67 protein-coding genes, 1 pseudogene, 1 riboswitch and 1 other annotated feature (2 of these 70 only partly in view) are annotated in these 55,914 nt (G+C 36.8%); of the genes and pseudogenes, 18 read left to right on the top strand and 50 right to left on the bottom strand.

Annotation, left to right across the window (positions count from 1 at the left end):
* From M2M59_RS01500 to M2M59_RS01490, 3 genes are all read right to left on the bottom strand, one after another.
* Positions 1-138, bottom strand: partial view of a YwgA family protein gene (locus M2M59_RS01500; RefSeq protein WP_249775250.1) — the 5' end (the start) only. It extends 375 nt beyond the left edge of the window; 138 of the gene's 513 nt are visible here — the first part of the coding sequence; its start codon is at positions 136-138; the stop codon falls past the left edge of the window.
* A gap of 21 nt (positions 139-159) precedes the next feature.
* Positions 160-1,458 carry an HD domain-containing protein gene (locus M2M59_RS01495; protein ID WP_147195483.1) on the bottom strand — a complete coding sequence of 433 codons (1,299 nt, stop codon included), beginning with the start codon at positions 1,456-1,458 and terminating at the stop codon, positions 160-162.
* Positions 1,459-1,563: 105 nt separating this feature from the next.
* On the bottom strand, positions 1,564-1,818 hold the full coding sequence (locus M2M59_RS01490) for a YuzB family protein (protein ID WP_066791665.1): 255 nt from the start codon (positions 1,816-1,818) through the stop codon (positions 1,564-1,566).
* Between the two features lie 270 nt (positions 1,819-2,088).
* Between M2M59_RS01490 and M2M59_RS01485 the strand changes: the two genes are divergently transcribed.
* Positions 2,089-2,733 carry an RsfA family transcriptional regulator gene (locus tag M2M59_RS01485; RefSeq protein ID WP_066791663.1) on the top strand — a complete coding sequence of 215 codons (645 nt, stop codon included), beginning with the start codon at positions 2,089-2,091 and terminating at the stop codon, positions 2,731-2,733.
* A 219-nt stretch (positions 2,734-2,952) separates the two neighbouring features.
* On the opposite strand, the gene M2M59_RS01480 is transcribed toward M2M59_RS01485, so the two are convergent.
* Positions 2,953-3,789 (bottom strand): octanoyl-[GcvH]:protein N-octanoyltransferase, encoded by an 837-nt coding sequence (locus M2M59_RS01480; RefSeq protein ID WP_249775249.1) that lies wholly within the window; start codon positions 3,787-3,789, stop codon positions 2,953-2,955.
* A gap of 238 nt (positions 3,790-4,027) precedes the next feature.
* Here M2M59_RS01480 and hemQ point away from each other — a divergent pair, with 238 nt between their 5' ends.
* The gene (hemQ, locus tag M2M59_RS01475; protein WP_147195487.1) at positions 4,028-4,798 is read left to right on the top strand and encodes a hydrogen peroxide-dependent heme synthase; all 771 of its coding nucleotides are present in this window, start codon (positions 4,028-4,030) and stop codon (positions 4,796-4,798) included.
* A 43-nt stretch (positions 4,799-4,841) separates the two neighbouring features.
* Here the strand turns inward: hemQ and M2M59_RS01470 are convergent, their stop codons facing one another.
* Positions 4,842-5,606, bottom strand: a complete 765-nt coding sequence (locus tag M2M59_RS01470) for an HAD-IIB family hydrolase (RefSeq protein ID WP_147195489.1) — start codon at positions 5,604-5,606, stop codon at positions 4,842-4,844.
* 253 nt (positions 5,607-5,859) lie between these two features.
* Here M2M59_RS01470 and M2M59_RS01465 point away from each other — a divergent pair, with 253 nt between their 5' ends.
* Both M2M59_RS01465 and gerQ read left to right on the top strand, forming a co-directional pair.
* Positions 5,860-6,279 carry a cell wall hydrolase gene (locus M2M59_RS01465; RefSeq protein WP_066791656.1) on the top strand — a complete coding sequence of 140 codons (420 nt, stop codon included), beginning with the start codon at positions 5,860-5,862 and terminating at the stop codon, positions 6,277-6,279.
* Positions 6,280-6,299: 20 nt separating this feature from the next.
* Positions 6,300-6,680 carry a spore coat protein GerQ gene (gerQ, locus tag M2M59_RS01460; RefSeq protein ID WP_066791654.1) on the top strand — a complete coding sequence of 127 codons (381 nt, stop codon included), beginning with the start codon at positions 6,300-6,302 and terminating at the stop codon, positions 6,678-6,680.
* A 72-nt stretch (positions 6,681-6,752) separates the two neighbouring features.
* Here gerQ and M2M59_RS01455 read toward each other — a convergent pair whose 3' ends face one another.
* The 4 genes from M2M59_RS01455 to M2M59_RS01440 all read right to left on the bottom strand — a co-directional run bounded on the left by M2M59_RS01455 (position 6,753) and on the right by M2M59_RS01440 (position 8,943).
* Entirely contained in the window at positions 6,753-7,133 is a 381-nt protein-coding gene (locus M2M59_RS01455; RefSeq protein WP_066791652.1) for a DUF423 domain-containing protein, read from the bottom strand.
* 18 nt (positions 7,134-7,151) lie between these two features.
* Positions 7,152-7,439 (bottom strand): YwdI family protein, encoded by a 288-nt coding sequence (locus M2M59_RS01450; RefSeq protein ID WP_249775248.1) that lies wholly within the window; start codon positions 7,437-7,439, stop codon positions 7,152-7,154.
* A gap of 78 nt (positions 7,440-7,517) precedes the next feature.
* The gene (locus M2M59_RS01445) at positions 7,518-8,201 is read right to left on the bottom strand and encodes a uracil-DNA glycosylase (protein ID WP_249775247.1); all 684 of its coding nucleotides are present in this window, start codon (positions 8,199-8,201) and stop codon (positions 7,518-7,520) included.
* A 4-nt stretch (positions 8,202-8,205) separates the two neighbouring features.
* Positions 8,206-8,943, bottom strand: a complete 738-nt coding sequence (locus tag M2M59_RS01440; RefSeq protein WP_066791646.1) for a DUF4230 domain-containing protein — start codon at positions 8,941-8,943, stop codon at positions 8,206-8,208.
* A gap of 277 nt (positions 8,944-9,220) precedes the next feature.
* Between M2M59_RS01440 and thiD the strand changes: the two genes are divergently transcribed.
* Positions 9,221-10,054, top strand: coding sequence for a bifunctional hydroxymethylpyrimidine kinase/phosphomethylpyrimidine kinase (gene thiD / locus M2M59_RS01435; RefSeq protein WP_147195497.1), 834 nt, complete (start codon positions 9,221-9,223; stop codon positions 10,052-10,054).
* An 83-nt stretch (positions 10,055-10,137) separates the two neighbouring features.
* Here the strand turns inward: thiD and M2M59_RS01430 are convergent, their stop codons facing one another.
* Positions 10,138-11,583 carry a magnesium transporter CorA family protein gene (locus M2M59_RS01430; RefSeq protein ID WP_249775246.1) on the bottom strand — a complete coding sequence of 482 codons (1,446 nt, stop codon included), beginning with the start codon at positions 11,581-11,583 and terminating at the stop codon, positions 10,138-10,140.
* Between the two features lie 188 nt (positions 11,584-11,771).
* On the opposite strand from M2M59_RS01430, the gene M2M59_RS01425 reads away from it, so the two are divergent.
* The 3 genes from M2M59_RS01425 (at position 11,772) to M2M59_RS01415 (ending at position 13,421) form a co-directional block, all read left to right on the top strand.
* Entirely contained in the window at positions 11,772-12,125 is a 354-nt protein-coding gene (locus tag M2M59_RS01425; RefSeq protein ID WP_066791641.1) for a YojF family protein, read from the top strand.
* A 26-nt stretch (positions 12,126-12,151) separates the two neighbouring features.
* Complete coding sequence (gene bshB2, locus M2M59_RS01420; RefSeq protein WP_147195501.1) at positions 12,152-12,844, top strand: bacillithiol biosynthesis deacetylase BshB2; 693 nt, start codon at positions 12,152-12,154, stop codon at positions 12,842-12,844.
* A gap of 130 nt (positions 12,845-12,974) precedes the next feature.
* A complete protein-coding gene (locus M2M59_RS01415) occupies positions 12,975-13,421 on the top strand; it encodes a hypothetical protein (protein WP_249775245.1) in 447 nt (148 codons plus the stop codon).
* A 35-nt stretch (positions 13,422-13,456) separates the two neighbouring features.
* Here M2M59_RS01415 and M2M59_RS01410 read toward each other — a convergent pair whose 3' ends face one another.
* From M2M59_RS01410 to M2M59_RS01370, 10 genes are all read right to left on the bottom strand, one after another.
* Complete coding sequence (locus M2M59_RS01410; RefSeq protein ID WP_066791635.1) at positions 13,457-13,726, bottom strand: hypothetical protein; 270 nt, start codon at positions 13,724-13,726, stop codon at positions 13,457-13,459.
* A gap of 29 nt (positions 13,727-13,755) precedes the next feature.
* Positions 13,756-14,310: a GrpB family protein gene (locus tag M2M59_RS01405; RefSeq protein WP_249775244.1), complete on the bottom strand. Its 555-nt coding sequence runs from the start codon at positions 14,308-14,310 to the stop codon at positions 13,756-13,758.
* Positions 14,311-14,641: 331 nt separating this feature from the next.
* Positions 14,642-15,841 (bottom strand): MFS transporter, encoded by a 1,200-nt coding sequence (locus tag M2M59_RS01400; RefSeq protein WP_249775243.1) that lies wholly within the window; start codon positions 15,839-15,841, stop codon positions 14,642-14,644.
* Positions 15,842-15,903: 62 nt separating this feature from the next.
* Positions 15,904-16,167 (bottom strand) — a binding site (T-box leader).
* Positions 16,168-16,206: 39 nt separating this feature from the next.
* A complete protein-coding gene (locus M2M59_RS01395) occupies positions 16,207-16,647 on the bottom strand; it encodes a DUF4279 domain-containing protein (RefSeq protein WP_249775242.1) in 441 nt (146 codons plus the stop codon).
* A gap of 321 nt (positions 16,648-16,968) precedes the next feature.
* Complete coding sequence (locus tag M2M59_RS16455; protein ID WP_256467902.1) at positions 16,969-17,418, bottom strand: ATP-binding cassette domain-containing protein; 450 nt, start codon at positions 17,416-17,418, stop codon at positions 16,969-16,971.
* A gap of 35 nt (positions 17,419-17,453) precedes the next feature.
* On the bottom strand, positions 17,454-18,584 hold the full coding sequence (locus tag M2M59_RS01390; RefSeq protein ID WP_256467901.1) for an ABC-F family ATP-binding cassette domain-containing protein: 1,131 nt from the start codon (positions 18,582-18,584) through the stop codon (positions 17,454-17,456).
* An 80-nt stretch (positions 18,585-18,664) separates the two neighbouring features.
* Positions 18,665-18,802 carry an RAxF-45 family protein gene (locus M2M59_RS01385; RefSeq protein ID WP_173668500.1) on the bottom strand — a complete coding sequence of 46 codons (138 nt, stop codon included), beginning with the start codon at positions 18,800-18,802 and terminating at the stop codon, positions 18,665-18,667.
* A 234-nt stretch (positions 18,803-19,036) separates the two neighbouring features.
* Positions 19,037-19,918 carry a GNAT family N-acetyltransferase gene (locus tag M2M59_RS01380; protein WP_249775241.1) on the bottom strand — a complete coding sequence of 294 codons (882 nt, stop codon included), beginning with the start codon at positions 19,916-19,918 and terminating at the stop codon, positions 19,037-19,039.
* A gap of 142 nt (positions 19,919-20,060) precedes the next feature.
* Positions 20,061-20,975 (bottom strand): N-acetylglucosamine kinase, encoded by a 915-nt coding sequence (locus M2M59_RS01375; protein ID WP_249775240.1) that lies wholly within the window; start codon positions 20,973-20,975, stop codon positions 20,061-20,063.
* A 49-nt stretch (positions 20,976-21,024) separates the two neighbouring features.
* Positions 21,025-21,522, bottom strand: coding sequence for a hypothetical protein (locus M2M59_RS01370; RefSeq protein WP_249775239.1), 498 nt, complete (start codon positions 21,520-21,522; stop codon positions 21,025-21,027).
* 139 nt (positions 21,523-21,661) lie between these two features.
* Positions 21,662-21,706, top strand: a riboswitch (PreQ1 riboswitch).
* A gap of 7 nt (positions 21,707-21,713) precedes the next feature.
* Between M2M59_RS01370 and M2M59_RS01365 the strand changes: the two genes are divergently transcribed.
* Complete coding sequence (locus tag M2M59_RS01365; protein ID WP_066791621.1) at positions 21,714-22,202, top strand: QueT transporter family protein; 489 nt, start codon at positions 21,714-21,716, stop codon at positions 22,200-22,202.
* Positions 22,203-22,344: 142 nt separating this feature from the next.
* Here the strand turns inward: M2M59_RS01365 and M2M59_RS01360 are convergent, their stop codons facing one another.
* Both M2M59_RS01360 and M2M59_RS01355 read right to left on the bottom strand, forming a co-directional pair.
* Positions 22,345-22,695 (bottom strand): VOC family protein, encoded by a 351-nt coding sequence (locus M2M59_RS01360; RefSeq protein WP_147195520.1) that lies wholly within the window; start codon positions 22,693-22,695, stop codon positions 22,345-22,347.
* A 329-nt stretch (positions 22,696-23,024) separates the two neighbouring features.
* Positions 23,025-24,632 carry a long-chain fatty acid--CoA ligase gene (locus M2M59_RS01355; protein ID WP_249775964.1) on the bottom strand — a complete coding sequence of 536 codons (1,608 nt, stop codon included), beginning with the start codon at positions 24,630-24,632 and terminating at the stop codon, positions 23,025-23,027.
* A 180-nt stretch (positions 24,633-24,812) separates the two neighbouring features.
* Between M2M59_RS01355 and M2M59_RS01350 the strand changes: the two genes are divergently transcribed.
* Entirely contained in the window at positions 24,813-25,136 is a 324-nt protein-coding gene (locus M2M59_RS01350; RefSeq protein WP_066791620.1) for a YflT domain-containing protein, read from the top strand.
* Positions 25,137-25,514: 378 nt separating this feature from the next.
* Here the strand turns inward: M2M59_RS01350 and M2M59_RS01345 are convergent, their stop codons facing one another.
* Positions 25,515-25,874, bottom strand: a complete 360-nt coding sequence (locus M2M59_RS01345) for a hypothetical protein (protein ID WP_249775238.1) — start codon at positions 25,872-25,874, stop codon at positions 25,515-25,517.
* Between the two features lie 271 nt (positions 25,875-26,145).
* Between M2M59_RS01345 and M2M59_RS01340 the strand changes: the two genes are divergently transcribed.
* Positions 26,146-26,436: a hypothetical protein gene (locus M2M59_RS01340; RefSeq protein WP_249775237.1), complete on the top strand. Its 291-nt coding sequence runs from the start codon at positions 26,146-26,148 to the stop codon at positions 26,434-26,436.
* Between the two features lie 490 nt (positions 26,437-26,926).
* A pseudogene (locus M2M59_RS01335) lies at positions 26,927-27,531 on the top strand (DUF421 domain-containing protein).
* A 220-nt stretch (positions 27,532-27,751) separates the two neighbouring features.
* Here M2M59_RS01335 and M2M59_RS01330 read toward each other — a convergent pair.
* The 3 genes from M2M59_RS01330 to M2M59_RS01320 all read right to left on the bottom strand — a co-directional run bounded on the left by M2M59_RS01330 (position 27,752) and on the right by M2M59_RS01320 (position 31,030).
* On the bottom strand, positions 27,752-28,561 hold the full coding sequence (locus tag M2M59_RS01330; protein ID WP_249775236.1) for a hypothetical protein: 810 nt from the start codon (positions 28,559-28,561) through the stop codon (positions 27,752-27,754).
* A 372-nt stretch (positions 28,562-28,933) separates the two neighbouring features.
* Positions 28,934-29,872: a DNA/RNA non-specific endonuclease gene (locus M2M59_RS01325; protein ID WP_249775235.1), complete on the bottom strand. Its 939-nt coding sequence runs from the start codon at positions 29,870-29,872 to the stop codon at positions 28,934-28,936.
* A 219-nt stretch (positions 29,873-30,091) separates the two neighbouring features.
* On the bottom strand, positions 30,092-31,030 hold the full coding sequence (locus M2M59_RS01320) for an L-threonine 3-dehydrogenase (protein ID WP_147195530.1): 939 nt from the start codon (positions 31,028-31,030) through the stop codon (positions 30,092-30,094).
* 239 nt (positions 31,031-31,269) lie between these two features.
* Between M2M59_RS01320 and M2M59_RS01315 the strand changes: the two genes are divergently transcribed.
* From M2M59_RS01315 to M2M59_RS01305, 3 genes are all read left to right on the top strand, one after another.
* Complete coding sequence (locus M2M59_RS01315; RefSeq protein ID WP_249775234.1) at positions 31,270-31,905, top strand: hypothetical protein; 636 nt, start codon at positions 31,270-31,272, stop codon at positions 31,903-31,905.
* A 230-nt stretch (positions 31,906-32,135) separates the two neighbouring features.
* Positions 32,136-32,621: an RNA polymerase sigma factor gene (locus tag M2M59_RS01310; protein ID WP_249775233.1), complete on the top strand. Its 486-nt coding sequence runs from the start codon at positions 32,136-32,138 to the stop codon at positions 32,619-32,621.
* The gene (locus M2M59_RS01305; protein WP_249775232.1) at positions 32,608-33,237 is read left to right on the top strand and encodes a zf-HC2 domain-containing protein; all 630 of its coding nucleotides are present in this window, start codon (positions 32,608-32,610) and stop codon (positions 33,235-33,237) included. Before M2M59_RS01310 ends, M2M59_RS01305 begins: the two co-directional genes overlap by 14 nt.
* Positions 33,238-33,330: 93 nt before the next feature.
* On the opposite strand, the gene M2M59_RS01300 is transcribed toward M2M59_RS01305, so the two are convergent.
* The 10 genes from M2M59_RS01300 to M2M59_RS01255 form a co-directional block, all read right to left on the bottom strand.
* A complete protein-coding gene (locus M2M59_RS01300) occupies positions 33,331-33,669 on the bottom strand; it encodes a YolD-like family protein (RefSeq protein WP_184117530.1) in 339 nt (112 codons plus the stop codon).
* Positions 33,670-33,729: 60 nt separating this feature from the next.
* Entirely contained in the window at positions 33,730-34,986 is a 1,257-nt protein-coding gene (locus tag M2M59_RS01295) for a Y-family DNA polymerase (RefSeq protein WP_147195712.1), read from the bottom strand.
* Positions 34,987-35,239: 253 nt separating this feature from the next.
* Positions 35,240-36,028: a carbon-nitrogen family hydrolase gene (locus tag M2M59_RS01290; RefSeq protein WP_249775231.1), complete on the bottom strand. Its 789-nt coding sequence runs from the start codon at positions 36,026-36,028 to the stop codon at positions 35,240-35,242.
* Between the two features lie 165 nt (positions 36,029-36,193).
* Positions 36,194-37,393 carry a glycine C-acetyltransferase gene (locus tag M2M59_RS01285; protein ID WP_184117531.1) on the bottom strand — a complete coding sequence of 400 codons (1,200 nt, stop codon included), beginning with the start codon at positions 37,391-37,393 and terminating at the stop codon, positions 36,194-36,196.
* A 68-nt stretch (positions 37,394-37,461) separates the two neighbouring features.
* The gene (locus M2M59_RS01280) at positions 37,462-38,181 is read right to left on the bottom strand and encodes a YczE/YyaS/YitT family protein (RefSeq protein WP_249775230.1); all 720 of its coding nucleotides are present in this window, start codon (positions 38,179-38,181) and stop codon (positions 37,462-37,464) included.
* Between the two features lie 10 nt (positions 38,182-38,191).
* Positions 38,192-38,674, bottom strand: a complete 483-nt coding sequence (gene ybaK / locus M2M59_RS01275) for a Cys-tRNA(Pro) deacylase (RefSeq protein ID WP_147195542.1) — start codon at positions 38,672-38,674, stop codon at positions 38,192-38,194.
* Positions 38,675-38,688: 14 nt separating this feature from the next.
* On the bottom strand, positions 38,689-39,108 hold the full coding sequence (locus tag M2M59_RS01270; RefSeq protein ID WP_249775229.1) for a hypothetical protein: 420 nt from the start codon (positions 39,106-39,108) through the stop codon (positions 38,689-38,691).
* A 280-nt stretch (positions 39,109-39,388) separates the two neighbouring features.
* Entirely contained in the window at positions 39,389-40,015 is a 627-nt protein-coding gene (locus M2M59_RS01265; RefSeq protein WP_249775228.1) for a DUF7010 family protein, read from the bottom strand.
* A 572-nt stretch (positions 40,016-40,587) separates the two neighbouring features.
* On the bottom strand, positions 40,588-40,785 hold the full coding sequence (locus M2M59_RS01260) for a YhfM domain-containing protein (RefSeq protein ID WP_249775227.1): 198 nt from the start codon (positions 40,783-40,785) through the stop codon (positions 40,588-40,590).
* A 127-nt stretch (positions 40,786-40,912) separates the two neighbouring features.
* Entirely contained in the window at positions 40,913-42,382 is a 1,470-nt protein-coding gene (locus tag M2M59_RS01255; protein WP_249775226.1) for an amidase family protein, read from the bottom strand.
* Positions 42,383-42,479: 97 nt separating this feature from the next.
* Between M2M59_RS01255 and M2M59_RS01250 the strand changes: the two genes are divergently transcribed.
* Positions 42,480-43,388 (top strand): DMT family transporter, encoded by a 909-nt coding sequence (locus M2M59_RS01250; protein ID WP_249775225.1) that lies wholly within the window; start codon positions 42,480-42,482, stop codon positions 43,386-43,388.
* Positions 43,389-43,431: 43 nt separating this feature from the next.
* The gene (locus M2M59_RS01245; protein ID WP_249775224.1) at positions 43,432-44,151 is read left to right on the top strand and encodes a class I SAM-dependent methyltransferase; all 720 of its coding nucleotides are present in this window, start codon (positions 43,432-43,434) and stop codon (positions 44,149-44,151) included.
* Between the two features lie 88 nt (positions 44,152-44,239).
* On the opposite strand, the gene M2M59_RS01240 is transcribed toward M2M59_RS01245, so the two are convergent.
* The 7 genes from M2M59_RS01240 to M2M59_RS16435 all read right to left on the bottom strand — a co-directional run bounded on the left by M2M59_RS01240 (position 44,240) and on the right by M2M59_RS16435 (position 50,029).
* Positions 44,240-44,563, bottom strand: a complete 324-nt coding sequence (locus M2M59_RS01240; protein WP_249775223.1) for a MazG-like family protein — start codon at positions 44,561-44,563, stop codon at positions 44,240-44,242.
* 271 nt (positions 44,564-44,834) lie between these two features.
* On the bottom strand, positions 44,835-46,457 hold the full coding sequence (locus tag M2M59_RS01235; protein WP_249775222.1) for an ATP-binding cassette domain-containing protein: 1,623 nt from the start codon (positions 46,455-46,457) through the stop codon (positions 44,835-44,837).
* A 44-nt stretch (positions 46,458-46,501) separates the two neighbouring features.
* Positions 46,502-49,195 (bottom strand): class III lanthionine synthetase LanKC N-terminal domain-containing protein, encoded by a 2,694-nt coding sequence (locus M2M59_RS01230; RefSeq protein ID WP_249775221.1) that lies wholly within the window; start codon positions 49,193-49,195, stop codon positions 46,502-46,504.
* 95 nt (positions 49,196-49,290) lie between these two features.
* Positions 49,291-49,416 (bottom strand): hypothetical protein, encoded by a 126-nt coding sequence (locus M2M59_RS16450; RefSeq protein WP_256467900.1) that lies wholly within the window; start codon positions 49,414-49,416, stop codon positions 49,291-49,293.
* Between the two features lie 80 nt (positions 49,417-49,496).
* Entirely contained in the window at positions 49,497-49,622 is a 126-nt protein-coding gene (locus M2M59_RS16445; protein ID WP_256467899.1) for a hypothetical protein, read from the bottom strand.
* A gap of 78 nt (positions 49,623-49,700) precedes the next feature.
* The gene (locus M2M59_RS16440; protein ID WP_256467899.1) at positions 49,701-49,826 is read right to left on the bottom strand and encodes a hypothetical protein; all 126 of its coding nucleotides are present in this window, start codon (positions 49,824-49,826) and stop codon (positions 49,701-49,703) included.
* 77 nt (positions 49,827-49,903) lie between these two features.
* The gene (locus tag M2M59_RS16435; protein ID WP_256467898.1) at positions 49,904-50,029 is read right to left on the bottom strand and encodes a hypothetical protein; all 126 of its coding nucleotides are present in this window, start codon (positions 50,027-50,029) and stop codon (positions 49,904-49,906) included.
* 165 nt (positions 50,030-50,194) lie between these two features.
* On the opposite strand from M2M59_RS16435, the gene M2M59_RS01225 reads away from it, so the two are divergent.
* A complete protein-coding gene (locus M2M59_RS01225; RefSeq protein ID WP_249775220.1) occupies positions 50,195-51,436 on the top strand; it encodes a tetratricopeptide repeat protein in 1,242 nt (413 codons plus the stop codon).
* 412 nt (positions 51,437-51,848) lie between these two features.
* Here M2M59_RS01225 and M2M59_RS01220 read toward each other — a convergent pair whose 3' ends face one another.
* The 7 genes from M2M59_RS01220 to M2M59_RS01190 all read right to left on the bottom strand — a co-directional run.
* On the bottom strand, positions 51,849-52,880 hold the full coding sequence (locus tag M2M59_RS01220; protein ID WP_249775219.1) for a S66 family peptidase: 1,032 nt from the start codon (positions 52,878-52,880) through the stop codon (positions 51,849-51,851).
* A gap of 32 nt (positions 52,881-52,912) precedes the next feature.
* Entirely contained in the window at positions 52,913-53,191 is a 279-nt protein-coding gene (locus M2M59_RS01215) for a hypothetical protein (protein ID WP_249775218.1), read from the bottom strand.
* Positions 53,192-53,242: 51 nt separating this feature from the next.
* Positions 53,243-53,647, bottom strand: a complete 405-nt coding sequence (locus tag M2M59_RS01210) for a P-loop NTPase family protein (protein WP_249776041.1) — start codon at positions 53,645-53,647, stop codon at positions 53,243-53,245.
* Positions 53,572-53,766, bottom strand: a complete 195-nt coding sequence (locus tag M2M59_RS01205; protein ID WP_249775217.1) for a EutP/PduV family microcompartment system protein — start codon at positions 53,764-53,766, stop codon at positions 53,572-53,574. Before M2M59_RS01205 ends, M2M59_RS01210 begins: the two co-directional genes overlap by 76 nt.
* Positions 53,735-54,514: an alpha/beta fold hydrolase gene (locus M2M59_RS01200; protein WP_256467897.1), complete on the bottom strand. Its 780-nt coding sequence runs from the start codon at positions 54,512-54,514 to the stop codon at positions 53,735-53,737. Before M2M59_RS01200 ends, M2M59_RS01205 begins: the two co-directional genes overlap by 32 nt.
* A gap of 241 nt (positions 54,515-54,755) precedes the next feature.
* Positions 54,756-55,508 carry a hypothetical protein gene (locus M2M59_RS01195; protein WP_249775216.1) on the bottom strand — a complete coding sequence of 251 codons (753 nt, stop codon included), beginning with the start codon at positions 55,506-55,508 and terminating at the stop codon, positions 54,756-54,758.
* Between the two features lie 40 nt (positions 55,509-55,548).
* A protein-coding gene (locus tag M2M59_RS01190; RefSeq protein ID WP_249775215.1) for a GNAT family N-acetyltransferase crosses the window boundary here: on the bottom strand, positions 55,549-55,914 show its 3' portion. Its footprint extends 198 nt past the window's final position; the window shows 366 of its 564 coding nt (coding positions 199-564); the start codon falls outside the window, past its right edge; it ends in the stop codon at positions 55,549-55,551.

Below are 55,914 nucleotides of genomic sequence, written 5' to 3'. Positions count from 1 at the left end.
AATATGAAATTGATATTTCTCATTGAAAGGAAACTTCATTTTTTTTGCGATATAAACCATCTTTTGCAGCTTTTTCCGTCCCGTAACACTTCCAGCTAAAGATACAAATTGTACGACTTTTGCATGTTCTTCTAGCACGTTTTTCTCCTTTCGAGAAGCTTAACCTCTCAGTACTTTTAATATTTGTTTTTTTAGCGTTTTTTGAGTACCATCCTGCAGCAATACTTCTTCCGGAAAATATAACTTATGATCAGATCTTCGTTTCCCTGAAATAGCTTCAACAATTTCAGAGCATCTTGATAGTTCACGCGTTTTACCATTCGGCATTAACAACTGGATGGGTACGCGCTCTTCTTCTTCTCCTGGCCGGTAAAAATCGTATGGTAAATCTGAGATAGAATCGTGAACTAAATAATATTTAGGGTCAATGCCCGCTTGATAAAATAACTCTTTTAGATCACTTAATTTTTCATATTCATTTGCAGGATCAAATTCTATATATTTAAATAACTTTCTATTAATAAAACGGCGGCTTAAATCGCTTAATATCGGATCACTTTCTTGCATCCACATTTGAAAATAAGTAAGCAAAATATTTTCATCAAGTGCAATATAATCTTCTAGTTCGATATTGTTTTGGAAAAACGCCATAAAATGTGTAGGTTCTTGCTTGAATTGATAGTTTCCCTGGCTCAAGTCTTTTGCACGATGAAGAATCTTCGTTAAGATTACTTCTGCACTGCGGGAAACTGGGTGGAAATAAACCTGCCAATACATTTGATAGCGACTCATAATATAGTCTTCTACCGCATGCATCCCACTTGACTTGATGACGACCTGCTCTTCTTTTGGTCTCATAACACGTAGGATTCGTTCCATATCAAAGTGACCATAGCTGACACCTGTAAAGTAAGCATCTCGCTGCAGATAATCCATGCGATCCGCATCAATTTGGCTGGAAATCATACTGACAACTTGTTTATTCTCATATGTTTTGGCAATGACGTCTGAAACTTTTTGCGGAAATTCAGGTGAAACGCGTGTCAATACATGGTTTACCTCTGTATCTCCTAAAATAATTGCTCGTGTGAATTCCTCATGGTCTAAATCAAAAACATGTTCAAAGGAATGTGAAAAAGGGCCGTGGCCAAGATCATGCAATAATGCAGCACAAAGAACCACGAGACGTTCGCTTTCATCCCACTCTGGCATGTCTATGAAGATATCGTCTACCATTCGGCGGACAATTTCGTATACCCCCAAAGAATGGCTAAAACGACTATGTTCTGCACCATGAAACACTAAATACGTCGTACCGAGCTGTTTAATCCGTCGTAAACGCTGAAATTCCCTCGTGCCGATCAAATCCCAAATCACTTGATCTCGCACATGGATATAGCGATGTACCGGATCTTTAAACACCTTTTCTTCCGCTAATTTTTTTGTCGCATAATCCAATTCGGAACCTCCCTTTTTCTCCAAAGTGTCCTATTATGCACTATATTTCACCATTATATACGAAAAAACCACCTTATTGAAAGGTGGAATAGTAATTGTACATATTTATTCTTGATAACTTTCTGGCAGCTTCTTTTGAGACTTTAATTTAGCTACTACTTTGGGAATCAATTCTTCTTCTGTATGTGCTGCACATGGACGATTATTTACGATTGTGAATGTTTTTCGAAGACCCGGCCCACAATAAGATTGACATTTGATATCAATCACTGCATCTGGATCTACCGTCTTTAACTTAGGTATTAATGTTTTTAAATTAACGGCTTGACACTCATCGCAAACACGAAATTCGTTTGCCATTTTGTCTCCAACCCTTTCTATATCTCAATTTCAAGTTAGTATCATTCTAAAAATGAACTAATTTTTATACTTACTATACTGCATTTCCGCTGCAGGCGGACTCTCCCGCTTTCAAGTCATAACGCTCTTTTAGTTCATATTAATTATAGTGTATCGTATTTTCTATCTCTCATTCAAGACATTTTCTTTTAAACCTATTAGAAGTTATTGAATAAAAAATAGTAAAACTGTCTACGCTAATCCTATGAAACAAATAGGAGGTTTTAAACAATGAAAACGAGACAAGATGCTTGGTTACCAGAAAACGACGAACTATTGGCAGAAGCCGTTTTACGCCATGTAAAAGAAGGGAGCACACAGCTGACGGCCTTTGAAGAAGCTGGTGATGCACTTAACCGTACGGCTGCAGCTTGTGGCTTCCGCTGGAATGCAGTAGTACGCAAAAACTATGAGAAAGAACTATCTTCAGCAAAGAAAGAACGCAAGGAAAGAATGCGAGTCTACGGTACTACTGTACGAAGAAGAACAGCTGGTCTCTACTTATTGCCTAACGATAAACATAGTGAAACAACAAGGTCCATCCCTCTATCTGCCATGTCAATTGATTTAGTTATTGCGTATCTAATGCGTTTACAACAGAGCGATTTTCATGATGAAGAGGTGACAAGATGGCGCCACCTAGCAAATATTGCAAATGATAAAGCGTCACAATTAGAAAAAGAAGTCTTACGCTTAGAAAAAGAACACCGCAACATGAAAAAAGACTATGAGCAATTCATGCAAGTAATGAATCGTGCAAGACGCCTTATGACACTTGGGACAGAGGATGAACATATCGCACCTGTCTTTACGATGGAACGCAACGGTAATCTTGTGAAAAAAGAAGATGTACCAACCGTTGGAATTGAAGAATAATATCAAGAAATAGTTTAGCTAAAGAAAAAACCGAACTATAATGTGACTTTCACTGTCACATTTGTTCGGTTATTCTTTTTGCTCCGTTTCAGACGGCGCATATTGTAGGAGACGCCGTCCCCCACTTCACGCTATTTAAATATTTTATTAAATTTGTTCTGACCAAGCCTCTTTATGATATCTAGTTTTTAACCTATTTCCCGGGAAATCGACAGTATTCTACTCATCTATCGGTAGCATTGATTGATTTCGTTCGAAAACTCTCTTTAAATAAAATGAATATAATTCAATTTCCTCTTCCTGAAATTGACCGATGGCTAATTGGTCACTTAGTAATGCTAATAGATTTTGCAATTCAATGACCGTTTGCTGTACTGTAATCTCTTCGCCTAATAATTCACTTAGTGAAGCCATGACCTCTGGCTTGATGTCAGGGTAGTGGAATTTTGTTTGTTCCCCCCGCAAGCTGACTTGATAAAAATCTTTGATCAATGCAGCTCTCTCTACACCGCTTCCTTCTACGCACAGATAGATTTGCACCGCGATTCCTTGGCGCATTCTTCGTTGCGAGATGCCTGCAAATTTCTTTCCATTGATGCTTAAATCATAAGAACCTGGACAATAAGAGCCGACAATTTCATACGCTTCTATTTGGTCAGCTACTTGTGGAAAGAGCATTTTGATGAGTTCTACCATAATTTCATAGCCTGTATTAATATCAATCCGTTCTTCCTGCTCTGATAGAATTAACGAAATGTTTAGGACACCAGGATCTATCACAACAGCCAGGCCACCTGAATTCCGTACGATTGGCACGTAGCCTCGACTGCTTAATAAGTCCATGCCCTCTTTTATATGAGGTAGACGATGGTCTTGAATCCCCAGTACTACTGAATCGTTATGCACCCATGTTCGCACACTAGCAGGAGATTGTCCCTGCCCTACTAACTGGCATAATGTATCATCAGCAGCAAAAGATTCTAATGGAGAACGGTCAATACCACTCATAGATTGATCAATAAAACGCCAAACTTTTTGATGTAAATAATCTTTCATGTTCTCTTCTCCTGCATGGTTAGTATTATTATTTCATTATCTCACGAATAATACATGAATCAAAGATGTGAAAGAAACTCTCTTCTCACTCTGCGCTAACGAATACTGACTCTTGCCTCAAAACGTTCATAAAAGAGTATATCAGTAGCTTGAAGAGCTTTCACTAAGTGAAGTTTCGCTTTATTTCTGTTAAAATGAGGGAGTATTGATTTTAGAGTTTAAAGGAGTGTTTCTTACAATGATTGAAGCAGCACAAACACTTGACGGCTGGTACGTATTGCATGATTTTCGTGCAATGGACTGGACATCATGGAAATTAGTTTCGAAAGAAGAACGCAAAGCAGCTGTTGATGAATTTATTCAATATCTTGATAAGCTGAACGAAGCGGACGAAAACAAAACAGGCAGCCATGCATTCTACTCGATCGTAGGACAAAAAGCTGATTTCGTAATTATGACATTACGTGAAACAATGGAAGAATTGCAAGAACTTGAAAATGAATTCAATAAACTTGCGATTGCTGATTTCACAATCCCTACTTATTCCTATGTTTCAGTAGTGGAGCTTTCCAACTATTTAGCAGGCAAGCCTAAAGATGATGGTCCTGCTGAAGATCCATATCAAAACCCGCATGTGCGTGCACGCCTATATCCTGAATTGCCTCGTTGGGAACATATCTGTTTCTACCCAATGGACAAACGCCGCCAAAAAGGCGCTAACTGGTATATGTTAGAAATGGATGAACGTCGTAAATTAATGCACTCCCACGGACTAATCGGCCGCAGCTATGCAGGAAAAGTAAAGCAAATCATTTCTGGTTCTATTGGTTTCGATGACCACGAATGGGGCGTTACATTATTTGCACATGATGTATTGGAATTCAAAAAATTGATTTATGAAATGCGTTTTGATGAAGTGTCAGCACGCTACGCTGATTTCGGTGAATTCTTCGTCGGCAATATTATGGACAACGAAAAATTAGAGAAATTTTTAGCGATTAAAGATTAATACGAAAAGACCAGCTCTCATATTATGAGATGGCTGGTCTTTTTTAATAGGCAAATCGCTGATCCAATTCTTCAAGCTTTTCTACAATTTGCTCCTCAATTGGCTGATTCTTTGATATGCATTCATCCGCATATAGCGCTAACAGCGGATGATCACCTACCATGACACTGTGCTTCGCATGCTCAAAAACCGGAATATCATACTCATCATCACCAAAGGTAATGTATGCCCCTTTCTCAATGCCCAGCTTTTTTAATGCTTTCCACTTTTGAATGCCACATGGTGTGATATCAAGCATACCTAGTTGGTAATGTGTATGGATAATCACGTTTAATTCATCTAGTTTTTTACGCAGAATCGCCATATTAAATGACGTGACAATCGTAATCTTTACAACATGTTCAAGCTTATCTAAGGGTTTATTAACCCCAAGGCCATTAGGATCGATCGTTTCAGCAATCGGGTGGTCAGCTGGACCAGTATATGAATAATCCCACTCGCCTTCTATGAAATAAGTTACTTTATATTCTTTCATCAATAACCGAATACTCTCTAATGTTTCTTCATCAAATACAACATTCGGCTTTACGTTTCCATTATGGCAGAGAATGGCCCCATTTCGCCCTATCATTTTGTTGCCGTGAAATCTTTTGGCCAACAATGGTAACATATCGCGAATAGGACGGCTCGAAGAAAAAATAACCTCATGTCCTTTTTGGACCAAGCATTCTAAACTGTACGTAATTGAATCTGGCACAGGCTGATCTTCAAAACAGATTGTTCCCTCTAAATCAAAGACAAATTGCATGGCTCAACACTTCTTTCTATATAACATTCTCTGGAGGATTTTACCTATCAGTAGCAGGTAAGCCGTTTCTCAACAGACTTGGAAATTAACAGAGAGGCACAGGATAATAAAGAACAAAGAAAAAAAGACTAAAGCAGGTTCCACACACCTAATCTCCCGTTTTACATTATTTCCCCTCTTCTATTCAAATTATACGTTTATGGTGGTTCTTATTTTATCTTCTACGCATATATAAAGAAGAGGAGGTTATGTTATGCCTGTCATCAAAAGTACATCAAAAGAACTTGACCTTTTAGCACGACTTATGCGGGCAGAAGCTGAAGGCGAAGGAGAACTAGGAATGTTAATGGTCGGAAACGTGGGCGTCAATCGAGTCCTTGCAGATTGTTTAGATTTCCGTGATGTGAGAAATCTTCAACAAATGGTTTTTCAGAGTCCGGGTGGCTTTGAAGCTACAACGAAGAGCTACTTTTATCAACGTGCAAGAGAGCAAGATCGTCGTTTAGCCCAAAGAACCATTAACGGAGAACGTTTTCACCCAGCAACCCGAGGACTATGGTTCTTTAAGCCAACTGGCGACTGCCCTGCGCAATGGTATGGACAATGGAACACCGGGCGATATAAATCGCATTGTTTCTATGCGCCTACAGAAGCTGACTGCCCGCAAGTATAAATAGAAGAAGGGAAGATGAAATGGTTCAATATTATTGGACACCGAACTATCAACAACAGACTTACCCAGCAGGCGGTGTGACTATTCCAACAGGCACCGTACAAACAACTCCTAGCCAGGGACCAGCAACCGGGGGTCTGCACTTGGGCAGAGAGCAGTCATACATCGAAAATATTATGCGTTTAAACAGAAGTAAGCCGGGAACTTTCCACTTTTCATTTGAGCATGCAACAGCTCAAGGACAAAATGTGGTCATTATTAGAGGGGTAATTGAAGCTGCCGGACGAGATCATGTTATTTTACGCGATATCAAAACAAATCATCGTTTTCTTATGCCGATGATTTACTTTGATTATGCGGAATTCGATGAACCGTTACAGTATTTTGACCAAACTCCTTAAAAAATGAACTGATTGAACACACCAAAAATGCCAAGTATTAAACAAACTTGGCATTTTTATTATTGACTAATACTATTTACCGAACTTTACTGCAGCAATCATAACCAATACCCAAGCAATTAAAAATAAGACGCCTCCGATTGGTGTAATTGCGCCAAGCACTTTAATTTGAGTAACTGCCAGTACATACAGGCTACCAGAGAATACAATCGTACCGATCAGCATAATCATGCCTGCACGTGATAGCAAGGGAATGGGACCAAATAAACTTTTACTCATTAAAATCCCTATCAAAATAAGACCTACTGCATGAAACATTTGGTATTGAACGGCTGTTTCATACACTGTCGCATAGTGGTCTGTCAAAACGTCTTTTAACGCATGAGCGCCAAATGCTCCGAATGCTACTGCTAAGAATGCGAGTATAGCACCAATTAAAATATAAAAACTCATTTTATATGACAATCCCTTCTAAAAATCAAATAGTGAATCACCGTTCGCATCTTCTTCTTCCAGCTTATTGGCTGTGAGCGATTTAGGCATGGAAGAAACGGATGAATGGGACAAGTCTTGTACGGTCTCCCCTATCATCTTTGGCATAACGGTATGAGGTGTCGGTGATTTGTCACTTTGCAGCGCTAGGTCACATAAAGCTCGAATAGCGGACAATTCTTCGCGCATCATAGCTTCATTACTTCTTTGGCCCGCTTGATGAATATGTTTTTCTAGTTCGCGGATGACCGCATCATAAGAAATCATTGTATACCCCTCTCCTATCCACTACTACTTCTTTTACTATTACTTTACCATGTTTCGAAGTGGAGATGAAGGGTGTCTCTACTCACTATCTGTCAAATTGAAGTCAATCGGCTCTTCGCCCCACGAGAGAAGCTGGTTATTGATTTTAGAATACGGGCGGCTACCAAAAAATCCACGGTGTGCACTTAATGGACTTGGATGGGGTGATTTAATAATGGCATGGCGAGAAGTATCAATTAATCTTTCCTTTTGCTGTGCCGGTTTTCCCCAAAGGACAAACACAATCGGCTCTTGCCGTTCTGACAGTTTTTCTATGACAGTGTCAGTAAACTGTTCCCATCCTTGATTTTTGTGCGAATGTGCTTCATGCGCTCGAACAGTCAGTACAGTGTTCAATAAGAGTACGCCTTGCTTTGCCCATTTAATCAGTGACCCATCCTTTGGTATGTCAAATCCAAGATCCTCGTGTAATTCTTTCAGCATATTTTGCAGGCTTGGCGGTTTTCGCACACCATCTTTTACTGAAAAGCTTAAACCTTGTGCTTGATTCGGACCGTGATACGGATCCTGCCCAAGCATAACTACCTTCACTTCATGGTAAGGCGTATAACGGAACGCATTCCATATATCCTCCATTGGTGGATATACAGTATGTGTGGCATATTCTTCTTTTAAGAAATCGCGCAGCTTTTGATAGTAAGGCTTATCAAACTCTGCGCCGACGATTTCTTGCCAATCGTTGTCAAAAATTCTTTTTGGCATCGTATCACTCCTTAAATTTTACGGTCACATCATAGCCAACTAAAGCAAACATATCTGCAACAGAGTTTTTGGCATTATTTTTTGCTCTACTCAACAATCCCTGTGTTTTGGCTTCTTTGATCATTTCCCTTTTCGCTTCAGCCGTTAAACCAAAGGCTTCTTTCATATCTGGTTTGTTACGAAAAAGACCTTCGCTGGAGAATACTTGCACATTATCAAAATCTACTTCTGGTTCACCAAGAATCTTTGGGGCAGGCAAGGTAATCGTTGCTTCCTTGTTCTTTTGGTCAAGCTTTACATTTTTTTCTGAAACATCTTCGAAATCCACACCGGCTTTAACCCCACCTGGAACAACTACTAATAACTCTCTCTTTGTACCTGGCAAATCGATACCGATTTCTTTCCCGAATAACTCATTGTTCTCTTTTTCAATAATAACTTTTGTAAATGCCTCTGCTGTCGTTAATTCATTTAAATTTTGGATACGCTCGACTAAAGAGCCCTTCTGCTCTTGGTAAGTACTTCCTTGAATCATTTTCCAAGCAGCAAAAGGTACAAGCAAAATAACTAATAAAATTAAAAGGCTGGCCCACATATATTTATTTTTTAATAAAGCCAGTACTACTATATTTCTAAAGCTGCGTCGTCGCATTGAGGTTCCCTCCACCACAGTCGCAGCCTGTTCATTATCTCGATAATACTTATTAAACAATTGAGTTAACTTTTTGTTGTTTCTTGGCATAAACTTCCTCCTTTTATACTCTTTTTCTACCATCTAGCATACTACTATTGTTATTTTAGCGGTTAGTAGACGTTTTGTCGAAATTTAAGAGTTCCTGAAAATCATTTTTAAATGAATCCTTTTAGCAGCTTTTCTGACCCTTTCATTTCTCTACATTCTGGCTATTTTTACTGGCCAGTTTAACAGCTATAATAGATGGGAAAAGAAATTATTTATGAGGCATTTATTATTGGACAACCTACACTATGTCCTATCTTGTTATGAAGGAGTGTTTAACATGTCACTAAAGAAAACATTAACGATTGCCGGATCTGATGCTTCTGGCGGAGCTGGTTTGGAAGCTGACTTGAAGACTTTCCAAGAATATGGCACTTACGGTATGGCTGCTGTAACAGTCATTGCTACTATGGATCCTGATGCAAATTGGTCACATGGTGTTTATACATTACCTATTGATGTTCTAAAAGCTCAGCTAAAAACTGCCTTTTCTACTGGAATAGATGCAGTTAAAACCGGCATGTTATCAACAGAAGAAGTCATTCTTACTGCCGGCGATGCGATTAAAGAGGCTCATCTTAAAAATGTGGTTATTGATCCTGTAATGGTATGTAAAGGGGAAGATGAAGTATTAAATCCAGGAAATGTAGATGCGATGATTTCACATTTGCTGCCGATTGCTTTAGTTACCACACCTAATCTATTCGAAGCTGGTCAATTAGCTGGCATGAAAACACCAAAAAACATTGACGAAATGAAATCAGCTGCTGAGAAAATCCATGCAATTGGCGCTAAGCATGTCGTCATCAAAGGCGGCCGCTCTATTGATCCAAACAAAGCATTTGATTTGTATTATAACGGCGAAAAACACTTTTTATTAGAAACGCCTAAAATTGAGACAACATACAATCATGGTGCTGGATGCACTTTCGCTGCTGCCATTACTGCTAATCTAGCAAATGGTCTTGATGTCAAAGAAGCGGTTATTAAATCAAAAGAATTCGTTGCTGCAGCAATTACACATGGCTGGAAATTAAATCAATATGTCGGTCCTGTAATGCATGGTGCGAAGAATGTATATGGCGCACCTGAAATTACTGTGACAGAACTGTAGTATTCTTCAATAAATAAGCTTCCACTCCAAAATGGGTGGAAGCTTTTTAATTTACTCTATGTTGGGACAAAATGTCTTTATGCTTAATATTTCAGCCAAAACTGCAATCTTTTCCTTATATAGTTGTAGAAAGTACTTAATAATAAAAAGAAAGTCATTAAAATTCCGCCAACAGCTGTTATCAGACAAATCCATTCATAAATATTGTAATGGAATATTTCCGACCACTTATAATTTCCGTCCCATTCTTCAATAATCAGGTTCATCCCGTATATACCCGAGACAACCGTAAACATCGTCAATACAAATAACAAGTAGTTTTGCCTTTTGTCTGCCGCTTTTTGCTGGTTCACATAAAGGGCATCAAGCGTTTTAGAGACCTCACTGAAAAGCTCATCGATTTTAAAAATCTCTCTCAAGCGCTTCGACATTTCACGACTTGATGAACGGCTGCTGACCTCTTGGAAGTAATATTTAGAAGAAAACATGGTAATCAACTGCATTAATTTCTCTACATAAATTTCATCCTTTTTCCAAGCTAGCTCACAATACCGGAAGGAGAGTTCGAGTAGTGTTAATTTGTAAAAGTAATGAAGTAAGATGGTGTAATAGTGAACGCCCATAAATCGAACTCTTGCTTTTTCTCTAAAAGCCTCTGTTGTATCACGATAGACAATCGTTGTTTGGACATGTTCTGTTGTTATGTCACATAACTTAGGCATATAGCGTGTGTTCACACGCGTTTTTAGGTACTCCTCCATATGCTCTGTATTAGCTGCAGAGATAAAGGGAACAGATTCTTCCGTGTACCCATCCAATTGGCTGGCTCTATAGAGTTGTTCAATTGGCAATTGATCTTCATCCAACTCAATATAATTTGTGACAAGCATTCGCTCATCTTCAAAGTAAGGAAGACTACCAAAGTAACCGTCCCGACGGTCATCATGAACCGTATATTTTTGAATTTCAGGGCAAAGATGCTTCATAATAAAATCGTGTATACAAGTAAATGGTTCTCCATCATATTGGACTTCCATCCCTAATTGGTTATTTGTTTTAGGCTCTAGAATGCGAAAGTGATGCATGAAATCAAGTGCATCGGAAAATAAATTAACATCCTCTAATTTCACACGAATCGATACAAAGCCAATTCCAAATGGACATAGGGTAATATCAATGCTAAGTATAGTAAAAAGATAGTGTCTGTCGTGAATTTGGAGGCTACCTGTCTTCGAAATTTCCTTAGAGAAACGCTGAAAACCATCATCTCGTATATTTTTCGGAAACAGCCTCCGCTCTATGTAGGATAAAAAATTTTGCTTAAGGGCAATACTTGATAATTCGATGTCACCATAAAATTCAGATTGCTGCTTCTTATCATTGAGATTAAAAAAGCTGTAGCCGTTGCCGAGCAATTCCTCAGATAGCGCTATCTCCTTTTTGGTCATAAAAGAAAATGGCAGCATAGCTGTCATCCAAGCATTTGCTATTTTTGTTTCTTCCTCTAAAACTGGTGTTGTAAAGTGCATAAACTCACCCCCTACCCTTTAGTATTCCCATAGTTTGTTCTTTTATAAACATTTACTAAATGAGCAAACAGTGCGTGTGAATCGCATTTCATCCTTTTTTTCTCTATACTATAGTAGTACTTAAATCAGTGGCAGTTTATCGCTAGGTATTGCGATAAGGCCTCTTTTTGAGAGGAGCATATAATTAGATGGAAACAGTTAATCTACAAAAACTTCAGGACCTTCTGAATTCCTTTGCGAATAAAGATGTCTATATACACTTAGAAACAACGAATGGGGCTTATGCCTCTCACTTCGATGAAAAAGTATTCAATGCGGGCACATTTATCCGCAATGTACTAATTCGTTATGAACTTGGTAAAGTGACGCCTGATGTACCCCATCGCGTGGGTTTAAAACTATCGAATGGCGGCTGGGTGTATGCCCAAGGAATTACGCATTTTGAGCTCGATGATCAAAATCGTTTGCTTATGGCCGGCCATGGCTATGATGGTAAATTAGCTATTGCGCTTGAAATCAGCGAAACACCATTCGCATATTAATTTCCAAATTAAAAGGAGTTTTGAATATGTTACAACCTGAACGTCAAATACTTGTTGTGTTCCCACACCCTGATGACGAAGCATTCGGAGTTTCCGGCACATTGGCGCAATATGCGAAAGCTGGCACACCTATCACATATGCTTGCCTAACTCTTGGAGAAATGGGACGCAACCTCGGCAATCCTCCATTTACAACACGCGAAGAATTGCCATTAATCCGTAAAAAGGAACTTCAAGCATCGTGTGAAGCCATTGGCATCAAAGACTTACGTATGATGGGCCTTCGTGATAAAACAGTTGAATTTGAAGATGATGAAGAAATGGTTGCCATGATGACTAATTTAATTGAGGAACTCAACCCTTCATTAATCATCACTTTCTATCCAAATTATGCGGTTCACCCTGATCATGAAGCGACTGCTAGAGCTGTCATCCGCGCTGTACGCCGCATGCCTGAGAGCGATCGCCCAAGACTATACTGCGTGGCATTCGCCAACAACACAGTAGCAGAACTGGGTAACCCGGATATTATTAATGATATTCACGATGTGCGCGAGGAAAAAATGAACTCTATGAGAGCCCATATTTCACAAACAGGCTGGATGCTTCAAGAAGAAGAAAAACGCAAAGAAGAAGGCGCAACTGCAGAAAATAATTGGTTTACAAACGAGCATTTCTACAGCTATCGCTTTGATGAAGATTTTGAAGATAGTTTTTAACTTTTAATACGTGTTGAAAAGCCCAGTCTACAAGGAAACTGGGCTTTTTTAAATCAAAGAATCCCCTATTGAGAAATATACCATTCCTATGTTACATTTAACTGGAATAATATTCAAAAAGGGGTAATCTATGAAAAAAATAATAATGGCATTCTTATTGATTCTTGTGATCGCTGGAGGATTTTACGTTAATAGCCTGCTTAATAGTAAGCCACCCCTCCCCATTATTCGTGCTGGGCATGAAAATGTTGCGAAAGTTAGAGGCTCTTATTGTTGGGAAGGACTTATTAGCAGTGAATGTGTTGATACTATACCCCCTCCTGAACTCATTAAAAGCGAAAATCTCACACCTGTGATTGCTTCTCCCTCATCCAAATTGAAAATAGTATTTAAAAACGAACCTAAAAAGAATACGATATCCGTAAGCAAATGGCTTCCAAATAACCAAGTTGAAGATGTGGAGTTAAATAAAAATACAATTGTCTTGCCACAAGAAAAAGGAATGTATGTGTATGATGTATCTGCAAACTGGGAGAAAGGCAGCGCAAGCTATGCTTTTGCAATTGAAATCCGTTAAAGCTCAGCTTCTTTTTTTGCTACTATCACTTCTGATTAAATAAAAAGAAACCATAATAAAACAGTAAAGCCTAAAAAGATCAGCCCAAATATAAAGGAGAGCATTTTAAAGATCACAATATGATATTTTGTTGTTGTCAATTTCTCAGAAATGAATAAGAGAACACTAAACAACGAATCAATCCAATCTAAAGTATTAAGAATAAAATCGTCGTCCTCTTTAAATCTTTTAAAAGTTACATAAAAAGCATTGCCTGCAATAAATAATAAAAATATGGAGCTTATAATCAACATATATATATTCATTCAATATTTCTCTCCTGATCGGTAATAGCCTACAGTTGAAATGTAGGGGGATTTTTACTGTCTGGTTGCTTTATGCATTGATACCAAGCAATTGCCTTTTGTTCAATCTCCAAGACTAGCTGCTCTTTTCCTTTAATATATGACTCAATGTCGTAAGGAAAACGTTTGGAGAGGCTCACTTTCACATCTCCATATTTTTTAGCGACATCTGGATGTGACCTCAGGTAATCACGAAAAGCCAGATGACGTTTAATATTGGGGTTATCTAATTGGTAAAAATGAAGGTGATGGGTTCGAAGCTCTCCGCCTTTTTGAAAGTATCGTCTTTGATCAATCCCATTTTCTCCTTTTGACACATAACCAATGGCCATCATAGAAGTATTAAATTCATCAATTCTATTTACATCTTTAACCACAGGCATTATATCAATGATTGGCTTTGCTTTTAGTCCTTTTACAGATGTACTGCCAATATGGTGAATATCAATGATTTCGGAACCGAATATCTTATACAATAAATTTGCTTCTACCTCAAACATTGAATTCCAGCACTCGTTATATGGTTTCACTTCAACTTTTCTCATTAAGAGGCACCTCTTTGTATAAAAGACCTTCACGCTATTATTGTAGTTTATGAATTAGCTAAAACACTTATAGTTCTGGGCTTGAGTGACCTCAATTGTGTCATGAGTGGCCTTAATAATCTGCCGAGTGGCCCGAATCCACGCCTGAGTGACCTCAATCTATACCTGAGTAACCCTAATAATATAATTACTCCCTTTTTCCATATTCGAAAAGCCTGAAATACAGAAGTTCCTTTTCTATATAAGCTTTTAAAATGGAAACACAAAAGGTATGCCAATCATTTTATTGGTCAAGCCTTTTATAATAACTATTTAAAGAAGAAGCACTTTTTTAAAAGTATTCCTTCCTCTTTTCACCTGTTACAGCTTTCCATGCCAATAACCCTAAAATCAGAAAGGCAAAGGAGCCTATTAACCCTACAGGCCGGATCGAAGTTAATTCAGCTGCAAAGCCTAGTAAAACAGTTACAACAACAATAAAACCTGCTTCCATCACACTAAAAAGGCTTTCAAATCTACCCATCATCCCGACAGGAACATGATTTTGGTAGAAAGTCATATACCCTGTATTAGCAAACGTCACAGCAATTCCTATTAAAAATACACCAGGCGTTGCACAAAAAAAGCCATCCGAACTATAAAATATTATATAACCAATTGAAGTGGAAATTGTGCCCATACCTATTAAAAGATTAACTGCAAGTTTTTTTGAATAGAGGGAATTAATAATTGAACCTATTATTATTCCGCCTCCAAAGACACTTAATAAAAACCCATAATTGGTGTCTGACATTGAAAGTACGCCTTTAGCAAAAGCTGCTTCGAGCGAATCTATTGCGGTCATGATTATAGTAGTACCACTAAATAATAAATATATTTTTACGACATAGGTATTACTTCTACTGAAATGAAAAACAACTCGAAAATCTTTTTTTATCAATTGCCATGTAATTCTTTGCCTCTCTGTTTCTTTAAGCCTCGAGTCCACATTAGGTAGCATCTTTATAATTAGAGCTGAAAACAGTAATGCTACTGCATTTATATGAATAGCCGTATAAGGAGTGCCCATCCAAAATAACATCCCAGCAATGGCAGGGCCTATTAGTGAGCCACATGAGTTGATAAAACTACGAAGTGCGTTAAACCGTTGCCGATCAGCTTCAGGTATTAGTTTAGTCATATAAACCATAGAGGTAGGTTGAAAAATAGCACTTCCCATATTAATGATAAACGCTAGTATATAAACATAAATCAGTGACGGTAAAAATGGAATGAACGCAATACATATTGCTCGAAAAATATCTAATCCCATCATCAGTCGCCTTGTATTTACCCGATCAATTAGACTACCTGCCCAAACATTTGAACATATAGTTGCAATTGGATGTAGTATATATAATAAAGCAATGGCAAGTGGGGAACCTGTTTTATTCAATATAATTAAGTTTAATGCAATGAGATAAACCCAAGCGCCCACATTTGAAATACCTATTCCTCCTAATAGTATGAAAGGATACTTCCATCTGAACATGTCACCACTCCTATTTTATTTTTGTAAAACAAAATAAAAAAACTCACCCCCAAGATATTTATCTTGGGGGCGAGTCATATCGCGGTGCCACCCCAGTTCATCTCTACATTGCTGCAGAGGCCTTGTCGAGTACGGCTTTGTGAATAACTCACCTGCGATACTCTATCTCTGTAACGTGAGAATACGTTGCATCATCATTATTCCAGCGAACAAATCCAATGCACAGCTCCAAGCCTTGTTTCAACGCCTTTCCTATCCCTCTTTTTCAGCTACCAGAGGTCTCTGTAGATAGTACATGCGTTTACTCTTCTTTTCATAGCCTTTATATGTAATTCTGTAAATCGTATACTATTTAAAACAAGAATTCAATCCAAACAAAAATCATCTTCATAAGGGTTTGCATATAAATCTATATCAAATTCAGCACCAATACTTGATGCAAAATTAATCACGTCCGTATCTAAGTAAAGACTAGGGGTATCTCCTTCTTCCATAATGATGACAATAAAAAATTTACATACAACAGAATAAGTTTGTTTAATCTCCTGAATTATGGATACCTTATTTCGAAGCGGCATTATAATTTGTTGTAATTGTTCTTCTACATCAAAAGATTCTTGGTAGCCCGTATCTAAATCCCACGAAGTTTCTTTTCTCAACAGTTTACTTGAACGATTGGGAATTCTATCTCCTTTTCTATATGTATTAGAAGGTTCAATCCCTAATTTTTCAGTAATATCTGCTAAGGGAAATGAATCGCCAAATATACTTAAATAGACCCTCACCTGTGTTTTTGTCTTCTCCAACAGTTATTCCTCCAAAAAAATTATAGTTTGTTCGATGTTTTTGTTAGCTTAAGTTAACACTTCCTTTTTCTCAAATCTTCATTAAATCTTCATGAAATTCTTTTAGCTTTTCAATGTAAAACCAATCGATTGAATGGGCAGTTGTGGGCACCTTTTTCTTGCGGCGAATTCTAATCTTTTTATGATTAGTATAGTAGGGATGTATCTTGTTTTCTCCTACGGGCATATAACCAATGGTCATCCACTATATAGAAAAACCCTAAAATGTAGTATATATATTTTAGGGTTTAAGAATTCCTCTTACAAAGATTTTTTTCAATTTTATTCGTTGTATAACTTTTTCTGCTTTATTTTTGCCCACTCAAATGGGCCATCATGCAATGTTAATTGCTGATTTTCTAGCCAAGCTGTTTTGGTGAACAGCTTTTGTAAAAAGTATCGATCATGACTAATCGCTACTATTGTACCGTCAAATTTTTCAATCGCCTCTTCAAGTGCTTCACGCGATTCAATGTCAAGGTGATTTGTAGGTTCATCCAACACAAGCACATTACATTGTTGAACCATCAACTGAGCTAATCTCAGTCGCATCTTTTCTCCACCACTCAATTGTTCTACCTTTTTAAACACATCATGACCATAAAATAAAAATTGTGCGAGCATATGGCGTGCCTCGTATTCCGTCATTGAAACATCACGACGAAAGGCTTCAATTAATCGCTCTTCTTTATTAAATTGTCCGAACTGCTGGGCCAGATAGCCAATTTTCAAATTGCTTCCTTGCTTCACTTCCCCATCTATTGGTATTAATTCTCCAAAAATATTTTGAGTAACGTTGATTTGCCGGTCCCATTGTTGCCAACAATCGCTAAACGATCCCGATAAAAGATTGGTAAATGTACATTCATAAATAAGAAATCTTCTTCAAAGCCATGTGAAACGTGATTGAGTAAAAAAACTTCTTTTCCTGAACGCTCATCAGCTTTTAACTGTAAGTTCATCTGCCGCTCAACTCTCGGCTTCTTCACCAGATCCATACGTTCGAGCATTTTTTCCATAACTTTTGCTTTTCTATATAAATCTGGATTTGGTGGGGATGCCTCATTTGCCCATTGACGCAATCGGCGTATTGCTTCTTTGATTTTTTGAATCTTTTTTTGTTGCTCCTGATATTCAGCGAACTGCTGAGCAATTTTTGCTTCTTTATTTCTCACATATTGATCGTAGTTCCCTTTACTAACCCAAATTTCTCCATCCTCAATTTCTAATATTTTATTAACGACATTATTTAAAAAAGCCCGATCGTGAGATACGATCAATACTGTTCCTTTAAAATAGTTTAAATAATCTTCTAGCCATTCAATAGCTGCTAAATCAAGATGGTTTGTTGGCTCATCTAAAAGTAATATATTTGGTTGCTTCAGCAAAATTTGCGCGAGCATTACCTTCGTTTTCTCACCACCACTCAATGCTTCAAAAGGTTGCTCCAAAAGCTGCGTGATCTTCAGCCCATTTGAGATGGAAGCAATCTTTGCTTCAATTTCATAACCACCAGCTAATTGATATTGCTCTAATAAATCCCCATATTGAGTTAAAACCTTTTCGCTCATGTTTATAGCCATCATTTGCTCCAGTTCCGTTAAACGAGCCTTCATTTCATGTAGCTGCTCGAATGCTTGGGACAATACGTTGAACACAGTAATATCCTTAAACATCGGAATTTGATGCAAGTAACCAATTGTTTGACCTTTCGTCTTTACTATACGCCCTTCATCTGGTTGCTCGATTCCCGCTATCACTTTAAATAAAGTCGTTTTACCGCACCCATTACGTCCAACAATAGCCACTCGTTCACCTAAATTTACTTCAACTGATAAATTGGTAAAAATGGTGTTTCCACCTAATATTTTTGTTATATTTTCTACTTTTAATTGCATACTCTAAAGCTCCCCTTTGGCAATAAAAAAAGACTGCTATAACTAAGCAGTCTTCCCTTAAAATTGTGAAAAGAATGTTGTTAGTTAGCTAAAACACTATTAATTTTTCTAAAAAAGGGCACACTTGTCCCGTTAGTAGCAAAATCAAAAGCAATAACAGATGCAAAATACATAGCTGTATTTACTTTTACACCTGTTTCCATAGCTAACTTTTCCATTCTTCTCACCTCCGTTCACTAAAGTTATTTTAATATTAACACATTTCAATAAAAAAAGCGCCAAATGGAATAAAATAGATAAAAATTTCGAATTTAGATTTTCGACTCTCCATACTATGCATTTTGATAAAAGAGGAATAGAAGGGTATACGCCAGTTGAATAGCCCCCTTCCTTATATAAATTATTTTTATAAGTCCCGTTATTTAATACAATCTAACATAATATTTACTACTTTAAATTTCTTTCACCATATATACTTGCTGAGCTGTTGTTTGGAAACCTATCCTTCTTAAGGCATTATAGGTTTTTTTACTTTTATTCATTGGTAAATTAGGAACTGTTCGATTGATATTATCTGTAAAATCTCCAAAAACACAGCCGAGTAATTGATAGATAATCACTTCAGCGTCTACTCGTTCTGGTTTTGCCTCACACTGATACATGATGGTACCAGTATGGACACCTTGATCATTATAATTCTTTTTGTAGTAAGCGTAGCCGAGTACATCACCATTTTCTTCTTTTACGAGGAGACCCTCACCACTTTTCGCGCTTTGCCATCGGGTCTGCCATGGATTCGTCGATTTATAAAATGGTAGTTGACCAATTTGTTGTAGCGCTACTCGTTCAACCGTAAATTTTCTTTTTACCTCACCAATTAGATTTTGTTTTTGCTTTCCATTAAGATTTAAGAATTCTACAGTATCTTCAATAAGATAACCCTTCTTCTTATAGACGGAAATGGCGACCGTATTTTCACTTATCGCCTCAAGTGTTGCTATATTAACATTCTCCTTTTGTAGAATGGCGAGCGTTGATTCTATTAGTAATTTCCCGATCCCTTTACCTCTATAATCCTTACTAACTCCGGTGCCGCCATTCCAAGCAACCTTTTTGCCCTCATCCATTCTTACACCGTTCATCACAATCCCTATTGGTCGATTGTTTTCAAAGGCGATGATAGATAAAGCAGGTGAAAGATCTTCCATAACCATTCTTGTTAAAAACTTTTCCGGAGTAGTGGTTGCATCCACAAAGTATCCTTCAAACCCATCGTTCCAGGCTGTTACCGCATCTGCAATTGTACAATCTACTAACCTCTGAATCGTTATCATTTTATTTCCCCCTTAAAAGCGATACGTCCTTACTAGGTATGCTCACCTCTCTGGAAGAATTCCATTATCATGGGAATCATTCGGAGAAGTTTCTACCATATGCATCAAGCTTAGCACCTTTTGGAGTGTATATAAAAAGCATTCAATTAGAAGGGGATTCACCTTTTAACTTCGCCAGGTAATAGCATCCCGCCGTAGAAGATATATCTTCTGTTATAAACTGAACGTTTTGGATTCGCTGGCGAAGAATTTCAGTGAATTTTTCTTGTACAAAAGGAATATTAACGAGAATACTGCCCTTTATAGCAATAGCCACTTTTTCCTCTTCTTTGTAATGTAATTTTTTATATACATTCCATGTCAGCTCGGCAAGCTCTTCTCCTGCCTCACTTAAAATTTGCAGCGCTTTTTCACCGCCTATTTCAGCTTCTTTTACAATAACGGGTACGAGGCGTGCAATTTCTGCCTTAGGAGAGGAATAAACAAAATCTTTTATGTCCTGAACAGAGGTTTGCCCCAATTCTTTTAATACTGTCCTTGTTAAAGATGAATAGGCTACTCCCTGATCCTCCTCTTTAATCATGGCTTTCAATGCTTGAATGACGATCCAATAGCCGCTCCCCTCATCTCCAAGCAAATGGCCAAAGCCACCTGTCATCTTTTGAAGACCATCGTGCACAGCAAAACAAACAGACCCCGTCCCAGCAATCGTCAGGATACCATCTTGTCCTTTAAGAGAAGCTGCATGGGCGATGATGCTGTCTTGAACTATATCCACCTTTGTTTTGTAATAGTTCTTGAAGTGTTGGAGAATGAGCTGTTGATTTAATGAACTTTCATATCCCGCAATGCCCATATATAAATGCACACACTCTGTTTTTGAAAGCGCCGATTGGCAGGCATCGACTGCCTCCATTATATGATGAAGTGCTCTTTCTTCATGTATGAGCACATTGCCAAACCCCGAAATACTTGTATGCAATAGATTCCCGTCTAAATCATAAGCAGCTGCTTCCGTCTTTGTGCCCCCTGCGTCGACTCCTATTATGATTTTCATTTGCTAAACTCCTTTCGTGTTCCTAAAATAAAACCTCCATATAGGTTGCTTATACCCTATGGAGGTTTTCAAATTGCTTAAAAGCTTTCATCATTTCTTGGTGCATAATGTTTGGCTTTTGGACTGCAATCCACAATATATCAAATGACTCTACTGCCGATTTTCTTTTTTCTAAACGTTGTTGAATCTCATCTCGGTATTCAGGCTTAGTCACAATCGTTGTTACCTTACCAATCCCCGGATATTTCTTCAAAACGATGGACTCGATTTCATGCCAGTACAATTCATGATTGCTGAAATCTATTGAAACTCTTCTTTTAGTCCAGGCGATTCCTCTTTTTTTAATACGAGCAATTAAAAAGTAAAAACCCGTAAAGGCAAAAATAAAATAGACTACAATACCGACTACAACCATCACAATTTCTCGCCAGCTCCAGCTTCCTGCCTGCGTTTCATGTGATACTTGGGTAAGTACGCCGAGCACTGTTACAAATCCGCCAAGAAGCAAAAAAAGAATGCAAACGTTTTTCGGTAAATATTTCTCCATATAATGCTCCTTTTAAAGCAAAGGCACTGCTGTTTTTGTTCTTCTATTATAACGAATCTTACAGAAAAGAGCTTCTTTGAGTGTTTGCAAAAGCATTTTGACAACCCGGCTAAACAGGAGTAAAATAATGATTTGCTCTAAACACGTGGTTCGAGACCATCCCACGTAAAAAAACTAGGGGGAATACAATAATGAAAACAAAGTCTCTCGCAATCAGCGGTATTATTGCGGCTCTTTATGTTGCCGTTACATTGCTGATCGCGCCTTTTGGATTTACTGCGATACAATTCCGTATCTCGGAAATGTTCAACCATCTTGTTGTTTTTAACAAGAAATATATGATTGGAATTGTAGTAGGTGTAATAATTGCTAATTTCTTTTCACCACTTGGCGTATATGATTTAGCTTTTGGTGTTGGGCAATCTGTGTTAGCACTTACGATTACGATTATTTCCATCCGTTTTATTAAAGGACAGTTAGCGAAGATGATATTTAATACAATCGTCTTTACAGTAACAATGTTCTTAATCGCCATTGAACTACATCTTCTTTATGATCTTCCTTTCCTTTACACATGGTTTACATGTGCTGTAGGTGAACTTGCCGTAATGGCTGTTGGGATTCCTGTAATGATGGGGCTTAATAAACGCATTAACTTTAATAAATTGATAGAAGATTAATTAGAAAAAGGACATGTGGAATACTAACGTGTTCGGTTTTAAAGTACAAAATTCGAATTAGCCTGCAAAAAAGCTCAGAGAATAGCTCTGAGCTTTTTTATATAGTAGTTTGTTATACATTAGCACTCTTTAGTACAATAGATTAACATTTGCAAACCATTAAAATATTCCCATCAAGGTCCTTGAAATTAAACCAGTGGTTATGCTCAATTTCTGTGGTTAATTCAACATTCTTCCCCTTCATATACTCATAGGCTTGTTCTATATTGTTCGTATTCAAATGAAAAAGAGGAGTTTTGAAAATATTGTCTTCTGAATAAATCTTACTATCTAATACAATTCCTGTACCGTTCATAGGTAATACATACAAATGACCAAATAATATTTCACCATCTATTGGCAAGCCTAATATATCACAATACCAATTACGAGCTTCTTCAATGTTGCTCACAGGAATAAACACAGTACCAATTTGATTTAAAATAGGGTTCATAAATAACCTCCAAATTTTCGTTTTATAGATTTAATTCGTGGTCACATAATTATTTCCTTCTTGTTGTACCATTTTTCCCCACAGTTTAATAAGTCTTCCTTCAATTTAATATAAATAACCAGTAACTTCTTCCCGTTTTTAACAAGTAACAATTCGTATATTAATTTGCAAATAAACTATCACATTGACCATAAATTCTATCATTCTGCTAAAAGGGTACAATTTTAACTGCTATGTATAGTTAACCTCAATATACCAACAAAAAATGCAATCCAATTCAATGCTAATTGGATTGCTAATTTGTATATAAAATAAAGTTTTTGTACCTGTTATTTTCTCAACTCATGGATATCATCCCTAAGTTTAGCCTTTAAAAACTTGCCAACGGAAGTTTTCGGAATTTCATTGAGAAACACTACATCATCCGGCACCCACCACTTTGCGAATTGGCCTTCCAAGTAACTTAGCAACTCTTCTTTTGTCGCGGTGCTCGCTTCTTTTAAGACGACACATGCAAGCGGTCTTTCCTGCCATTTTTCATCAGGCATTGCAATCACTGCCGCCTCGAATACTTGTGGATGTGTCATTAAGGCATTTTCAAGATCCACAGACGATATCCACTCGCCGCCACTTTTGATTAAATCTTTCACACGGTCGGTGATTTTAATATAGCCCTCCGGCGTCATCACAGCGATATCACCTGTATACAGCCAACCGTCCTTGAATGCTTCTTTTGTTCTTTCATCTTTATAATATTCATCCGCAATCCACGGCCCTCTAACTGTTAATTCCCCCATCGTCTTGCCGTCCCATGGTACTTCCCCTTGTTCATTTACGACGCGCGTTTCAAGTAGTGAAACCGTTAGACCTTGCGTGGCACGAATATTGAGCTTGTCTTCTTTAGACCAATGCTGCATATCAGACGTATAGGTGGATAAACTAACGATTGGCGTTGTTTCTGTCATGCCGTAACCGACAATGAACGGGACATTATATTTTTCTTCAAAAGTCTGGATTAGCCCTTTTGGAGAAGCAGCTCCACCACAGACAATCACGCGCAAGGATGAAATATCTCTCTTATTTTGTTCCAATTCTTTTAAAACACCGAGCCAAATAGTGGGAACACCTGCTGTGATGGTAACTTTCTCTTTTTCAATTAAATCAAGCAGCAGAGATGGCGTGAACATTGGACCTGGCAGCACCTGAGTTGTCCCAAAGTTGACCGCAGCAAACGGCATACCCCATGCATTGACATGGAACATTGGCACCACTGGCATCGAAACATCGTTTTCACGCAATCCCAGTGAATCTGCCAAGCCGAGCGCTAAACTATGGAGCACCAAGCTGCGATGTGTGTAAACTACACCCTTTGGGAAACCTGTCGTCGCACTTGTATAGCACATCCCAGCCGGCATATTTTCATCCAGGTCCTCAGGAAACTCATACGTATCGCTCGCATCTTCAAGCAATTGTTCATACGAATAGACATTTTCCAAATCTGTTGGCGGCAGCTCATGGTTGTCTTGCATTACGACAATATGCTTTACAGATGTTAATAATGGTATTGCCTTCTCTATTAATGGAAATAAATCGCCATCAACTAATAGGATTTCGTCCTCCGCATGATTGATAATGTAGACAATATGCTCAGGTGACAAACGAATATTGATCATATGCAATACGGCGCCTGCACAAGGTACTGCAAAATAAGCTTCTAAATGCCGATGATGATTCCATGCAAAAGAACCTACCTTCATTCCTTTTTTCATACCTAGCTTCGTGAGCGCCTCCGCCAATCTCCTTGTCCGTCTCCCGAACTCTCGATAGTTGATTCTGTGAATCATATTTTCAGCTGTTCGTGAAATAATTAGTTTCTCTGGAAAATAGCGCTCTGCTCTTTTTACAAAATCAGTTAATACTAATGGCGTTCCCATCATTGTTCTACCAGCTCCCTTTTGTCTACCTTCTTTCAAATCTATTAACTCTTTCTATATTTATGCTGGTTAAGAGCTTTTAATGAATGCTGGTTGACTAGATTAGTAAATTTAAAGTGGGCAGGTTTAATCTTTCTTTTTCAGGGAATACCATAAATATAATCAACAGAGGAGGAATTTTAAATGGTTACAAAAATTACAGTAGAAAACGCAGTACAAGCGAAAGAAGAAATCGAAAAATTAGAAGCTCAAGGCTACAGCCGTGATGATGTCTATGTATTCGCACACTATCAAGAACGCGAAGATGATATCGCTGATGCATTAGATACAGCTGAGGTGGGTATGAAAGAACAAGGTTTCTTCAAATCCATGAAAAACTTAGTGGCTAAACGCGGTGATGAATTACGCACCGAAATGCAAGCTGTAGGTCTAAGCGAAGCAGAAGCAGATGCCGGCGAAAAAGAATTAGACCAAGGCAAACTTGTATTAGTAGTTAACAAAAAATAATTCCCTTCCCTTCATGAATTGAGCATCCTAAAAAAACACAGCTAGGTTAATCAACCAAGCCAAAAAAGTTCCAGTCATCCTTTCGATGATTGGAACTTTTTTATGGTAACCTTTTATTTCTCTAAACTAGGAAAATTAATGAAATTGGAACATATAGTTTATCAGCCGTAACCTACAAAGAGATCTTTCCGTTTGTTTATATACAAATTGATTAAGTTTCAGAAGAAGTAGCTGATAAAACAATCATAAGCAACTTCAAGGGATTAAAATATGTAATAACGGATGATGGTAAGTATTTAACCTTTGGAGGACGAATGAAACTTTCATTAAAATAAAGTACCTTCTCTATATGAGGAGGTTACTCTTTTAGTAATTTATTTAATAAAGAGGTATAGCTGGAATTATAGCATTTGAGTTTGGTATATAGTTAGGTGTATTATATTTCCCCTTGCTATAAGAAGATTCTTGTATATATTTTAATGATTCTTTGTACTGCTTGCGCAATTGGTTTTCGAATTGTTTAGGAGTTATTTCTTTGATATTATTCAAAAGTTTTTCTTTATTTTTTTCAGGCACGTACATACTTATTCCGTACTCATCACTAAGTTTAGTCAATACCTTGTTGTAAGGAATGAGTAAAAAGTCAATATCTGCATTATTCGGTTTACCATTTGCCGTACCAGTTGAACATACGGTTACTAAAAGGCATAGCAAAGATATCACTAAGATTTTTTTCATTGCTCCCCTCCTTATAGTCTACATAATAAGTATTATAATAATTATATGAAAACTCTTTCTGTAATATTGATTTATCTTTTCTTCAATCAGTAAAAACAAAAGTATACTATAATGTTATATTTAATTTATTATACTTAATTTTGGTAAATAGGCAAGAGAGCAAAACATCTGAGTTTTATTTCACAAAATCCAGATATTTAAAAGAGAAATATTGGAACTATAGTAATTTTTATTTACCAAAAGAAAGATTAGAAGAAAGAAGGTGTGTTTTATGTTGGATGGGACTAATCAAGAGTTAAGAAGAATTCGTATTACATTAATAGTAATTGCCATTCTTATTTTATTTGGAGCTAGAGGCAGAACCGTTACAGACGATTACGATCCAAACGACTGGGATCCAAATCTAATTAATTCGAATATGGTTCAATTAGGCGATGGATACTTTGGGGTGCTTACAAGCGATAATAACGATGTGTATCAAACCATGAAAGTATATTATTTCGATAAAGTAAAGAAAAAAGTTATCTTTATCAGTGAAAGAGACTTAAACAATATGGAATAGATACGCATGGCCCATTGTGGAATAACAGCTTCAACTAAACTGCCACTTTACTTGAAGAAAGAATGAAAAAGTCTACCTTGAATGTGTAATGGAAAAAAAGTTATTTAATTTTAAAAGCTCAAGCAAGCATAACCCCGTTCGAATTTAGGACGGGGTTAAAAATATAGTTATTTTTTTAATTTAAGTAACTTCAATCCACTATACTAAAAAATATAACTATTAAGCCGTTTGAAAATCTTAGTTTTATACCACAATCGCGCCCGCTAAGATAGTGATTACTGCACCCTCAGTTAAAGTCTGAATAAAGATATGTTAAGACAGAGAAAAATACCTTCGAATAATTATTGAAATTTAGGTGAAAATTAAAAGGATTAGTTTCGAAGGATGTGACATTGTGGACTTTTTTTATGGACAAGAATCTCTCTCTACAATTCAATGGGCACTAAGGGCAATTGTCGCCTTTTTCTTCTTATTTCTTATAGTCAAAATAATGGGGTTACGTTCTATTTCCCAACTACGACTACTTGATTTTGCAATGGCCATATTAATTGGGAATGTCATTGCTCACCCATTATCAGATGAAGGGTTAGGATTAAAAGGTTCATTAGTTTCAATGTCTATTCTAGTCAGCCTTTATTTAATTTGTTTATATTTAATGAGTAAGTTTATCCCATTTAGAGAATTTGTTGCACCTCCGCCAGTCTCTCTTGTTAAGAATGGTGAAATTAATTTGAAGAATTTAAAAAAAGCAAGAATTTCAGTTGATGATGTTTTATCTGAAATGAGAAAACAAAGTATTGTAGATTTAAAAATGGTTGCCTTAGCTTTATGGGAACCAGATGGAGAGATTTCATTTTTTTATCTCCAGAGCATCAACCTGTAACGAAATCAGATATCAGTATTACACCTCAACCATTTTCATATCCACATGCAATTATTAAAGAGGGGAAGATTAATTATAAGATGTTAAATCATTCACCCTACAATGAAGAAACCCTTAAAAACAATATAAAGACAACTTATAACGTTGAAATTAATGAAGTTTTACTCGCAACACTCGACCAAAATAATCAATTGCAAATTTTCCTTAAATAGAGAATCCTTAGTTGGATTCTTTTTTTATGTAACCAGCCTATTATATGGCCCGTTAATGAAAACGAGAGCTGATCCTTATTACATAATCGCGCCCGCTGGCTAAGTGGGTTTGTACCACCAGGTTATTAGTAATAGAACAAGAATAGTAATCAGAAAAAAAGAGCTATCTTCCTTGTGGGAAGTCGCCCTTTATTTAAAACACGCCAATTGGCGTATTTTATCAAGAACCTACAGTTGTTTTCAATATTTCAAATTTCCCTTGTTCATCCACGGTAAACATGACACTATTATTACGACTATCCGTTCTTCCTAAGCTTTTTTTATGAGGGCTAGAATATATGGTTTCAACAGCTATCTTATAAATGCCCTCCTTTAGCACGTGGCTCTTCTCGAAATCATCCACAATACTTTGAGCATTGGGAACAGTTTTACTATTTTTGTACGTATTGTAATAGTATCTAAAATTAATGACTCCTGTATAATTAGCATGTTCTCTAGGTTTACTATCTTTTAACATTTTCATTATGTTGTCAGTGTTTATTTTTTGTTCGCGTTTGAATTTTACAATTAATTCCTTTTCTTGTTGTTCATCTATATCTACACTCAAATAGTAATAGAATTTTGGAGTCTTTTTATTAAAGGAGAATTCACTTAATAAGTTATACTTTTTTGTTATCTTATCGGATTGTTTCAAAACATCACGATGTTGTTCAATATAAGCTCCTTTGAATATTTCTAGAAAAACATCACGACTTGTTTTTTCATCAATTTCAAGTGAGTTTTCGTTTACAGTTAAACTAGTAAAAGTTTGGTATGGTTTTCTTATTTCTACTTTGGTCTGTATATCAGAAATTCCAAACCCTTGACTAGTAGAAAGAATTTTAAAATCCTCATTCTTTATCCCGTATTTTTCGGATAAATAATCTCCTATAGGTTTTTCTACTAGTTTTGAATTTTTAACGCAACCACTTAATAGGACGAGTGGTATGCTCAGTAATAAGGTAAAAACAGTTACTTTTAGTTTCCTCATTCACATTTCCCCTTTCCTATTATATACTTCATACAATCATCGTTGGGTTTTTGCCCATCCCCAAAAAACTTATGTTATCTTAATTAATTCTTTAATGGAAGGAAAGTTCCTTCTTCAACTAAACTGTCTCGTTAGTTTAAGTGTAACACTTCACATTGTATCGCCAAACCTTCTTGTTGTTTTACTAAAGCTACACGTTAGTTGTATAAAGCTACTCTAGCGTAAAATAAACCTCCATGTTCTAATTTGAAACCATAAAAAATGACTAAACCCTTTATACTCAAGGTTTAGTCATTTTTTGGATAAAAATCGATAATGGCCTGTATTTATCTATCCTCTTTGAAACTTATTTTGTCTTCAATTCTTAGATGCTTATTCCCCTACCATACCATCATTATCTCGGTCATCCATATATGGGTATAACCAATGATTCCTTGTTATGGGCATACTATAACCTGCTGCTTTTGCTTCTTTAATCGTCACCTGTCCATCACCGTTTGTATCAACACTAGAAATATCGTTCTTTTTGTTTGAACGAGTTGTAGTTGAATTGGGCGTCTTATTGCCAGTTAGACCGAGCGATTTGTTTACTTTATCAGGGTTTACATTATTAAATTTATCAACGATTTTCTCACCCTTTATCGTATAGGTATACTGATAACTTGAGGGGATTTGTGTTTTCGTATTAGGATAGGTGATAATTGCTTCAAAGTTAGTAGCCCCGCCAGCTTTACGAATGGCATCTTCCATATATGCTTGATCACCATGTCGGTTGAGTGTACTTTCTTGTGGAGTAATATTGTAAGCATTTGATACCCCTCCGAGAGAATCCGCAATGATATGTCCTTCATCTAAATCTGCTCTTTCAACACCTGGAACTTTTGCTTCATCAGGGTAGTATCTACCAGACGATGTTACTGGTTCGGTACGGTCATCTTGTAGAACAATTTTGTCGGCAATAACACGAACCAGTTGCCCATGCTCATTCGTAAATCCCCAATATTCACGGTCTCCATAACCGATATCAACGACGACGTTTGATTTTCGATACCCGGAAAGATCACCACCATCAACTTTAATAAGTTTATATCCTGAGAACAGTTTTTTATTTGGTTTAGTTGATGTTTTCTTTGCTACTGTTTCACCAATAACCGAAGTGATAGTTTCATCTTTTTCACTATTTTTATTTGTATCAACTGTGTTTACTTCTTGTGAATTTGTTTCTTTATCTTTAATGGATGCACCTTCAGTACAACCAACTATAAAGACGGTCGTTAAAAGTAATATTATGTAATTCATTTTCCTTTTCATGTTAGGACTCTCCTGTAATAGCTTTATAGTATTTGTTCCAAGATATACTTTATCATAAATATATCCATTTACCTTATTGGTTTTAATTTATTAATAAATATATTTCTTTAAGAATTAAAATCTGAATAAGTAAAAAGAGGCCTGAAAAGTGATTTGTCACTTTTTCGAGCCTCTTTTTCATATAGGATTAGCATTTTAAAATGCTGCTCCTTGCCTAGTCTATTTTAATTTTTCTTTTAATACATTTAACATATCGATTGTCATTGCGTCTAAATCAAATTTTGCTTTAAAGCCCCATTCTTCTTTTGCCGCTGTTGGATCAATCGAATTCGGCCAGCTGTCTGCAATTGCTTGGCGTACAGGGTCCACTTTATAATCCATTGTAAATTCTGGCATTACTTTGCGGATGGAAGCTGCAATTTCTTCTGGTTCAAAGCTCATCGCTGTTACATTGAATGCATTACGGTGAATGAGTTTTTCTGGATTTGCTTCCATTAAGTCAACGATTGCTTGCAATGCATCAGGCATATACATCATGTCCATATATGAACCTTGTGCGATATAAGAAGTATATTTTCCTTCTTGTACAGCTTTATAATAAATATCCACCGCATAGTCTGTTGTACCGCCGCCTGGAGGAGTCACATTGGAGATCAATCCAGGGAAACGAACGCCGCGCGTATCTAAGCCGAAACGTGTGAAATAATAATCGCAAAGAAGTTCACCCGCTACTTTATTTACGCCGTACATAGTAGTCGGACGTTGTAATGTGTCTTGAGGCGTATTATTTTTCGGTGTTGATGGGCCAAACGCGCCGATAGAACTTGGTGTAAAGAATTGCATATTTAATTCGCGTGCTACTTCAAGAGCATTCACAAGGCCGCCCATGTTTAAATTCCAAGCGAACAATGGTCTTTCTTCAGCTGTTGCTGACAACAACGCTGCCATATGCATGATTGTATCTGCTTCAAAATTCTTCGCTAATTCATGCATGCGCTTTGCATCAGTTACGTCTAATTTTTCAAATGGTCCTGCTTGGTTGGCACTCTCTTTTATATCTGTAGCTAGTACATTTTCGGTACCATATTCTTTTCTTAGCTTCGCCACTAATTCTGAACCGATTTGGCCAGACGCGCCTGTTATCATTATTTTTTTCATTGTATAATCCTCCCTCTATTACATACAATTGTTTTTTCTGACAGTACATTTTCTCTTCCTGAAAACATTTGTATTTTCACAGTGTACAAACTAATCCCTTAATGCCTATTATTTAAAGTGTTTTTTCGGATTTATTATATACTGTATTTCTAGAAAGCACAACTAGTGCTCATCTACTGATTTCGTCTGAGACTTTTTCTGAATTTTCATTTATACTAAACGAAAAAAGGAGTGAACGAATGGAATTAGTAAAATTAACGCTCATTTATTTATTTGCTATCCTAGCATGCTCTTTTCTACTTTTAATGGATATCCCTACATGGCTAATCGTTATTTTGCTTATCTTATATGTATTTATGTTTACACTTTATCCCCACTTCAATGCACTATGGTGGACAAACAATCTTAAAAAAATCGACCGCTTCCTTAAAAGAAACAAGCAAAAAGCATTGTTCGCCTATCCATACGCCATCGCCCATGAATCCTTAGCAGAACAAAAAGACGCGCTTCAACGAATAATTTCCACCCATCAACAGCCTTATATCAAACATAATTACGCATGCTTGCTTGCCCTACTAGAAGAACATTACGATCAAGCGCTGACTGAAGCAAAACAAATTCAGAAAGAGCCTTATCAAAGCTATATGATTGCCCACAGCGAAGTCTTGCTTGGAAATATTGAGAGCGCACGTGAAATGATGCCGCAGTTAACTGAAAAGTGGATGGTGCCGTCGATTGAAAGTTTGATTTCTGCCAAGGAGCAGAATAAAGAAAACTTTAGTCGATATTCAGCTGAAGCAATAGAACATGCTAGAGGTGTACAGAAGTACTTGCTGTATTATTCTTTTAAGGATATGAAAGAACTTCAAATGTGAAAGGAATTTTCAGCAAACTCTGTGTGTACACCTAAAATTATTAATAGCCACAAACGTTGAATCTATACGTTTGTGGCTTTTTTGTTTTTATTATTATAAATTTTTATTTTTATTTGGATTATTATTACTTATATTAAAAGCAGCTATAAATTTAAAATTCATGAAAAGCTGTAACGAAAAGCAAGTTACATAGTTATATAAGTAAGGGTGAGAGAGGGAGGGGGAATTATGTGTCTTTTGAAGAGCTTTATCAAGTATATTTCCAAGAAATCTATTTATATCTTAAATCAATTAGCCGTAGTGAAAGTGTAGCAGAGGAAATTACCCAAGAAACATTTTTTAAAGCATTAAAGAGCATTCATTCATTCGATGGCTCAAAAGATATTCGAGCATGGTTGTTTACGATTGCCAAAAATACATATTTTTCTTACTACAAGCAAAATAAAAGAGATACGAACTTTGAACCAGAAGGTAACTCTATCATTCTAGAAAGCAAACTTGTTATTAATGAGGAAGCATTTAAGATCCATCAATTCATTCACACCATGGAAGAACCCTATAAGGAGATCTTTTCTCTTCGGACTTTCGGAGAGCTGCCTTTTGAACAAATTGGTTTGCTATTTAATAAGAGCTCTGGATGGGCGCGAGTTACTTACTATAGAGCGAAAAAGAAAATTATTAAGTATATGGAGGAGAGCGAAGATGAAAAATATTAAATGCTCTATTATTGAAGATTTATTGCCATTATATATTGACCAAGTAACTAGTCCAGATTCCAATGAATTAGTAGAAAATCACTTAGCCTCCTGTTCTGATTGTCAAAAAGAGTATAAAACGTTGTCAGATTCTTACTATATACCTAAAGAAACAAATACCGATGCCTTCCAAGAAATTAATAATAAATTAAAAAAGAAAAAAATAAAAACAGTTTTATCAACAATGATTATTTCATTCTTACTTATGCTGTCTGCACTACTACTTATCTTCGGGTATCAGATTCCGATTCAATATAATGATATTTCAATTTCGGTAGAACAAAAAGATCATGAACTTTGGTCCACTTATTCTGGTCCTGATTTTGTTAGCGTAAAAGTCTCCCGACCCGTAGATGTTGAAATTGAAGGTAAGAAAGAGAAAATACTCTTAGTTTATTATGCAAAAACAATCGGCTATAGTTTTATTTATGACCATCTTGAAAATACAAATTTCAATTTATCTAAAAATGAAGATGTGGATGCTGTATATTATGGAGATTTTGATAAGAAGAATCTTTCTGAAGAAGCAATAAAAACAGCTATTAATAAAGGAAAACTTATATGGAAAAAGAAATAGTCTATTTTTGTTCATGATTCTTTATGTAATTCAAACCTACTCATTTCAGTTCAAGGAGTAGGTTTATTTGTTGACGCAGGTCTTAAATGATTTTCACGCCAATATCTCCAAATGAATAATACAGTCCACATCCACCCAATGATTTTTAGAGAATGCATGTTGATCTTGTATTAACAGTTTTTTCTTTTCACTGTTAAGGTCGGCAATGATGCCTGTAAAGCTACGGCTCGTTTTATCATGCCATACTTCTACGATTACTTCTTTTTTGCTGTAGTATGCTTGTAGTACTTCCTCTTCTAACGCCTGCAGTGTCCATTCGTCATATGCAGGTTTTTTGATTTGCTTTAATTCACTTTGCCAGTTTTTCAAACGTTGGACGTGTTCTGGCAGCATCATAGCCGTCCACTTGATATTCCCTCGGTCGCGTAGCACTAACACACATCTCCTTTTTATCCCGTCTCGCATTAATAAGCTGTAAAATCCTCTCAGACTTTAGCGCTTGTGCCCTCCAAGCAATCCGTCGCGTCCAATCGCAGTACCTGCCTCTGTATACGAAACGGCGCGAAGTATAGCTGTCGAACCGTAATGTGCACGAAGGTGATCCATCGCGGCGCCGAGCTTGCGGCGTTTCCAGCGTTTTGTATCAAAGAGGCTAAGCTGCAGTGACTGTTCTGATTCTAATTTTGATATGCTAATGCTGATTTGTCGCACAGGACGTTCGTTGTAATGCTCTTCAAAAAGCTGCAGGCATACACGATAAATCGCCATTGTATCATTGGTCGCTTCATCAATCGTTTTTGCGCGTTGGAAGCCTCCGCCAAAAGCATCGCGGCTATACGATATGCCCAATGTAATGGTGCGGCCCACTTTATAAGCTTCCCTTGCCCGCCTGGCTACATCCTCGCACATCTCAAGCAGCACGATGAAGATTTCCTTTTTCGTATGGTAATCGCGTTTTAATATCTGGCTTTTGCCGAAACTGATTTGGCCTTCGACAATTGGTGCTTCTCCTACGGTAGATAAATCAATCCCCCATGCATGGTGGTAAAGCTGGTTGCCCATAATGCCGAACTTCTCTTCGAGTGCAGATAAATCGGCATTTGCTAAATCGCCCACTGAAAAAATACCCATGTGGTTTAGCGTTCGTTCGGTGCGGCGTCCAATTCCCCACATTTCAGACAGCGGCATAACAGGCCATAGCTTTTTCTCAACGTCCTCAAAGTCCCACTTTGCAAAACCTGTTTTTTTCGCTTCTAAATCGAGTGCAAGCTTTGCTAGAAGCATGTTAGGTCCCATACCGACAGTACTTGGAATCTCAAATTGCTTGTAAAGCTCATCCTGAATGGCACGCGCTGTTTGTTCTGGATCCCCCCATAGCTTCTCCGTGCCTGTTAAATCAATAAAGCTTTCATCAATACTGTAAACATGAATCGCTTCGCTCGGTACATAGCTCGTAAATAACTTAGTGATTTCAACAGACATACGCACAAAGTACTCCATCTTTGCTTCAAATACATGGATATCGGGGTGCTTCGGAATTTCAAATAACCGAGTGCCCGTTTTTATTTGGAAACGTTTTTTCGCAATGGGAGATGCAGAAAGCACGATGCTGCTTTGCTGCTCCAAATTACCAACAACGGCAACCGCTTCATTCAGCACATTCAAACCAGCGAGTGTCGCCATGCAGCTCGCATAAAAACATCGCATATCTATACACATAATCGATTTATTTGGCATATTTTCATACAGCACAGCGAACTCCCTCCATTCAATAAAGAACATTTGTTCTAATTCTAAAATGAGACAAGTGAGATGACAAGTCATAAAGAGCATTTACCAAAATGTAACGTTTTATTTTCTAGATAAAAATAACGAGAGAGGAATGTAGAAAGGGTTTGTGGATATATTATATTCACTGAAAGGATGGATATACGTTTATATCCAAAGAGGCAGGTTTTAACAATAAGTAAAAAAGCGAGAGAAATAGCTTCTCTCGCTTTAATCACAATAGAATATCCTTGTATAAATCAGGCCGCCGGTCATCATAGACAGGAATTTGATCTCGCACTTCATCGACATGAGAGAAGTTCACGTCAATAACAGCAAGCTCTTCATCCTCATTTCCCGTCCACAATACTTCACCCCAAGGCCCAATAATCATGGACTGGCCGTTGAAATTTTCTTTCTTGTTGCTAATACGGTTAACAGCTATAACAAAGCATTGATTTTCAATAGCTCTTGCTTGGAGTAACAATTTCCAATGATCAATTCTTGGCGTCGGCCATTGTGCTACAACGAACAACACTTTTGCCCCATTTAATGTATGAAGGCGCAGCCATTCTGGAAAACGGATGTCATAGCAAATAACGCCCGCCGCCTGCAAGTCGCCTAAAGCAAAGTTGTTCTTTTCGCTTCCTGCGGATAAATGCAAATGTTCATCCATGAGACTGAAAAGATGGACTTTATCATATTCTCCTACGAGTTTGCCCTCTTTATCGACAACATACATCGTATTGTAGAAATGATTATCTCTCTTTGTTGCTACAGAGCCACCGACAATATCGATGCGAAGTTCTGCAGCTAAGTCCTGCAAGAATTTCTTAGTTCTTTCCCCATGATCATCCGCTAATTCATTTAACTTTTTCAGCGCATAACCTGTATTCCACATTTCAGGCAAGACAACAAGCTTGGCTCCTTTACTAGCACTTTCGCGAATGAACTGTTCAGCTCTTTTAAAGTTCTTTTCCACATCACCAAATGCTACATTTAACTGAATGCATCCTATCTTCATGTTTGCGTACCTCCGTTTGAACTTTTCGCCCCCATAGTAAACTTTCAATTCTGAAAAATATACATATTATTCTATCTTTTCTGAATCAAAAAGTATATAAAAACGAGATACTAGACAGTCCTTTAACATAAAAAAATCCCGCCATAATGGCGAGATTTTAGGATATTAAGAAATAACACCAAGCTCTTTACCGACTTTTTCGTAAATCGCTAGCGCTTTATCAAGCATTTCTTTTGTATGGGCAGCTGTTGGCATATTGCGTACACGGCCAGTGCCTTTTGGAACGGTTGGGAACACAATCGATTTCGCATAGACGCCTTCTTCAAGAAGACGAGCTGAGAATGTTTGTGTTAATTTTTCATCGCCGATAATGCATGGCGTAATTGGTGTTTCTGAATGACCGATATTAAAGCCTAATTTTTTCAGGCCGGCTTTTAAGTAATCGCCATTTTCCCAAAGCTTGTCATGAAGCTCTGTAGAGTCCATCAGCATTTGAACTGCACGTGTGATAGCAGCTACATCACCTGGTGGTAATGCTGTAGAGAATAAGAATGGACGTGAGCGGACTTTTAACCAGTCGATTAGGTTCTTCTTACCAGCAACATAACCGCCAACAACACCGATTGCTTTAGATAATGTACCGATTTGGAAGTCAATCTCATTTTGAAGGCCAAAATGTTTGACTGTTCCTTTCCCTTTGCCCATTACACCTGAACCATGTGCATCATCCACATATGTAATCAGATCAAATTCTTTTGCGATTTCTACGATTTCAGGCAATTTTGCCACATCGCCGTCCATTGAGAAGACGCCATCTGTGATGACCATAATTTTGTTATATAGGCCTGATTCTTTCGCTTCTTTCGCTTTTTGGCGAAGATCTTCCATATCAGAATGGTTGAATGCAATAATTTTCGCTTTTGATAGGCGGCAGCCATCAATAATAGACGCATGGTTTAGTTGGTCTGAAAGAATGGCATCATTTTTATCCATAACAGCTGAAATTGCAGCCATATTACAGTTAAAGCCTGATTGATAGGAAATCGCTGCTTCTGTTCCTTTAAACTCAGCCAATTTTTCTTCTAACTTCACATGCAAATCAAGCGTACCGTTAATTGTACGCACAGCGCCTGCACCTACGCCGTATTTATCAATTGCCTTTTTGGCAACTTCTTTTAATTCAGGATTTGTCGCTAATCCAAGATAGTTATTGGAAGACAAGTTAACTAATTCTTTTCCTTTAACTTGGATTACTGGACCATTCGCGCCTTCAACGGCATCGATTTCGTTGTATAATCCTTGGTCGCGAAGCTGTTGTAAATTTTCGTTTAAGAATGTATTAAGTACGTGTGACAAAGTCCTCATCCCTTTCCTGCATATCTATATCGTATTGTAGCATAACTATTTTTAGTTTTGCATTTCTATGCCAGCCACTACTGCTCTATGATTTCTTTTTCTACTTGCTTATGTTTACCGTCATCTATTTTCATACATTTTTTCAAAGCCTTCTCGCTATACCGAAGTGCTACCTGGATGATGGGCCCTAGTGCGAAGACCATTACAACCGTACCAATGCCGACAGGTCCACCAAGGAAGTAGCCGCCGACTGCTACAGTGAATTCCATGAAGGTACGTGCCGAAGTAATGCTCCAGTCGAGTTTTTCAACAAGCAACAGCATCACGGTATCTCGTGGCCCTGCCCCAAAATGGGCCGGTATATACAGGCCACAACCGATAGCGATGAGAATGGTACCGAGAATAAAATCCATTAATTGAAAAGCGAAGTGATGCGGATCTGGCAAAAGCCAGTTGAAGAAATCAAGGAAGAGTCCGACCACAATCATATTAAGAAATGTGCCTATATGCGGCCATCGCCTAATACCAATCGAGGATAGTGTCACGATGAGAATGCCGATTATTTCCGACCATGTACCAATTGATAAACCAAACTGTTGATACAGGCCAATATGCAGCACATCCCATGAACCGACGCCAAAACGCTGGCCTTTTACTGTCAGTGCAATCCCCAGCCCTATAACCATTAGGCCAGCGAAAAAGAACAGCAAACGCCACGTATTTACTTTCTTCACTTCATCCCTTCTTTCACCATTAGAAAAAGAAAGCCATGCATGAACATGCCTTCCTTCATTCATTACTTCTATTTTAAACTAGAGATGTGAATTTTGCATGTGCCGCTTTTGCTAGACTTTCCGGCGACAAGCAAATTTGCATACCAATCTTCCCGGCTGAAACAAATATTTCATCTAGTTTTTCTGCTGCGTCATCAATCCATGTAGGATACTGCTTTTTCATACCAATCGGCGAACAGCCCCCTCTGATATAACCTGTATTCGGCAGAAGCTCTTTCACAGGCAGCATCTCTATTTTCTTTTCGCCAACCGCTTTTGCTGCCTTCTTTAGATTCAGCTCAGAAGCTACAGGGATGACAAAGACATAGAGATTGCCTTTGCCGCTTGTTGCGACAAGCGTTTTATATACGCTCTCTTCTGCCTGCCCAATCTTATGCGCCACTGCTACGCCGTCAATCTTCCCGTCTTCCACTTCATATTCCGTCAATGTATAAGGGATTTTTTGACCATCCAACAAACGGACGGCATTTGTTTTTTGTATCTTATGTTTTGCCATAGCAATCTCCCCTCCTAAATGAACATGTAGATGGTCGGTTCAGCAAATTGAAAGCCTTGTCTGGCCATGCTGGTTTGAAAAGTATAGCGCGAAATTGCTTTTTCCCTTATGTGCTGCTTTGATGGTACTTGCTCAAATGTAGACTCCTTGAGAGATGTATTCGTTATTTGAGTAACAGGATCATTATGTATGCGCCAGATGCTATTCTTTCCTATGTCTTTGCCCTTTTGGTTGCGGGCAGAAGCAGTATACTCTTCATTGTGCTCCTGATCTGTCTTTCCCGTCAATAAATTCAGCAACGTTTCAATAGATGGTCTCGGCTTATGATATTGAGCGTTCCTCCGGTAAGTCTCATCCGCTGTTTTATGGCGAAGCGCCCTCTTGCGGTTTTCTATATCCGTATACTGTTTTTCCAGAAGTGACGAAACATGCATGGCGACAACCTCCCCCTTTTTATCCTAACTCTATTGTCGAATATGCTTACAAATAAGAGCTTTTTTTATCTTCATCTATTAATATATCAGAAAAGTGGAAATAGACGAATGGGGCTCAAAATATTTTTCCACTATTTCAAATTAAACTTGCAACCTCGATAGAAAACCGATAGTCTCAGTATTTGAAACTAGATTCTGGAGGAATAAAGTGTAACAACTAAAACCACAACAGCAACAAAGTTTCTGTATGTTCACCTAAAACGCCCAGTGTGTAACAATATTATTGGTCTCGTGCCATCCTAAGTAATCTCCTACCCACGGACAAAATCACAAGGCTGGTTATCCATAATATCAACATAGAACCCAAGCCAACCAATGTCCACCATGTGTTAATCTGATGCTGTCCAAGACTGGACTTCAATGGCACAAAGAGTAGTGTCACAATCGCGAGCAGACAAAGGAGCGTTCCTGTAACATAATAAGCCTTGACTTGGAAAAGGTAAGCAAGAGGAAAGAAGTGCACCCCAACAATTATAGCCATAATCGGAAAAAACCAATCGAAATGTCCAACAGTATTGCAAATGATAGCAGCAATAATAATCAACAAAAATTCTGTAGCAAAAACAATATTAAACCACTTGTTGACATTGACATTCTTAGAACCATGGGTATTTGTACTATCCAAGTTTCGGGAACTCCTAATCAATGCAATCCCCGAGAAAAATAAAGTAGCACCGATAAATATTGCAAGAATTAGTAACCAAATAGAACCCAAGCCCTGCAAACCTCCAATACCAACGTCCGCCCAAACTGTCCCGAAAAAGGCCATAAACATAACCCCGGAAGCAGTCCCACGAATGTCCGCTCTAGAAATAACGCTTTCCGACACACGAATCTCCCTCTCCATTAAATTTCCACCTCCACAACATGTTTCTTTAAATTGCCCTTAAATGAATTAAGTGCTTATCCTTATCAAGGATTGTGCACAACAACGGAAAATCTTATTGAAGATAATCACAAGTTAGATTAAAGCTTTAGCTCCGCTCACAGTACTTTTCTAAATAAAGAAAAAACACACTCTGCTCACATTATATTTTTTAGCCAATTATATAATTCTACATCTCCATCTATTTCACCTGTATACTTCCGTCAACATAAAGAAGCCCTTAATCTCGGAGATTAAGGGCAAACTATATACTGATTAATATTTTTTGGATTTGTAATATTTCTTGTACTTCCATCTTTGGACTAAAAGGAACCCTATTAAAACTCCTATTGGCCCTGAGTAAGTCACTGGCCCTCCAATAAAGATAACTGAGCTTACATAACCAGTAACATAAACAAAGATAAAAATAATGATATCCCATTTTCGTGTAGTAAATATTCTTTCATTATGCTTCATTCCTTCTTGAAAACCATAAAAACGTCTAGATTAATCTTTTGTTCTAGATTCATTTTTCTCTTCATGCAGTAGACGTATCACTTTATGACATCTTCCAGATTTTTCGCGTCTGCTATTTTAAAAATCGTATTTTTATCCTTATCATTCATTATGGTGGCAGAGCCATTCTCATTGAACCACAAGTAGTATCTGTCTTGATCAGTATCCATTCTATATTGTGGGTCTGTTATATCGACAATTCCCTTTTGTTTTTTTGCTTGGCGGATAGCATTCACAATAACTTTCACTTTCGGAGAATCAGAAATTACTTTTGAGCAAAAGCATAACACTCGTTAGCTGCAGGAAAAAGTTCTTTTTCATCATTCTCCTCCCCTGAATAATATCCACTCATGACCTTCTCATTTAAAACTTTGGTGGTACGCGCCTCTTCGTCTGTTGTTCGTAGGAATAGGCTAATTCGATTAGCTTTGGTTCACTATATGCCAAGCCTGAGAACGTCAAACCTACAGGAAGCCCGGTTTTTGTGTAACCCGCAGGAACTGTGATAGAAGGATAACCCGCTTTGGCAGGCAATTCATCGCCAGAGTCACTTAAAAATAACAGAGCATCTAAACCATTCTCTTCCATTACCTTATCAATGCCAAGTTCTCCTGATAATTTCACATCATCTGAGCGTTGCTTCAGATAAACTGGATTTTCTAGACTCTCGCTTCTTCCCTCTGACTCAATCAATAAATCTTGGCCATAGTTCATCCTGTTATAAGGGTCTTCTTCATTAAAGGCAATAATGTCTTTTAGCGTTTTCACTGATACAGAATCTGAGGTTGTCTTTAAATACTGATTCACTTGATGCTTGAATTCATAGGACAGGACATCGGAACGGAGATCATGTTCAGGGACCTCCACTTCCTTTATAACAGCGCCTAGGTTTTGCAATTCACCCATCGCTATATTCAACATTTCTTTTAGCTCTGTCGTTTCTTCATCGTGCCTATCCAAAAAGAGAGGATCAACACCAATTGTAGCTCCTTTTAAACCGTCCATCTTGAGATGCTTTGTATAATCCTGAAGTGCCTTACCTTCACTTGTTGCTGTGATAGGATCAGTTGGATCAACACCCGTTAACACACCTAATGTAATAGCTGCATCTCTTACCGTCCTTGCCATAGGACCAGCCGTATCTTGGCTAAGGGCGAGTGGAATAATCCCGCTTCGGCTAATTAGTCCGACTGTTGGTTTGATGCCCACAATGGAGTTCAAACTCGATGGATTCAGAATGGAACCACATGTCTCCGTTCCAATACTAACCACCGCAAAATTAGAGGCGATACTTGCGCCAGAACCAGAGCTTGAGCCGCCTACAAATCCAGCCTCGAAATTCTCCGGCCCATAAGGATTTTTAACTTGTCCACCCACTCCACTGTAGCCGCTAGGTGCCTTAGTAGACATAAAATATGCCCACTCGCTCATATTGGTTTTCCCTAATATGATTGCACCTGCTTCTCGAAGTTTTTTCGCTACCCATGAGTCCTTCTTCGCATAGTTATCCTTTAATGCAATGGCACCTGCTGTAGTGGGCATCGGATCCTTTGTTTCAATATTGTCTTTCAGAAGAATAGGAACTCCAAAAAGAGGACCTCGTTCCCCCGATCCCATCGCCTTATCCATATCAGCAGCTATGTTTAATGCATCCGGATTTATGTTGAGGACTGAATTAATTGCAGGACCGCTGCTATCAAACTGTTTAATTCGCTCTATATACCATTCAACTAACTCTACAACCGTCAATTCCCCATTCTGCAAAGCTTCTTGAATTTGTTTGATCGACCATTCTTCCATTTTATATTTTTCTCTTTTTGTTGATGTGCTCATCTCGTCCCTCCTGGCAACTTTTCTACCAATCATTATAGCAATACTCTTTATTTTCTGATATGTTTAGAGCTATCAATATTAAAGAAGGTGGGAAGTAATGCGCAAATACATAGGAGAACTCGCTCTGACGATTACAGCGATTATCTGGGGAAGCGGCTTTGTGGCGAGTGCCATTGCCTTAGAGCATTTTACGCCGTATCAGATATTGGCGATTCGCTTTTTCATAGGAGCAGTCATATTAGGCATTGTTTTTTATAAAAAGTTAAAAGGAATAAACAAAGAAACAATTTTCAAAGGAGCAATATTGGGGACTTTCTTATACTTGGCTTTCGCGCTTCAGACAGTCGGGCTACAATTTACCACCCCCTCCAAAAATGCTTTCTTAACAGCGGTGAATGTCGTCATTGTACCGTTTATCGGCTTACTTCTGTATAAAAGAAAGATGGACTACTTCGAACTCATTGGGGCGTTCCTTGCCATTATCGGTATCGGCGTTCTCTCGCTGAAATTGTCCTCTTCTATCAATATCGGGGATTTATTAACACTAGCCTGTGCAGTTGGTTTTGCCTTCCATATTTTTTATACAGCCAAATTTGTGAAGGATGCCGATCCAATTCTTTTGACATTAGTCCAAATGACGACTGCTGCCCTTATTGGTTTTGCTGTTGTCTTTTTCAAAGGAGAAAGTTTCCACACGGTTGAAACGGGCGGAACACTCTCTATTTTATATTTGGGTATTTTTTCTACAAGCGCTGCCTTTTTGCTTCAAACAGTTGCTCAGAAGTTCACCACAGATACAAAAGCCGCCATCATCCTTTCAACAGAATCTTTTTGGGGCATGGTCTTTTCCGTACTCATTTTGCATGAAGTCTTGACCATTAAAATGGCGTTTGGCGCAATTCTTATTTTAGGGGCGATTATTATATCTGAAACGAAGGTGCCGTTTTTAACGAAAATAAGAATAAAGGATTTAAAGTTTGGCCGACGTGGACAACGAGACTCTTGATATCATGGCCAAAATAAACATGTTGTAGAAAGTGGGTAGATTCATGATTCCGTTAGTATATGACCAACTTAGTGGCTGTGGGAAAGACAATGAATTCTTCTTGGCCCTGTTGAAAAAATTAAACGTGAAATACATAGTAGATCTGGGTTGTGGAACGGGCAGATTAACAACCCATTTTTCAGAGTCAGGCTATCATATTACAGCGATTGATCCGAATGAAGAAGCAATCGAATATGCAAAAGCGAAAGATTATCCAGAGGAAGTGACCTGGATTGTTGGGGATAGCTCCAATTTACAACCAAATGCTTTTGATGCTGTCATCATGACCGCCAATGTGGCGCAAGTATTTCTTACAGATAAAAGTTGGCAGAACGTCATTTCTGATGCATATCGAGCATTAAAACCTGGCGGACATTTTATTTTTGATACACGAAATCCCTTAGCCAAAGAATGGGAACAGTGGCAGGAAGATATGACACCTGATCTTGCAACGAATCCGTTGAACAACGAACCACTAGAAATTTGGACGGAATACGATGAATTTGTAGGTGATATATTTACTTTTTATGAGACTATCAAAGTTGCACGTACAAATGAAGTAGTCATTATGAAAAAAATGCAATTAATATTCCGAACTCAAGAAGAAATACAAGAATCATTGCAACAAGTTGGATTTTCACAAATCCATGTTTATGGAGATTGGACGTTTACCGAAGCCACATCTGACACCAAATCTTTTATCTTTCATGCTGTAAAAGAATAATAGTTAACCAAACAGTTTATTAATGAAAATAAATTAGGCCTTGCTACAATCCATACGTAGCAAGGCTCTTTAGATTACTATTACTCGTTTACTTTTTGACCCTATACCTGTCATCTAACTTTGCCTGATGCACTTTAAAGATATCTTCTAGCTTAATATCATATTTATTCGCTATATCAGTGATATTTCCCAATACATCACCTAATTCACTTACAAGCTCCTGCTTCTTTTCAATATATGTATTTTCAGTTTCATCTGGTCGATCGCGTCCAATTTCAAGAGCTCTGATTGCTCGGGCAACCTCTCCCGTTTCCTCCGCTAAGAATCCAATACGGATGAATATATCTAATTGTGACCATCCTCGCTCTTCATAATAATCGTTAATCCATTGCTGAAATTCATTCACATACATACTATAGAGTGTACCTTCGCTTTAAACACTCTCAATTTCTGGAATCCCTCAGATACACTCCATAAAGGAAATATCAGCAATTAAAGTCTATGTTTAAAACGGCTCTCCACAAACCGTGGTTTTCAATATTAATATGGTTACGTCTAATTTTCTAACAAGATATCACAAGCTAGAAACACCTAAAAAAGACAAAAAGCTCATTCCGAGTTAGGAAGAACTTTTTGCAGAATTTTACTATTATCCTTTATATAAATAATAAAATCAATTTCTTTTATTTGACTGTAATTCTTTTTGAATGTAACTTTTTATTCCCAATCTGGTACACATAGTTGTACTTAACCAAATCGTCTTCATTAACATGATGACTAATTTCAATAATCGCTTGAGGCAAGTTAAAAAGCGTATTATGAATGCCTTCAGCAGTGTCCTTATCAAGTGCTGCAGTCACTTCATCAGCAATTAACAACTCGCGTTCTCTCAAAATTGCACGGGCAATTTCGACCCTTTGATTCTGTCCACCAGAAAGATGTTTTCCGCTTTCCCCCAGAACAAAATCCAGTCCCTTTTCTTCAACGACAGACGATAGTCCAGCAGCTTTAACTGCTCGGTTCAATTCTTCATGCTTAAAGTCTTCACCTAATGTAAGATTGAACTCTAAAGTGTCATTAAATATCATAGGAGTTTGGCGTATATAACTAATGTTTCGATTGATAGCTCGTGCGCTATGTTCAATCTTACCTCCATAAGTTATTTGTCCATCGGTTAAAGGTAATACTTGCTGAATTATATTTATAATCGTAGTTTTGCCAGATCCAGATTCACCTAGTAGCAGTAGCTTACTTCCTGGAAGAATCTCCAAATTAAAGCCGTCCAATATTAAGTTATTTTCAAATTGAATGCGACCATTTTGTATTTTAAGAGGCAAAATACTTGTAAGGGAGTGATTATCATTTTGTTTAAATGCACTATTTTCCCTTTCAAGCATGGTTAGTTTTTTGCGTATCCCTTTAGTAGTTGAAATCCTGTTAATACATCCAGCCGTCACAGCTAAGGGATTAGCAATACGGTCACTAGCGATGTATACTGCTATCAATGCATTGACTTCCAAGGAACCATTAAAAACAAAGAACCCACCAATAAAAACGGGAATCAAGCTCAAAATATGCGATGCGACATATGCAGTTAGATTTGCTCCCGCTTGTGCCATAGTCATTTTTACATTTTTTGATTCTGAATTTGTAATATTAGCCTTTAAGCGCTCGAAAAATGTTTGTTCACGCTGATAGCCAATAATTGTTTCAACACCTTTAATATTTTCAGTTAATTCATTAGTATAATCTTCGTTGGCTTTACTCCAATCGGCAGCAGACTTTTCAATTTTCTTTTGATTTAATTTAGGGAAAATCATTGTGATTAACGCAAATATTATAAAAATAATACCTAACCAAAAATGTATTAACAAAATATATCCACTGGCTACAATAACTAAAACAATTGTTTGAAATGCATTGATTGTAGCCGAAATATAGTTGCTTTCTAACAATTTTAAATCATTTTGAAGAAAAGAAAGCACATCTGATGATCTAGATTTCGAACTTTTTTGATATTTATAAACATGGTGTTCATAAATAATCAATTTTACACTTGTATTGAAATTCTTCATTAGTTTTGCTGTGCTATATTGATAAAAATATCCACCTAATCCAAGAACTAAGAAACCAACAATTCCGAAACCTACTCCGTATGCAAGCTCCTCCATACTTCTATTTTCTAATCCTTTAATAACTCGACGTATAGTCTCTGGTAAAAGGAATCCTTCAATAGACATAACAACTAGGCCCAACAAAACAAAGATTGCATATTTTGCACTTCCATGTTTAATTATTAGTTTCATCATTTTCACCTTATACGCAATAATGTGTCTATTTACCTCTGAATCTACCGATTTTCAGTTAATTTGCTAATTTTATAGTCTGACTTAATTGTTCTGGTGCTTGATAAATCACTTTTGTTTATTTGATAATCAATTATTTCTTCTGATATAGATAAAACTATATCGGTAGATCGGTTTATTTTTTTATTGTTATTAAATGATATCCATCTACTAATAACAGAAGTAATACCTGTTGAGCCTGTATAAAAATCGTGAGATATTTTAAGTGATTGTTCACCTGGAAACCCTAAGGAGTTGTTTTCATGTTTATCGGTCACTTCATACAACCTAAACGTTTCCATCTTCGATTCTATACTAGCATGTACCTCTGAATCTTCTTCGACTAATTGATAATATGAAATTAAAAAATCAGTAACACCAGCTAAACCTCTCATCAATCCAGGGAAATAGTGTATTTTTTGTTCTAAACTTTTTGTGATTTTATCAAGATAACTTTTATACTTTAGTTTCTTGGTTATACGATAAAAATAAAGCAATAACATTCCTAAGCCAGAAAGCCCATTATATAAAAACGCAGATTCTACAGTTTGCTCACTACCTAATTTATTTCTATTCATTGTAAAATTCCCAATTTTATTGGTATAAGTTGTTTCTAAAACTTCATTTAATATCTTCTCTGACATTTTCAAAAATTTATTGTCATTGGTCACAATATAAGTTAATAACAACGCAAGAGAGATTCCTGCTTTTCCTTCATAAAGACCTGTATATTCCAACTCTTCTCCTGCTATTAATTGATCTGATAGGTCAACTGCTAGTTTTATTGATTCAGCATCTTTTGTGTGTATCCAATAATACAAATGCATAATAACCAATCCCGCTTTACCATAAAATAAATCATTTGATGAAGGGACTGGTTGTGAAAATACTTCCTTGTACAAAATTTGGGCTTCGTTAGTCAAACCCATCTTCAATAAATAAGCTACAAGCCCCGAATTTCCGATAAGAAGGCTACCTGGAAGATTCTTTATGCTGGAAAATTCTCTTTTGAAAATTTCTAAGCTAATTTCCTCTATTAAAATGGGAACAGGCAAATCTAAATTTTGATAAGTTTGATAAATCCCTAATAATACTCCGTAGATTCCATGACTGATACTAAATGGATTTGTATTGAAAATATGAGGATCTGCCGGGATATAGTAGCCTTTTTCTTTTGTCGAAAAGTCAAATAACTTAATTATTGAATCTGCAATTTCTATTAGATCTGTTTCACTATACCTAGTAGATAATTTACTCATATGACTTATCAAACCTTGTGCATTAAAATGGTTCAATAAAGTGTAAACATACTCATCAGGTAAAAAGGGTATATTTTTTTGCGCCCATTCCAACATTGCAATTTTTTTAGTATTATCTAATACATATAAATTATTTAAAGGATATATCATAAGCATACCTAGTAGCATTATCTTATCTAAGTCTTTTTTTACTAAATCCTTTTCGTTAGAATTGTAACCTATTGTAAATACTTCTGACTCTTCCCGTTCTTCGTCAATAAACATAGAATGTTCTAAATCAATTATTCGTACATTAAATGATCCATCCCCTTTATTTTCTAATATAATATTTGCATCAGAAATATCATAAAGAGCTATACCATGTGCATGAATAATTTTGATCTTTTCGATTAACTGATGGAGAATATCAAGTATATTTTTGTAATATTTTTTAATCTCAGACTCATCTCTCTCTAAAGTGATTAGAGGATTTTTCGTATATACGTATACTCTTAAAGATTCACCTTCAATTTTCTCTTCTACCAAATATCCGTTTCCATGGTCCTTAATAAAATCATGTACTTTTGGGGTTATACCACTCCCACCCAATAATGTTAAGAAATCTTTTTCCCTTTCTATTCTTTCAGGAGCATAAAATCCTGCATAATCCAATGCTGAATATTGTCTAGCTTCTTTAGCAATAAAATATTTTTTATCTTGATTTTCTACAAGGTATATTCCTCCGCTAGAGGAAAAGTGTAATGCTTCTATAGGTTTGTACTTTGATAAAAAATTTGATTTTTCCTCTGTTTTTATAGGGACATTTAAATCTTCGACCCATTCTGGTATGCGATAATAAGGCACTCTTATGTCTCGAACTAATTTATTCTCATTATCTAAGATAAATGTCTCTGTTGTACCTCGTTCAGAAATTCTTCTAATCGGAATATATTCTCCGTAACGATAAAATAAAATTTCCGAGTCCTTATATGGTTTATCGCTAAGGATATAGGGACCTTCAAAATCTTTTGTCTTACTGTACAATTCCTCTAGTATTGTCAAAATAGTATTCTCAGGGGGATATACAACCATGAACTTCCCATGACTCACCCGAGAAGTACCTTTTTCATTTACTTCTTTAAATTTCTCTAAATCTGCTGCAAACTTAAAGTTGATTTCATTTTCGATACAATAATTTGCTATAGTTTTGAATACTTCTTCATAATTATCAATTGTTGAAGAAATATGTATTTTCCAGCCTACGGTCCTCTTATCAGCGATATTCTTGTTGAATAAAAATATAGTCCAAGGATTTTTCACATAAACTTCAACTTTATTTTTGTCATAATCAATAAGATTTATAAAACTAGCTTCATGATGTTTGAAATTATTATTTAACATGTAAAATGGTGAATTATTTTTATAAGCTATCGCATGATTAGAATATTCTACTGGTAACATTTTCCCACCTCATATTTCTATTAGAATAAAATAATAAGGCTGAGTATATATAATACTCTGCCTCATTAGTCAATATACTTTTTAATACAAATTATTTAATGATGACCTGTTTTAGGGCCGATACAGCTACCAATAACACATGAACCATAAGGTGTCACACCTGCATCGTTACCAAAAGTCTTTTTCTCTTCCATTTTTTGCAACGCTAATAGATTTGTCATCTTAACAACCTCCTTTTATATTGTTCTATATATTCAATAAAATATTTTGTTAGATTGAGTATAATATTAATACAAATTATTTAATTTTGGCCTGTCGAAGGACCGATACAGCTGCCAGCAACACATGAACCATAAGGTGTCACACCTGCATCGTTACCAAAAGTCTTTTTCTCTTCCATTTTTTGTAACGCTAATAGATTTGTCATCTTAACAACCTCCTTTTATATTATTCTAAATATTCAGTAAATTTTTGTTAGATTGAGTATAATATTAATACAAATTATTTAATTTTGGCCTGTCGAAGGACCGATACAGCTGCCAGCAACACATGAACCATAAGGTGTCACACCTGCATCGTTACCAAAAGTCTTTTTCTCTTCCATTTTTTGTAACGCTAATAGATTTGTCATCTTAACAACCTCCTTTTATATTATTCCAATATTCGGTAAATTTTTGTTAAATTGAGTATAATATTAATGCAAATTATTTAATGATGGCCTGTTTTAGGGCCGATACAGCTGCCAATAACACATGAACCATAAGGTGTCACATCTGCATCGTTACCAAAAGTCTTTTTCGCTTCCATTTTTTGCAACGCTAATAGATTTGTCATCTTAACAACCTCCTTTTACAATATTTTAAATTTTGCAGAAATTTTTCTGCTAAATTGAGTATAATATAAACATAACTTTCTTTGTATTGATAAAATTGTTATAAAAAACATTATTTAGAAGTTTATTTAAACTTAATTTTCTCATTATGGACAGGAGGTAAAACTATGTTAATAGGACAAAATTTGCGTTATTATAGGAAAGCTAAGGGCTTTACGCAAGAGCAACTTGCTGAAGATATCTGCCATACAACTTATATTAGTAAAATTGAAAACAGCAGCATCATACCTCCTAATCAAACTTTAAGTGATTTGTGTAGAAAACTTGGTATTACAATAGAACAACTAACCCAAAATATTGACGAGGAACAAGGATTATTGCTTAATAATTGGCTCGAGCAAATTAATAAAAAAAACTTTGTGGACAAACAATACAATCACTTAAATGTAGTATTTCAGGATGTTGAAAGCCCATTTCTTCTTAGCCGTTACTATACTATACTATTACGCTATTTTATCTTGATAAAAGATAAACAAGAGGCAGAAATAACCTCACAGAAGGTCAAAAGCTTTGAAAACTATATAACATCGGAAACTGAATATGACTACAATTTCTCTCTAGGTTTGTTTGAATACAATTACGGTGGTTTAAATACAGCATATACTTACTTTCTAAAAGGAGAGCAAATCTTAGAGAGAAAAGGTGTAAAGGATTCGGAGCTGTTATATTACATGGCTCTTACACTTAGTCGCTCTAATAAAATATCCTCATCAACTATATACGCCTATAGAGCATTAGAACTTTATAACAAAGATTTGAACTTTATACGTACTGTAGATTGTAGTTTACTACTCGGAATTAATTTCAATCTTATGGAGGATTACGATAAAGCTGAAGAGTTTTTCCAAAAAGTCATTAACATATCTGGATTTCACGAACATATAGAACTAGCTAAAGGAAGGGCTTACCATAATCTAGGGAATATATATTCAAAGCAAGGTAAACCAGATTTGGCTATTGATATGCTGTGCAAAAGTCTTCAATTCAAAAAGCATACAAATAATAAAACAAATACTGTTTATTTGCTCGCACGTGAATACTTTGCAATTGGTGAGATTGAAAAGGGAACTGAATGGTTGACTAAAGGTATGGATCTAGTAAAAGAAACAAAAGATACTTACTATCAACTTAAATTAAAAGTCCTATATTCTCGAGTCAATGAAGGAAATTCACCTCAGTACTTTGATTTATTAAAAAAGTCTATTACTTATTTCAAAGATATTGATCTCAGTTTTACTAGAGAATGTGCAGAATTGTTGGCAAAGCTTCAGGCTAACAAGTTTCTCTATAAAGAAGCGTATGAATATCTCCAGTTGACTATTAATTTAATGAAAAGTAATAAAAAATAGGAAGGAAGAGATTAAATGAGAAGACTTTTTTTTAGATTGGTGTTAATTAGTATTTTGTTTATAAATATCGGATATATAGCTAATTCGGATGAGTCTGATTACCCTACTAGGGTTCCAGATCCAATAACTATTGTTAAATAACTTAACACCCACAAACTTTACGGGATAGGATATTAATCATAGTTAATTATGATGACCATATTTCTTTAACTACATGTGAACAACAATTTCTTAAAGAAACATATTTATCAATGCTTTTAAATGGAACATGCCCAACAAAATAATATACCCCTCTAGTAATAAAATGCTATATCAAAGGGCAGCAAGCTTAAAAAATGTTATAATAGTAGACAAACTATTCCACCTACGAATAAAAAGCATGCATTCGAAATCTCAATGCATGCTTCCTAAATTATTCTACACCACTTTCCAAAATGGTGAAGGTACCCTTATCACAATTTATCTCTGCCAATGCACCATATGGCAAAATAAACTTCGGTTCCGTATGGCCAAAATTTAAATTATAGAGAATCGGCAAATCTTCTATGTTAAATTCCTTCATAGCTAATTGAATAGCCTCTTTATATTCATCGTAATATTTTTCATCTTGAGGTTTCCCAAAGATAATTCCTTTACTCTTTCGTAAAATGCCTTGGGCAGCATAGTTGCGCAACCAATATTTAATAAGATCCGGCGCTGGCTTTTCTTCAGAGGTTTCAAAGAAAAGGATGCTATTCTCCCAATACTTTTCTTCTGGCCAGAGTTCTGTTCCTTTTACAAATTCAAGTACTTCAATGCATCCTCCTATCAAACGTCCCTGCGCTATTCCAGAACCTTGAAGAACTTCAACCCCTGCATTTTTTTGCATGGCCCGCCGACGTGTTTTATTTCCTTCTGCCCACTCTACATACTCACTCGTCCATTCATTCGCCGGAAGTATTTCACCAATTACTTCATTTGAAAAGAGCGTTCGATTCACCGATTCAATTGTATATGGATCCATCTCAACATTTTCTGCAAAATCGGTTAGAACAGCCGGACCATAAAAAGAGGAAATCCCAGCTTTATGGCAAAATAAATGTGAAATGGTTACATCGGAGTAACCCATAAATATTTTCGGATTCTGACGAATAACGTCGAAATCGATATAGGGTAACAAGCGGATACTATCGTCACCGCCAATATTTGCAATGATCCCTTTGATATCCTTATCCTTGAATGCCGTCATCAAGTCTTCCGCACGAGCTTGCGGATTATTATAAAGATAGTCTTCGCCTTTTAAACTATTAGGCATTGGCACAACTTCCAAATCAAAGATGTCTTCTAATCTTTTTACACCTTGTTCATATCGCCATCTAAGGTCTGGTTCACCCGCACCTCCCCAAGAAGGGCTTACTGTTGCTATTCGATCCCCCACTTGCAGTTTCTTTGGTTTAATTAACATGATATTGCACCCTTTCACATGATTTTATTATTTTAATGGACTGTCTTCTTTTCAAACAAACCTATAAAAAATACGATAAGACCAGCTAGAAACATAATAGGAAAAATATAAAGCATCACTAATGCTGACCATCCGCTTTTAGTGATGACTGCAAAACTTAAGCCCATTGCAAAAGAGATGGATGGTGAAATGAGTAGCATTAGAATAATTCCCCAAACTATATATTTTCTCTTTTTAGACTTACCTGTACTAAGCAAAAAAGCTACATAAGCACCTACGATTGCAATTAATATCCCTACAAAGATTGCCATTAGCTCTTCTCCCTTCACTAAAGAAAATTACAATTTTATATTCTCTTACCTTCAATGGAAGTGTCTTAAAATTTCAGCATTACTTTTTAAGGTTATTAACTTATTTTTATAAGGGATAAGCAAAGCAAGTATTTCTGGCTTACTTTTATAGTCAAAGACAGTATTGTAGTTATATAAATCCTTTAATACTTTTAAAGATGGTTTATAATTTGATTTTTCAATGCCTATTTTTTGTTTAAAGTACCTTTTGATTATTCTATATCTTCTTATTGGGAGGCTAATGTCTAGAAATAAAATTAGATCAGCATTTTGAAAGCAGGAAGATACCCATTTATGATGGGCCCCTTCAATAATCCAATTGTCAGTAGCAATTATTTTACTTAAATATTCGTCTCTCTCTTGTTTGCTTCGTTTAATATCTCCAGTGTCAAACCTTTTCCAAACAACATTATCCAATTAAAATAGGGAATGCTTAATTGATCAGATAGCTTCTTGGCCAAGGTAGTTTTGCCACTTCCGATGGAACCAATGATATGTATTCGTTTAGGTATTGGCACAGGATTTTGTTTGTCCATAGAACCACTCTTTTAATTTGCTAACAATTATTTCGGGTGCATCTCGATATATCTCGTGACTCGTATTATGAATAGCCTGAACTTCTGCATGGGGAATTTCATTCAACAAATATTCAATTGCCTCATGTCGTTCTTCTTCTATTTCCTTGGGCATCGTACTATGCAGTAATAGTACTGGTGACTGGACCTTTGGAAAAATAACTGCTGTTGGTTCTAAATGCATTCCTTTCATCACTGCTTTGGCTGTAAACGGAGATGTGGATAGCCTAATTTCACCGTCAACTTCAGCAGCTTGTGCAAGACACCCCTCCTCAAGCTCCTTCGACCAACGTGAAGAGTTAGCCCTTTCAGAGTCAAGAAATTCATTCCAGGAAGCGAAGCAAACACTATCAATAAAAGCACCTACATCTGTAAGCTGCTGATTAAGAGAAACGCCAGCCGGGCCCTGTTGGAAGTAACCGCCATCCAATAACACCAGTCCTTTGATTTTCTCCGAATACAATCCAGCCATATAAAGTGCAAGGTGGGCTCCCCATGAGTGGCCAACAAGATAGACATCGGTTAACCACAATGAATCGATAAAATTACTTAGACGTTCAGCCATCCTTGCTGGAAAATACTCTTTCTCATTATCCAAGGAAACTTCTCCACCATGTCCTGGTAAATCAAAAGCGATAACGTAAAAATCATTCTGTAAAAGTTTCGCTAGCTCCCCAAAACTTAGACCAGAAGAGCCCATTCCATGCAAGAAAACAAGTGCAAAGTATGAATAAAACTAACTAAAAACTCTAATCAACAAGCTAATTGCAAATAGAATATATGCAATCTGTATCAATATGTATAGGGTCCTTTCAAAGGTTGTAAGTCCTCTTTGCTTTCGGATTTTTTCGAGATATCGTAAATAAAAAGCTGCACTTAAAAAGATTAATAGTGTTGCTATTACCATTAAAATATCTGCAAATATGAGCATCGTTCTCCCCCTATCTTATTTAAGTTACAGTAAGCGGAGGAAACCCCGCTCGGCTCCATAACCATAAAGGAGTATGTACATCAATAGGAGCTAATCCACTTCCAGCAAGGGCTTTACCCCAAGCATTCGCCGCAGCTATTCGGTCATCTCCACTTCCATTCAACACTTCTTCCGTACATAATCCTAATTTCACAGTGGCTTTTAGAATATGAGTATCTGGTGCAATAGAGATGAGTTCCCGTGATTTCCAGGATACTTTCGCATAACACTCTAAAACATATAACCAATAATTAAATATTTTAGGTCCAGAAAGGTATGGGAATTCTGATTTTCTGGAGCCTTGCATGATTTCTTTTAATAGTGAATTGTCGAATTCTACTGACTCAATCAGCCCTTGGACGTTTCCTTGTTCAGATGAATGAACTATACCTTTTGCAACACGTTGCCAAATATCAGGATGGCGGTTTGGCTGTAAGCCCACACGATGTAATAGCAATGCTTCACGAAGCTCATGGATATCTTCGGTGGCGACAACAATTGGATTAAATATCCAGCTCGTTTTAGGATCTTGATACGCTTTAACAACAGATTCCCATAACGAGTAAGAGTTTCTCTGATAATTTAAGGCCATTGCCAGAGTTAAAACATCTAGTAATTCATCTTCTTTCACTACATTAATCAACACATCCTCAGGCATCACTTCCCCGCCTAAAAGTCCATCTTCATGCATTTGTTTTAAGATATGTATATTTTCTAAAATGTTGTTCTCCAAAAATAAGATCCTTCTTTCAAATTAGCCAAGTTATCCGAAACTAGTGTATAGGATCCTTGGCATTTAATTTTTCATAATCTAACCTTGTCATACCTAATAGATCCAAATCCTCAAAGTCTTCACCTTTTTTAATATCATGTCTTAATGTTCCTTCGAATTGAAGTCCCACCTTTTCCATCACCTTCCGAGAAGCAGCATTTCTAGACATACAGTGTCCATATATTCTCTCTAAGCCCAGTACTTCAAAACCATAACTGAGCATAAAAGAAGCAACTTCTGTCGCATAACCTTTACCCCACTCATTTTTATCAATAAAGTAGGCAATTTCCGCTTTTTGATGACTACAGGAAATACTGACCAACCCGCAATTCCCTATGTATTTCTCTGGGTCTTCTTTTAAAAAAAC

The organism is Rummeliibacillus sp. G93 (assembly GCF_023515935.1).
Taxonomy (GTDB): domain Bacteria; phylum Bacillota; class Bacilli; order Bacillales_A; family Planococcaceae; genus Rummeliibacillus; species Rummeliibacillus stabekisii.
This window is presented reverse-complemented; position numbering and strand designations above follow the sequence as displayed.

What these genes read in the sequence shown, in the direction of transcription:
- M2M59_RS01490 (WP_066791665.1), bottom strand. Translation starts at nt 1,818, where the DNA reads ATGGCAAACGAATTTCGTGTTTGCGATGAGTGTCAAGCCGTTAATTTA.
- M2M59_RS01485 (WP_066791663.1), top strand. Translation starts at nt 2,089, where the DNA reads ATGAAAACGAGACAAGATGCTTGGTTACCAGAAAACGACGAACTATTG.
- M2M59_RS01480 (WP_249775249.1), bottom strand. Translation starts at nt 3,789, where the DNA reads ATGAAAGATTATTTACATCAAAAAGTTTGGCGTTTTATTGATCAATCT.
- hemQ (WP_147195487.1), top strand. Translation starts at nt 4,028, where the DNA reads ATGATTGAAGCAGCACAAACACTTGACGGCTGGTACGTATTGCATGAT.
- M2M59_RS01470 (WP_147195489.1), bottom strand. Translation starts at nt 5,606, where the DNA reads ATGCAATTTGTCTTTGATTTAGAGGGAACAATCTGTTTTGAAGATCAG.
- M2M59_RS01465 (WP_066791656.1), top strand. Translation starts at nt 5,860, where the DNA reads ATGCCTGTCATCAAAAGTACATCAAAAGAACTTGACCTTTTAGCACGA.
- gerQ (WP_066791654.1), top strand. Translation starts at nt 6,300, where the DNA reads ATGGTTCAATATTATTGGACACCGAACTATCAACAACAGACTTACCCA.
- M2M59_RS01455 (WP_066791652.1), bottom strand. Translation starts at nt 7,133, where the DNA reads ATGAGTTTTTATATTTTAATTGGTGCTATACTCGCATTCTTAGCAGTA.
- M2M59_RS01450 (WP_249775248.1), bottom strand. Translation starts at nt 7,439, where the DNA reads ATGATTTCTTATGATGCGGTCATCCGCGAACTAGAAAAACATATTCAT.
- M2M59_RS01445 (WP_249775247.1), bottom strand. Translation starts at nt 8,201, where the DNA reads ATGCCAAAAAGAATTTTTGACAACGATTGGCAAGAAATCGTCGGCGCA.
- M2M59_RS01440 (WP_066791646.1), bottom strand. Translation starts at nt 8,943, where the DNA reads ATGCCAAGAAACAACAAAAAGTTAACTCAATTGTTTAATAAGTATTAT.
- thiD (WP_147195497.1), top strand. Translation starts at nt 9,221, where the DNA reads ATGTCACTAAAGAAAACATTAACGATTGCCGGATCTGATGCTTCTGGC.
- M2M59_RS01430 (WP_249775246.1), bottom strand. Translation starts at nt 11,583, where the DNA reads ATGCACTTTACAACACCAGTTTTAGAGGAAGAAACAAAAATAGCAAAT.
- M2M59_RS01425 (WP_066791641.1), top strand. Translation starts at nt 11,772, where the DNA reads ATGGAAACAGTTAATCTACAAAAACTTCAGGACCTTCTGAATTCCTTT.
- bshB2 (WP_147195501.1), top strand. Translation starts at nt 12,152, where the DNA reads ATGTTACAACCTGAACGTCAAATACTTGTTGTGTTCCCACACCCTGAT.
- M2M59_RS01415 (WP_249775245.1), top strand. Translation starts at nt 12,975, where the DNA reads ATGAAAAAAATAATAATGGCATTCTTATTGATTCTTGTGATCGCTGGA.
- M2M59_RS01410 (WP_066791635.1), bottom strand. Translation starts at nt 13,726, where the DNA reads ATGAATATATATATGTTGATTATAAGCTCCATATTTTTATTATTTATT.
- M2M59_RS01405 (WP_249775244.1), bottom strand. Translation starts at nt 14,310, where the DNA reads ATGAGAAAAGTTGAAGTGAAACCATATAACGAGTGCTGGAATTCAATG.
- M2M59_RS01400 (WP_249775243.1), bottom strand. Translation starts at nt 15,841, where the DNA reads ATGTTCAGATGGAAGTATCCTTTCATACTATTAGGAGGAATAGGTATT.
- M2M59_RS01390 (WP_256467901.1), bottom strand. Translation starts at nt 18,584, where the DNA reads ATGCAATTAAAAGTAGAAAATATAACAAAAATATTAGGTGGAAACACC.
- M2M59_RS01385 (WP_173668500.1), bottom strand. Translation starts at nt 18,802, where the DNA reads ATGGAAAAGTTAGCTATGGAAACAGGTGTAAAAGTAAATACAGCTATG.
- M2M59_RS01380 (WP_249775241.1), bottom strand. Translation starts at nt 19,918, where the DNA reads ATGATAACGATTCAGAGGTTAGTAGATTGTACAATTGCAGATGCGGTA.
- M2M59_RS01375 (WP_249775240.1), bottom strand. Translation starts at nt 20,975, where the DNA reads ATGAAAATCATAATAGGAGTCGACGCAGGGGGCACAAAGACGGAAGCA.
- M2M59_RS01370 (WP_249775239.1), bottom strand. Translation starts at nt 21,522, where the DNA reads ATGGAGAAATATTTACCGAAAAACGTTTGCATTCTTTTTTTGCTTCTT.
- M2M59_RS01365 (WP_066791621.1), top strand. Translation starts at nt 21,714, where the DNA reads ATGAAAACAAAGTCTCTCGCAATCAGCGGTATTATTGCGGCTCTTTAT.
- M2M59_RS01360 (WP_147195520.1), bottom strand. Translation starts at nt 22,695, where the DNA reads ATGAACCCTATTTTAAATCAAATTGGTACTGTGTTTATTCCTGTGAGC.
- M2M59_RS01355 (WP_249775964.1), bottom strand. Translation starts at nt 24,632, where the DNA reads ATGATGGGAACGCCATTAGTATTAACTGATTTTGTAAAAAGAGCAGAG.
- M2M59_RS01350 (WP_066791620.1), top strand. Translation starts at nt 24,813, where the DNA reads ATGGTTACAAAAATTACAGTAGAAAACGCAGTACAAGCGAAAGAAGAA.
- M2M59_RS01345 (WP_249775238.1), bottom strand. Translation starts at nt 25,874, where the DNA reads ATGAAAAAAATCTTAGTGATATCTTTGCTATGCCTTTTAGTAACCGTA.
- M2M59_RS01340 (WP_249775237.1), top strand. Translation starts at nt 26,146, where the DNA reads ATGTTGGATGGGACTAATCAAGAGTTAAGAAGAATTCGTATTACATTA.
- M2M59_RS01330 (WP_249775236.1), bottom strand. Translation starts at nt 28,561, where the DNA reads ATGAGGAAACTAAAAGTAACTGTTTTTACCTTATTACTGAGCATACCA.
- M2M59_RS01325 (WP_249775235.1), bottom strand. Translation starts at nt 29,872, where the DNA reads ATGAAAAGGAAAATGAATTACATAATATTACTTTTAACGACCGTCTTT.
- M2M59_RS01320 (WP_147195530.1), bottom strand. Translation starts at nt 31,030, where the DNA reads ATGAAAAAAATAATGATAACAGGCGCGTCTGGCCAAATCGGTTCAGAA.
- M2M59_RS01315 (WP_249775234.1), top strand. Translation starts at nt 31,270, where the DNA reads ATGGAATTAGTAAAATTAACGCTCATTTATTTATTTGCTATCCTAGCA.
- M2M59_RS01305 (WP_249775232.1), top strand. Translation starts at nt 32,608, where the DNA reads ATGAAAAATATTAAATGCTCTATTATTGAAGATTTATTGCCATTATAT.
- M2M59_RS01290 (WP_249775231.1), bottom strand. Translation starts at nt 36,028, where the DNA reads ATGAAGATAGGATGCATTCAGTTAAATGTAGCATTTGGTGATGTGGAA.
- M2M59_RS01285 (WP_184117531.1), bottom strand. Translation starts at nt 37,393, where the DNA reads ATGAGGACTTTGTCACACGTACTTAATACATTCTTAAACGAAAATTTA.
- M2M59_RS01280 (WP_249775230.1), bottom strand. Translation starts at nt 38,181, where the DNA reads ATGAATGAAGGAAGGCATGTTCATGCATGGCTTTCTTTTTCTAATGGT.
- ybaK (WP_147195542.1), bottom strand. Translation starts at nt 38,674, where the DNA reads ATGGCAAAACATAAGATACAAAAAACAAATGCCGTCCGTTTGTTGGAT.
- M2M59_RS01270 (WP_249775229.1), bottom strand. Translation starts at nt 39,108, where the DNA reads ATGCATGTTTCGTCACTTCTGGAAAAACAGTATACGGATATAGAAAAC.
- M2M59_RS01265 (WP_249775228.1), bottom strand. Translation starts at nt 40,015, where the DNA reads ATGGAGAGGGAGATTCGTGTGTCGGAAAGCGTTATTTCTAGAGCGGAC.
- M2M59_RS01255 (WP_249775226.1), bottom strand. Translation starts at nt 42,382, where the DNA reads ATGAGCACATCAACAAAAAGAGAAAAATATAAAATGGAAGAATGGTCG.
- M2M59_RS01250 (WP_249775225.1), top strand. Translation starts at nt 42,480, where the DNA reads ATGCGCAAATACATAGGAGAACTCGCTCTGACGATTACAGCGATTATC.
- M2M59_RS01245 (WP_249775224.1), top strand. Translation starts at nt 43,432, where the DNA reads ATGATTCCGTTAGTATATGACCAACTTAGTGGCTGTGGGAAAGACAAT.
- M2M59_RS01240 (WP_249775223.1), bottom strand. Translation starts at nt 44,563, where the DNA reads ATGTATGTGAATGAATTTCAGCAATGGATTAACGATTATTATGAAGAG.
- M2M59_RS01235 (WP_249775222.1), bottom strand. Translation starts at nt 46,457, where the DNA reads ATGAAACTAATAATTAAACATGGAAGTGCAAAATATGCAATCTTTGTT.
- M2M59_RS01230 (WP_249775221.1), bottom strand. Translation starts at nt 49,195, where the DNA reads ATGTTACCAGTAGAATATTCTAATCATGCGATAGCTTATAAAAATAAT.
- M2M59_RS16450 (WP_256467900.1), bottom strand. Translation starts at nt 49,416, where the DNA reads ATGACAAATCTATTAGCGTTGCAAAAAATGGAAGAGAAAAAGACTTTT.
- M2M59_RS16445 (WP_256467899.1), bottom strand. Translation starts at nt 49,622, where the DNA reads ATGACAAATCTATTAGCGTTACAAAAAATGGAAGAGAAAAAGACTTTT.
- M2M59_RS16440 (WP_256467899.1), bottom strand. Translation starts at nt 49,826, where the DNA reads ATGACAAATCTATTAGCGTTACAAAAAATGGAAGAGAAAAAGACTTTT.
- M2M59_RS16435 (WP_256467898.1), bottom strand. Translation starts at nt 50,029, where the DNA reads ATGACAAATCTATTAGCGTTGCAAAAAATGGAAGCGAAAAAGACTTTT.
- M2M59_RS01225 (WP_249775220.1), top strand. Translation starts at nt 50,195, where the DNA reads ATGTTAATAGGACAAAATTTGCGTTATTATAGGAAAGCTAAGGGCTTT.
- M2M59_RS01220 (WP_249775219.1), bottom strand. Translation starts at nt 52,880, where the DNA reads ATGTTAATTAAACCAAAGAAACTGCAAGTGGGGGATCGAATAGCAACA.
- M2M59_RS01215 (WP_249775218.1), bottom strand. Translation starts at nt 53,191, where the DNA reads ATGGCAATCTTTGTAGGGATATTAATTGCAATCGTAGGTGCTTATGTA.
- M2M59_RS01205 (WP_249775217.1), bottom strand. Translation starts at nt 53,766, where the DNA reads ATGGACAAACAAAATCCTGTGCCAATACCTAAACGAATACATATCATT.